This is a genomic window from Erwinia sp. Eh17-17 (assembly GCF_039675725.1).
Classification (GTDB): Bacteria; Pseudomonadota; Gammaproteobacteria; order Enterobacterales; family Enterobacteriaceae; genus Erwinia.
This window is the reverse complement of sequence record NZ_JBDFQT010000001.1, coordinates 803,426-860,251: the sequence shown is the minus strand read 5'-3', so window position 1 is coordinate 860,251 and position 56,826 is coordinate 803,426. Positions and strand designations below refer to the sequence as shown.

52 protein-coding genes (1 of these 52 running past the window's edge) are annotated in these 56,826 nt (G+C 56.8%); 17 read left to right on the top strand and 35 right to left on the bottom strand.

The features are described 5' to 3' along the window. Window positions 1-130 precede the first annotated feature (130 nt). The gene (locus tag ABEH87_RS03810; protein ID WP_346574032.1) at window positions 131-1,336 is read left to right on the top strand and encodes an MFS transporter; all 1,206 of its coding nucleotides are present in this window, start codon (window positions 131-133) and stop codon (window positions 1,334-1,336) included. Between the two features lie 90 nt (window positions 1,337-1,426). Here ABEH87_RS03810 and ABEH87_RS03805 read toward each other — a convergent pair whose 3' ends face one another. Both ABEH87_RS03805 and ABEH87_RS03800 read right to left on the bottom strand, forming a co-directional pair. Further along, window positions 1,427-2,170 (bottom strand): hypothetical protein, encoded by a 744-nt coding sequence (locus tag ABEH87_RS03805; protein WP_346574030.1) that lies wholly within the window; start codon window positions 2,168-2,170, stop codon window positions 1,427-1,429. Window positions 2,171-2,223: 53 nt separating this feature from the next. Then, on the bottom strand, window positions 2,224-2,424 hold the full coding sequence (locus ABEH87_RS03800) for a LuxR C-terminal-related transcriptional regulator (protein ID WP_346574028.1): 201 nt from the start codon (window positions 2,422-2,424) through the stop codon (window positions 2,224-2,226). A 74-nt stretch (window positions 2,425-2,498) separates the two neighbouring features. Here ABEH87_RS03800 and ABEH87_RS03795 point away from each other — a divergent pair, with 74 nt between their 5' ends. Next, entirely contained in the window at window positions 2,499-2,816 is a 318-nt protein-coding gene (locus ABEH87_RS03795; RefSeq protein WP_346574026.1) for a hypothetical protein, read from the top strand. A 128-nt stretch (window positions 2,817-2,944) separates the two neighbouring features. Here ABEH87_RS03795 and ABEH87_RS03790 read toward each other — a convergent pair whose 3' ends face one another. Beyond that, entirely contained in the window at window positions 2,945-4,735 is a 1,791-nt protein-coding gene (locus ABEH87_RS03790; RefSeq protein WP_346574024.1) for an ATP-binding protein, read from the bottom strand. 111 nt (window positions 4,736-4,846) lie between these two features. Between ABEH87_RS03790 and ABEH87_RS03785 the strand changes: the two genes are divergently transcribed. Next, window positions 4,847-5,119 (top strand): fimbrial protein, encoded by a 273-nt coding sequence (locus ABEH87_RS03785; RefSeq protein WP_346574022.1) that lies wholly within the window; start codon window positions 4,847-4,849, stop codon window positions 5,117-5,119. Here the strand turns inward: ABEH87_RS03785 and ABEH87_RS03780 are convergent. Then, entirely contained in the window at window positions 5,113-5,532 is a 420-nt protein-coding gene (locus ABEH87_RS03780; RefSeq protein WP_346574020.1) for a GFA family protein, read from the bottom strand. The two genes, ABEH87_RS03785 and ABEH87_RS03780, sit on opposite strands and share 7 nt — an antisense overlap. 212 nt (window positions 5,533-5,744) lie before the next feature. On the opposite strand from ABEH87_RS03780, the gene ABEH87_RS03775 reads away from it, so the two are divergent. Further along, window positions 5,745-6,128 carry a GNAT family N-acetyltransferase gene (locus tag ABEH87_RS03775; RefSeq protein ID WP_346574018.1) on the top strand — a complete coding sequence of 128 codons (384 nt, stop codon included), beginning with the start codon at window positions 5,745-5,747 and terminating at the stop codon, window positions 6,126-6,128. Window positions 6,129-6,132: 4 nt separating this feature from the next. On the opposite strand, the gene ABEH87_RS03770 is transcribed toward ABEH87_RS03775, so the two are convergent. The 3 genes from ABEH87_RS03770 to ABEH87_RS03760 are packed head-to-tail and all read right to left on the bottom strand — an operon-like array spanning window position 6,133 to window position 9,219. After that, complete coding sequence (locus ABEH87_RS03770) at window positions 6,133-6,948, bottom strand: carbohydrate ABC transporter permease (RefSeq protein WP_346574016.1); 816 nt, start codon at window positions 6,946-6,948, stop codon at window positions 6,133-6,135. A gap of 2 nt (window positions 6,949-6,950) precedes the next feature. After that, window positions 6,951-7,820 carry a sugar ABC transporter permease gene (locus ABEH87_RS03765; RefSeq protein WP_346574014.1) on the bottom strand — a complete coding sequence of 290 codons (870 nt, stop codon included), beginning with the start codon at window positions 7,818-7,820 and terminating at the stop codon, window positions 6,951-6,953. Between the two features lie 58 nt (window positions 7,821-7,878). Beyond that, a complete protein-coding gene (locus ABEH87_RS03760; protein WP_346574012.1) occupies window positions 7,879-9,219 on the bottom strand; it encodes an extracellular solute-binding protein in 1,341 nt (446 codons plus the stop codon). A gap of 528 nt (window positions 9,220-9,747) precedes the next feature. On the opposite strand from ABEH87_RS03760, the gene ABEH87_RS03755 reads away from it, so the two are divergent. Further along, entirely contained in the window at window positions 9,748-10,347 is a 600-nt protein-coding gene (locus ABEH87_RS03755; RefSeq protein ID WP_346574010.1) for a GNAT family N-acetyltransferase, read from the top strand. 12 nt (window positions 10,348-10,359) lie between these two features. After that, window positions 10,360-11,448, top strand: a complete 1,089-nt coding sequence (locus ABEH87_RS03750) for an ABC transporter ATP-binding protein (protein ID WP_346574008.1) — start codon at window positions 10,360-10,362, stop codon at window positions 11,446-11,448. A gap of 80 nt (window positions 11,449-11,528) precedes the next feature. On the opposite strand, the gene ABEH87_RS03745 is transcribed toward ABEH87_RS03750, so the two are convergent. After that, window positions 11,529-12,626: an ROK family transcriptional regulator gene (locus tag ABEH87_RS03745; protein ID WP_346574007.1), complete on the bottom strand. Its 1,098-nt coding sequence runs from the start codon at window positions 12,624-12,626 to the stop codon at window positions 11,529-11,531. Next, the gene (locus ABEH87_RS03740) at window positions 12,623-13,513 is read right to left on the bottom strand and encodes a BadF/BadG/BcrA/BcrD ATPase family protein (RefSeq protein ID WP_346574005.1); all 891 of its coding nucleotides are present in this window, start codon (window positions 13,511-13,513) and stop codon (window positions 12,623-12,625) included. The genes ABEH87_RS03745 and ABEH87_RS03740 overlap by 4 nt, the downstream gene beginning before the upstream one ends. A gap of 289 nt (window positions 13,514-13,802) precedes the next feature. Between ABEH87_RS03740 and ABEH87_RS03735 the strand changes: the two genes are divergently transcribed. Both ABEH87_RS03735 and ABEH87_RS03730 read left to right on the top strand, forming a co-directional pair. Beyond that, entirely contained in the window at window positions 13,803-14,948 is a 1,146-nt protein-coding gene (locus tag ABEH87_RS03735) for a Gfo/Idh/MocA family oxidoreductase (RefSeq protein ID WP_346574004.1), read from the top strand. Between the two features lie 218 nt (window positions 14,949-15,166). Further along, complete coding sequence (locus tag ABEH87_RS03730; RefSeq protein ID WP_346574002.1) at window positions 15,167-16,381, top strand: diguanylate phosphodiesterase; 1,215 nt, start codon at window positions 15,167-15,169, stop codon at window positions 16,379-16,381. A gap of 54 nt (window positions 16,382-16,435) precedes the next feature. Here the strand turns inward: ABEH87_RS03730 and ABEH87_RS03725 are convergent, their stop codons facing one another. Continuing rightward, the gene (locus ABEH87_RS03725; protein WP_346574000.1) at window positions 16,436-18,268 is read right to left on the bottom strand and encodes a methyl-accepting chemotaxis protein; all 1,833 of its coding nucleotides are present in this window, start codon (window positions 18,266-18,268) and stop codon (window positions 16,436-16,438) included. Window positions 18,269-18,497: 229 nt separating this feature from the next. Here ABEH87_RS03725 and ABEH87_RS03720 point away from each other — a divergent pair, with 229 nt between their 5' ends. Beyond that, entirely contained in the window at window positions 18,498-18,917 is a 420-nt protein-coding gene (locus tag ABEH87_RS03720; RefSeq protein WP_346573998.1) for a GNAT family N-acetyltransferase, read from the top strand. 22 nt (window positions 18,918-18,939) lie between these two features. Here the strand turns inward: ABEH87_RS03720 and ABEH87_RS03715 are convergent, their stop codons facing one another. The 7 genes from ABEH87_RS03715 to ABEH87_RS03685 form a co-directional block, all read right to left on the bottom strand. Continuing rightward, entirely contained in the window at window positions 18,940-19,848 is a 909-nt protein-coding gene (locus ABEH87_RS03715; RefSeq protein WP_346574574.1) for a LysR family transcriptional regulator, read from the bottom strand. Between the two features lies 1 nt (window position 19,849). Then, a complete protein-coding gene (locus ABEH87_RS03710; protein ID WP_346573997.1) occupies window positions 19,850-20,614 on the bottom strand; it encodes a YdcF family protein in 765 nt (254 codons plus the stop codon). 136 nt (window positions 20,615-20,750) lie between these two features. Continuing rightward, window positions 20,751-21,767, bottom strand: coding sequence for an alcohol dehydrogenase AdhP (gene adhP / locus ABEH87_RS03705; protein WP_346574572.1), 1,017 nt, complete (start codon window positions 21,765-21,767; stop codon window positions 20,751-20,753). A gap of 45 nt (window positions 21,768-21,812) precedes the next feature. Further along, window positions 21,813-22,226 carry an SgcJ/EcaC family oxidoreductase gene (locus ABEH87_RS03700; RefSeq protein WP_346573995.1) on the bottom strand — a complete coding sequence of 138 codons (414 nt, stop codon included), beginning with the start codon at window positions 22,224-22,226 and terminating at the stop codon, window positions 21,813-21,815. A gap of 79 nt (window positions 22,227-22,305) precedes the next feature. Next, complete coding sequence (locus ABEH87_RS03695) at window positions 22,306-23,103, bottom strand: hypothetical protein (RefSeq protein ID WP_346573993.1); 798 nt, start codon at window positions 23,101-23,103, stop codon at window positions 22,306-22,308. Next, entirely contained in the window at window positions 23,100-23,552 is a 453-nt protein-coding gene (locus ABEH87_RS03690; protein ID WP_346573992.1) for a sigma-70 family RNA polymerase sigma factor, read from the bottom strand. The genes ABEH87_RS03695 and ABEH87_RS03690 overlap by 4 nt, the downstream gene beginning before the upstream one ends. A gap of 90 nt (window positions 23,553-23,642) precedes the next feature. Continuing rightward, window positions 23,643-24,173, bottom strand: coding sequence for a tetratricopeptide repeat protein (locus tag ABEH87_RS03685; protein ID WP_346573990.1), 531 nt, complete (start codon window positions 24,171-24,173; stop codon window positions 23,643-23,645). Between the two features lie 374 nt (window positions 24,174-24,547). On the opposite strand from ABEH87_RS03685, the gene ABEH87_RS03680 reads away from it, so the two are divergent. Continuing rightward, window positions 24,548-26,263 carry an ATP-binding cassette domain-containing protein gene (locus tag ABEH87_RS03680; protein WP_346573988.1) on the top strand — a complete coding sequence of 572 codons (1,716 nt, stop codon included), beginning with the start codon at window positions 24,548-24,550 and terminating at the stop codon, window positions 26,261-26,263. 124 nt (window positions 26,264-26,387) lie between these two features. Here ABEH87_RS03680 and ABEH87_RS03675 read toward each other — a convergent pair whose 3' ends face one another. The 3 genes from ABEH87_RS03675 to vgrG are packed head-to-tail and all read right to left on the bottom strand — an operon-like array spanning window position 26,388 to window position 31,300. Then, a complete protein-coding gene (locus tag ABEH87_RS03675; protein ID WP_346573986.1) occupies window positions 26,388-27,053 on the bottom strand; it encodes a DUF2931 family protein in 666 nt (221 codons plus the stop codon). 24 nt (window positions 27,054-27,077) lie between these two features. Then, window positions 27,078-28,754, bottom strand: coding sequence for a DUF2235 domain-containing protein (locus ABEH87_RS03670; protein ID WP_346573984.1), 1,677 nt, complete (start codon window positions 28,752-28,754; stop codon window positions 27,078-27,080). Next, window positions 28,751-31,300 carry a type VI secretion system tip protein VgrG gene (gene vgrG / locus ABEH87_RS03665; RefSeq protein WP_346573982.1) on the bottom strand — a complete coding sequence of 850 codons (2,550 nt, stop codon included), beginning with the start codon at window positions 31,298-31,300 and terminating at the stop codon, window positions 28,751-28,753. Before vgrG ends, ABEH87_RS03670 begins: the two co-directional genes overlap by 4 nt. 550 nt (window positions 31,301-31,850) lie before the next feature. Here vgrG and ABEH87_RS03660 point away from each other — a divergent pair. Continuing rightward, window positions 31,851-33,032 (top strand): cellulase family glycosylhydrolase, encoded by a 1,182-nt coding sequence (locus ABEH87_RS03660; RefSeq protein ID WP_346573981.1) that lies wholly within the window; start codon window positions 31,851-31,853, stop codon window positions 33,030-33,032. Window positions 33,033-33,411: 379 nt separating this feature from the next. Beyond that, window positions 33,412-35,064, top strand: a complete 1,653-nt coding sequence (gene mqo, locus ABEH87_RS03655; RefSeq protein WP_346573979.1) for a malate dehydrogenase (quinone) — start codon at window positions 33,412-33,414, stop codon at window positions 35,062-35,064. A gap of 70 nt (window positions 35,065-35,134) precedes the next feature. Here the strand turns inward: mqo and ABEH87_RS03650 are convergent, their stop codons facing one another. Further along, window positions 35,135-35,896 (bottom strand): hypothetical protein, encoded by a 762-nt coding sequence (locus tag ABEH87_RS03650; RefSeq protein WP_346573977.1) that lies wholly within the window; start codon window positions 35,894-35,896, stop codon window positions 35,135-35,137. A gap of 128 nt (window positions 35,897-36,024) precedes the next feature. Between ABEH87_RS03650 and ABEH87_RS03645 the strand changes: the two genes are divergently transcribed. The 4 genes from ABEH87_RS03645 to ABEH87_RS03630 all read left to right on the top strand — a co-directional run bounded on the left by ABEH87_RS03645 (window position 36,025) and on the right by ABEH87_RS03630 (window position 43,639). Then, window positions 36,025-36,648, top strand: coding sequence for a Vat family streptogramin A O-acetyltransferase (locus ABEH87_RS03645; RefSeq protein WP_346573975.1), 624 nt, complete (start codon window positions 36,025-36,027; stop codon window positions 36,646-36,648). Between the two features lie 177 nt (window positions 36,649-36,825). Next, entirely contained in the window at window positions 36,826-38,268 is a 1,443-nt protein-coding gene (locus tag ABEH87_RS03640) for an SrfA family protein (RefSeq protein ID WP_346573973.1), read from the top strand. Then, complete coding sequence (locus ABEH87_RS03635; RefSeq protein ID WP_346573971.1) at window positions 38,268-41,252, top strand: virulence factor SrfB; 2,985 nt, start codon at window positions 38,268-38,270, stop codon at window positions 41,250-41,252. The genes ABEH87_RS03640 and ABEH87_RS03635 overlap by 1 nt, the downstream gene beginning before the upstream one ends. After that, on the top strand, window positions 41,249-43,639 hold the full coding sequence (locus ABEH87_RS03630) for a virulence factor SrfC family protein (protein WP_346573969.1): 2,391 nt from the start codon (window positions 41,249-41,251) through the stop codon (window positions 43,637-43,639). Before ABEH87_RS03635 ends, ABEH87_RS03630 begins: the two co-directional genes overlap by 4 nt. Here the strand turns inward: ABEH87_RS03630 and ABEH87_RS03625 are convergent. The 4 genes from ABEH87_RS03625 to ABEH87_RS03610 form a co-directional block, all read right to left on the bottom strand. Next, a complete protein-coding gene (locus ABEH87_RS03625; protein ID WP_346573967.1) occupies window positions 43,636-43,920 on the bottom strand; it encodes a barstar family protein in 285 nt (94 codons plus the stop codon). The genes ABEH87_RS03630 and ABEH87_RS03625 overlap by 4 nt on opposite strands. A gap of 1 nt (window position 43,921) precedes the next feature. Continuing rightward, entirely contained in the window at window positions 43,922-44,392 is a 471-nt protein-coding gene (locus ABEH87_RS03620; protein WP_346573965.1) for a ribonuclease domain-containing protein, read from the bottom strand. Between the two features lie 149 nt (window positions 44,393-44,541). Next, complete coding sequence (locus tag ABEH87_RS03615; RefSeq protein WP_346573963.1) at window positions 44,542-45,459, bottom strand: sugar ABC transporter substrate-binding protein; 918 nt, start codon at window positions 45,457-45,459, stop codon at window positions 44,542-44,544. A 329-nt stretch (window positions 45,460-45,788) separates the two neighbouring features. After that, window positions 45,789-46,730 (bottom strand): omptin family outer membrane protease, encoded by a 942-nt coding sequence (locus tag ABEH87_RS03610; RefSeq protein ID WP_346573961.1) that lies wholly within the window; start codon window positions 46,728-46,730, stop codon window positions 45,789-45,791. A gap of 312 nt (window positions 46,731-47,042) precedes the next feature. On the opposite strand from ABEH87_RS03610, the gene ABEH87_RS03605 reads away from it, so the two are divergent. Beyond that, window positions 47,043-47,933 carry a hypothetical protein gene (locus ABEH87_RS03605; protein WP_346573959.1) on the top strand — a complete coding sequence of 297 codons (891 nt, stop codon included), beginning with the start codon at window positions 47,043-47,045 and terminating at the stop codon, window positions 47,931-47,933. Window positions 47,934-48,111: 178 nt separating this feature from the next. Here ABEH87_RS03605 and ABEH87_RS03600 read toward each other — a convergent pair whose 3' ends face one another. The 10 genes from ABEH87_RS03600 to ABEH87_RS03555 all read right to left on the bottom strand — a co-directional run. Continuing rightward, the gene (locus ABEH87_RS03600) at window positions 48,112-49,068 is read right to left on the bottom strand and encodes an AEC family transporter (RefSeq protein ID WP_346573957.1); all 957 of its coding nucleotides are present in this window, start codon (window positions 49,066-49,068) and stop codon (window positions 48,112-48,114) included. Between the two features lie 47 nt (window positions 49,069-49,115). Then, complete coding sequence (locus ABEH87_RS03595) at window positions 49,116-50,135, bottom strand: AI-2E family transporter (protein WP_346573956.1); 1,020 nt, start codon at window positions 50,133-50,135, stop codon at window positions 49,116-49,118. A gap of 76 nt (window positions 50,136-50,211) precedes the next feature. Continuing rightward, entirely contained in the window at window positions 50,212-50,844 is a 633-nt protein-coding gene (locus ABEH87_RS03590) for a methionine ABC transporter permease (RefSeq protein WP_346574570.1), read from the bottom strand. Between the two features lie 23 nt (window positions 50,845-50,867). Beyond that, window positions 50,868-51,659 carry a methionine ABC transporter ATP-binding protein gene (locus ABEH87_RS03585; RefSeq protein WP_346573954.1) on the bottom strand — a complete coding sequence of 264 codons (792 nt, stop codon included), beginning with the start codon at window positions 51,657-51,659 and terminating at the stop codon, window positions 50,868-50,870. A gap of 1 nt (window position 51,660) precedes the next feature. Continuing rightward, complete coding sequence (locus ABEH87_RS03580; protein WP_346573952.1) at window positions 51,661-52,467, bottom strand: MetQ/NlpA family ABC transporter substrate-binding protein; 807 nt, start codon at window positions 52,465-52,467, stop codon at window positions 51,661-51,663. Window positions 52,468-52,480: 13 nt separating this feature from the next. Next, window positions 52,481-53,515, bottom strand: coding sequence for an isopenicillin N synthase family oxygenase (locus ABEH87_RS03575; protein ID WP_346573951.1), 1,035 nt, complete (start codon window positions 53,513-53,515; stop codon window positions 52,481-52,483). A 381-nt stretch (window positions 53,516-53,896) separates the two neighbouring features. Then, the gene (locus ABEH87_RS03570; protein WP_346574569.1) at window positions 53,897-54,241 is read right to left on the bottom strand and encodes a helix-turn-helix domain-containing protein; all 345 of its coding nucleotides are present in this window, start codon (window positions 54,239-54,241) and stop codon (window positions 53,897-53,899) included. A 204-nt stretch (window positions 54,242-54,445) separates the two neighbouring features. Beyond that, entirely contained in the window at window positions 54,446-54,901 is a 456-nt protein-coding gene (locus ABEH87_RS03565; protein ID WP_346573949.1) for an Rrf2 family transcriptional regulator, read from the bottom strand. 207 nt (window positions 54,902-55,108) lie between these two features. Continuing rightward, a complete protein-coding gene (locus ABEH87_RS03560; protein ID WP_346573948.1) occupies window positions 55,109-55,984 on the bottom strand; it encodes an NAD(P)-dependent oxidoreductase in 876 nt (291 codons plus the stop codon). A 61-nt stretch (window positions 55,985-56,045) separates the two neighbouring features. Continuing rightward, window positions 56,046-56,826, bottom strand: partial view of a helix-turn-helix transcriptional regulator gene (locus ABEH87_RS03555; RefSeq protein ID WP_346573946.1) — the 3' portion only. The gene runs 74 nt beyond the window's last position; the window shows 781 of its 855 coding nt (coding positions 75-855); its start codon lies off the right edge, out of view — the gene reads right to left on this strand; it ends in the stop codon at window positions 56,046-56,048.

The following is a 56,826-nucleotide window of genomic DNA, read 5'->3' as shown; positions in this document are numbered from 1 at the left end:
AGATATTTCTGTAGCGTTTTCTCTGTCTTACACTCAGATGTTGTGTACCTTAACGATACAAAAAATCCTCAATAAAAGAGTAAAGTAAGGGCTCTGGTTGTTAATAATTTGATGGATGAATGTGATCTAAATGAAAGGAATGCCGCCCATTATTCTTGCCCTGCTTGCTGGCTCACTGGTGCTGACTATCGGCCGTGGCGTCACCCTGCCGTTTCTGACAATTTACCTGACCGGGCACTATCACCTGCTGCCTGAAAGTGTCGGCATTATCATGGGGGCGAGTGTCGCTATTGGTATTTTCAGCAGCCTTTACGGCGGCTATCTGGTTGACCGCTTCAGCCACCGCACGTTAATTGGTGTCTCTATCAGTCTGTTCGCGCTCAGTTTTTTCCTGCTGCCGCTGTTGCCGGAAGTCAGCAGCGTGGTGATTGTCATTGCCCTGCTCAACGCGTCCTATGCCCTGCTGAGTATCACCATTAAGGCCTGCATTGCCGCCTGGCTGCCGGTGGAAAAGCGCGTTAAAGCCTTTTCAATGAACTACACGCTGATCAACGTAGGCTGGGCCGTCGGTTCATCCCTGGGCGTCTGGCTGGCGGGCTTTGACCCGAAGCTGCCGTTTATTATTTCCGGTAGTCTGGCGCTGGTCACGGTCATCGCGCTGATGGTGGGATTACGCCATATCCCCAACAGCCCGCCGCGTCACGATGTCGAACTTAAACCGCTGGCAAAACCTGACCTGCGTCAGACGTTAGGCATCCTGCTACGCGATCGCTGCCTGGTCTATTTCACCCTTGGCAGTACCTTCGGCTCGATTGTGTTCGGGCAGTTCACCGGCTATCTGTCGCAGTATCTGATTATCATCGCTGATGCTGCTTACGCTTATAAAGTGATCGGCGCCATCATGATCACCAACGCGACGATTGTTATCGCCTTTCAGTACGTGATGAGCAGCCGAATGAAGCAGGATAATCTGCTGAGGTGGCTGTTTTTCGGAACGCTGTTCTTCATTATCGGCCTGGCCGGATTTATGCTCGCGGGCCCTTCGGTGCTGCTGTGGATGATAGCGATGGTGATTTTCAGTTTTGGCGAGCTGATTGTGATCCCGGTCGAATATATGTTTATCGACTTCATCGCACCGGAAAATATGAAAGGCAGCTACTACGGTATGCAGAATCTGAGCAATATCGGGGGGGCGATTAACCCGGTACTGTGTGGATTCCTGCTCAGCTATACCCCACCGCCGGTGATGTTTATTGCCCTGATCGGCTTTTCTGTTGCCGGCCTGGTGTTCTTCCGCATGGGGCACCGGATGGCGATGAAAAGAATGATGGTCTGAGCAACCTTCGGGTAGACGGAATCAGAGGCGGGATCTGCGTCCTGCCTCATGTCTGACAGTTATCGGGTTCTATCCAGAGCTCATGCTTCATTATTGCCCTTCAGACTGAAAAGGATAAGCTACCTGTTCACGGGTCTCTACCGTCGCGGAGGACCGCTCGGTAAACGACGGCCAGTCGGATGATTTGGTGATGAACTTCCACGTGTAATACGCTTTGCCTTCATCGATAAATTTCAGGCTCAGGGTACTCCAGCTCTCATCGTGGCAGTGTGATTTTTTGGCGTAGTCCTCTTCAGAAAAACAGGCCCTGATCATTTCACTCGAGAAGAAAGAAATATTCTTAAATGCGGTGCGATAAGAACCATCATCGTTCAGCATCAGGAAATCAGCGTACTCTGCTGAACGTCCGCCGCCGGAATATCCCGTAGACCATTTTGTTACCAGGGCCACCGCCTGCCGGGTCTTATTTAAGGGATATAACGCAGGGTAAATATAAACATCTTCTTTAGTGAGCTCATCGTCAGGGCTGCTGCCATTATCATGGTATTCACTGAAATCCCACTGCCCCTGTTTGATATAGGCACCCTGCACCGAGCGTATTTTTATCAGCTCAAGCGATGGCCCCGTCAGATAGAAAACGTCCTCTGCCCCTTTCTCTTTCCATATCTTTGTTTTATCAGTGCATTCCACTCCGTTCGCCCGGCAGATGCTGGCATACTGTTCGCTGTTATTTTTCAACGAAATAAAAGGTACGGGCTTAATGACGCTGTCATTCGCCTGCGCCATAACAGTAAAAGAGGTCACTGCTAATAATAAAATCACAACCTTATTCATTCTATATTCCGTTATTTTTGCAGAAAAAACGCTTTTATCCGTTGCTGGTCGGGTCAGGAAAGATTGTTACGCTTGGCGAAATCAATCAGGTCAAGCGTTTTGCTTAACCCCAGCTTGGTCATGATGCGACGTTTATAGGTGCTTACCGACTTATTGCTGACGTGCAGCTTCTCTGCAATCTCGACCAGCATCTCCCCTCTGGCCAGATAGCCCAGCACTTCCAGTTCGCGGTTTGATAACGTGCCAACCGCCATCTCCTCAGAGACCTGCGGGGCGGGGCGGGGCTGTGCTCTGCTGATGCCCGCCTCGGGAAAAACTCATACCCGCTGTGAATCGCTTTGAAAGCGTCCACCAGCTGGTCAAGATCGTTATTTTTGCTGATGTAGCCGTTGGCTCCCGCACTGCGGGCCCGGTCAATAAAGTGCTGTTCGCTGTGAACGGAAAGGACCAGTATCCCGCCGGGGAAATTCTCCGCACGCAGACGCTTGATGACATCAAGCCCGTTGGGCGGCGGAATATCAATATCAATCACCACCAGGTCGGGATGGCACTGCTTCAGTTCTTTCAGTGCATCCCGCCCGTTATTGCAGGTACCGATCACCTCATGCCCGTTGGACGTGGCCATGACTTTTACCGCCAGCTGTGAGACAGGATGATCGTCAACAATAAAAATCTTTGCCATATAAGGAGAACCTGAATGCAGAGAGTAATGAGTTAACTGCCTGTATATCAGATACAAGCACCAAAGAAAATGTAATCACAACGCCTGGTTTATCACTTCTGTCTGCGCAGCGTCTGCTCCAGCCCGACCTCCAGGATATCAATCTCTGCGATACAGGCCTCTGCCAGGGTTGCTATCCGCTCGGGGTCACCGGCGGCGGCGGCCTGCTCAAGCTGCTGGCACACCTCTGCCAGCGGCAGACAATGAATCAGCCGCGCACCGCCGAGCAGACTGTGCGCGGTCTGCTTAACCTGCGGGTAGTCATGCCGTGCCAGTGCGGCCAGTAAGGCCTGCCGATCCTGCTGGTTCTGACTCAGCATCAGCGCGATAAGTTGATTAAAGGTCTCTGGCTGCGACTGCGCCAGCTTATCCAGCGTCAGAACAATATCCGGGTCAATCGCGGCGTCAGGCCTGTCGCTCAGCGGCATCTGATTAATGCTCGCCAGCAGCGCCGCCAGCCCGACCGGTTTGAACAGACACGCGGTCATACCCGCCTGTTTCGCCCTGGCCAGCACTTCCTGCTCGGCCATCGCGGTTAAACCCAGCATCGGTTGCGGATCGCGGCCAAGTGCCCTTTCCTTCTCCCGCAGCAGGGTTACCAGCTCAAAGCCATTCATCACCGGCATATTACAGTCGGTGATCACCAGGTCAAACGGAGGCTGAGCCTGTAGCCATGCTTGCAGCGCCTGTTCACCATTTTCTACCGCAATGCAGTGGTGACCGGCAAAGGCCAGCTGCTGACTGAGCAGCAGACGGTTAGGCGCATGGTCGTCGACAATCAGAACAGAGCGCGCCGGGCCAGTGACGGGCGTAAATGGCAGAGCCGCCTGTTGCTCCCTGTGCCAGTAAGGCGCGGAAAAACGGAAGATAAAGCTGGTGCCCTCTCCCGGCGTGCTTTCCACGTCCAGCGTACCGCCCAGCAGCCCGGAGAGCTGACGGCAGATACTCAACCCCAGCCCGGTGCCCCTTTGCGTCGCCCGGCTGCTTTCCACCTGAACAAACGGTTCGAAAATTGCCTGCTGCTGCTGTGCCGTTAAACCCACGCCAGTATCACAGACTTCCAGCACATAGTCGCCGCGATCGCCGGGCTGCTTAGCCGCCTGGTAAATCGCGACTTCCACCTCACCCTGTGAGGTAAATTTAATGGCGTTACTCAGCAGGTTAGAGAGGATCTGTTTCAGCATCACCGGGTCGAAGAGAATGGTATCGTCGGTCACTTCCAGCGTTGTCACCAGCTGAATGCCTTTCTCATCGGCACTGTAGCGAAACAACGTGCTGATACTGTTAAGGATCTCCGACAGCGAAACCGGCAGGCTGCGCACGTTGACGGTGCCTGACTCAATTTTCGCCATATCGAGGATATCCCCCAGCAGCATCAGCAGGGAGCGCGCGGATTCGCAGGCGACGGCAATATTATTTTTACGCTGTTCCGGGGTGGATCTACCCTGGTTTTCCAGCTCCAGCAGGCCAATCAGGGCATTCATCGGCGTACGTATTTCATGGCTCATCTGCGAGAGAAAAACGCTCTTCGATTCGCTGATCTTATCCACGCGCGATTTTGCTTCCTGCAGGCTGTGGCGCAGCGCCCGCTGTACGGCCAGGTTGTTTTTCAGCAGTCGGTTACGCCAGAAAAAGAAGCCCAGCATCAGGGCAATGACAATCAGTGAGGCCACCGAGGCAACAATCAGAGTCTGATAGCGTCCCCAGGCATTCAGACGCTCAAGGGTAAAGCGCAGCTGCCAGCCGCTGAGCTGGGCGTCCATGGTCTGCGGGGAAATGTCCAGCAGCCCGCTGTCAATAATCGACAGCAGCACGCGGTTCTGCTCGCTGGTGGCCATTGCCATTTTAAGCGGCGGGATCGGTAAAATATTGGCGATTTTAAAGCGGTCAGCCAGGTAGCTTTTCAGGAAAAAGCTGGCGGCATTCTGAACTGTGATGCCGCCACCAACGTTAAAATGACCATCAGCCCCGGCAGTGCCGGCGCAGAGAATGCCGCCAACGGCGTACTGAAACTGGATAACCCGGGGCCGGACAGCGCCAGCGGCGTGGGCGTACAGCTGCTGTATAATAGTGCTCCGGTACCTCTCGGCACCCGCATGACGATTGCCACCACCAGCGCAGACGGGGCTTATGACATTCCCCTCAAGGCGCGCTATATCCAGACGGCCGCGCAGATAGTGCCGGGTAAGGCAGATGCCAACGCCACCTTTACCATGACCTATCAGTGATCGTCCGGCGGCGTGGGGGTATAGGAGAGCGTCCCCGCCACGCCGCCTGCCCCGCCATCTTTTGGATGGTTAATACCGTCCGTCACCTTAAGCTCGGCGAAATCGAACGGCGACACGCCCTCAAGACAGGCGGCATTGACGGCGTACTGCTGCGGATTTGAACGGCTCTGGTGGAAAGTATAGATGCCGCATACGGCGCAGAAGTAGTGCGCCACCGCCCGGCTGTTAAACCGGTACTCCGTCAGCGCTGACTTGCCTTTACTCACATCAAGATCTGAAGCAAAGACCACCACGGCACCGCGCATACGGCAAAAAGAGCAGTTGCAGCGGCGGGCGCTGTTCAGTCCGTCGATCAGCTTAACGTTAAAATTTACCGCACCGCAGTGACAGCGGGCAGGCATAATTTCCGGCATAGCCATCTCCTCATTGATAAGCGAACATCAACAGCCATATTTTCTTAGCGTATTGTGGCAGAATATCACCACCTTCGCAGCGATCATTGCGCTGAGTACAGCTACCCGGCGGCTGTCAGAAAAGAAAAATGCCGTTAACCGGAAGCGGAAAAAATTTTATGTCTGTCCAGATAAGAAGCGCTATGCCCGCTGATGTCAGCGGATTATTTACGGTGCGAACCTCAGTACGGGAAAATATTCTCACGCGCGAGGAAATGATGGATCTGGGGATCACCGAAGCGTCGGTCTCTGCGATGATTCAGGCGTCCTGCTGCGCCTGGGTTGCCTCGGACGAGGGGCAGATCGTTGGGTTTTCGATGATTATTCCGCAGGAGGCCTGCCTGTTTGCCGCGTTTGTCCTTCCGGAATGGGAAGGCATGGGGATTGGCAAACAGCTGGTCGGTATGGCGGAAGAAGCGCTGTTCAGCCAGCATCAAACCCTGTGGCTGGAGACGGGTAAACACACCCGTGCCGCGGCTTTTTACCGTCATCTGGGGTGGCGGAATGAAACGAATGTTGGCAACGGTGATATCCGCCTGGAGAAGCACCGTGCCTGATGGCTTACTTCACCGCACCCTCCGTTACGCCGCTGATAAATTTACGCTGGAAGAGTAAGAACACCGCCATCAGCGGCAGGATGACGATCATCGCGCCCGCCATCAGCACCGGAATATCAATGGTATTGCGGTTCTGGAACAGCATCATGCCAATCGGCAGCGTGCGCAGCTCGTCTTTGTTGACCAGAATCAGCGGCATTAAAAACTCATTCCACGTCCAGATAAACAGCAGCAGCGCCAGGGTGGAGAGCGTCTGCCCGATGGCGGGCACCAGCAGCCCCCACAGGATTTTCACCCGCGAGGCGCCGTCCATGACTGCCGCTTCCACAAGCTCTTTCGGTACCTGCTGGAAGGCGCTGGCAATCATCAGCGTGGTAAACGGCAGCGACAGCGCAATCTGCGGGATAATCAGCGCCAGATAGGTATTGGTCAGCCCCATCCAGCGCAGCTCGTGATAAAGCGGAATGATAAACGCCTCACCCGGCAGCACCATACCGAGCGCAAACATGGCTGCAATCACCTTTTTCCCTGGGATCTTCAGCCAGGCGAAACCAAACCCTGCCAGAATGCCGAGAAAAATACTGCACGCCACAACCGGGATCACCACCAGCACGGAGTTAAGGAAGTAGACGTTAAAATGCCCCTGCTGCCAGGCGGTGATGTAATTTTTAACGTTGAGCGATCCGGGCAGCGTAAACACCCCCTGAAACAGCTCCATCTGCGTTTTAAATGAGGTCAGCAGCGCCAGCAGAAACGGCAGAACGGTGATCAGCGCCACCACCCAGATCAGCGCACGGGAACCCAGCGGCGTATTTTGCATGATTAACGCTCCTTTAACGCCAGATGAATCAGCCAGTTAATCAGTAATACCAGCAGCATACTGAAGACCGCAACCGATGAGGCATAGCCGAAATAGTGCAGGTCAAAGCCCTGCTTATACATAAAGATATTGGTCACCATGGTGGAGGTGCCCGGACCGCCCTGGGTCATTACATAGACCAGGTCGAAGGTTTTCAGGCTGGCAATCACCGTCAACAGCAGCGCGATGCGCACTTCGGGACGTAACCCCGGCAGGGTGATGCGCATAAACTTTTGCCGCCCTGACGAACCGTCGAGATCGGCCGCTTCCAGCAGCGAGGGGTCCATACGCTGTAAGCCCGCCATAAACAGCACCAGACAGAAGCCAAAGAAATACCAGGTGGCCACCATGCCGACGGCCGGCAGTGCCCAGGTAAAATCCCCCAGCCAGGACAGCGCCAGCTGCGGCAGGCCAATCGCACGCAGCAGTTGGTCGATGGGACCAAAAGCCGGGTTATACAGCCAGCGCCACACCACCCCCAGCACCGCCATCGGCATAATGTAGGGCAGGAAAAAGAGAATACGCAGCAGGCTGCGCTCGGTGTTGCTGCGCAGGTCATTGAGGAAGCTGCACAGCATCAGGCCAATGGCGATCGGCAGCAGCGTGTAGAACAGCATCAGCAGCGCGTTATTGCCCAGCGCAATCCAGAAGACCGGATCGCTGAACATGCGCAGATAGTTACTGATACCAACGAAAACCGGCGACGACGTGCCGTCCCATTCGGTAAAACTGATACCGAGCGACGCCAGCAGCGGCAGCAGCAGAAACACGCCGTACACCAGCACCGCAGGAAGAAGGTAGAGAAAATTACGCCAGGGACTCAGATTCAACATAAACAGACTCACAGGCCAGAACGTTGGTATGCCCGGCAGGATTGCCGGGCGGTGCGGCTTAATGCTTCATGCTTTTCAGGTAGCGCTGATAGTTGTCATCGAAGTTGGCCACCATTTTATCGACGGTCTGACGCCCGCCCAGCAGCAGCTGGACATTCTGGTTCAGCTCGGCGTTCATGGTCGGCGTGGCCCAGTCAACGTAATGGCCCAGTCCGTCGTGCGCATTCAGCGTTAACCACACCTGCCAGGCCTCTTTCAGCAGCAGATTATCGGCGGGAACCTGGGCGTTCTTATTCGAACTGGCAGGCAGGAACCCGGCTTTTAACCAGCGGTCGGCCATGTCGTCTGACACCATGTAGTCGATGAATTTCGCTGACGCCTCCTGCTGGGTTTTATCCTTCGCCGTGCTGGTGACGGAGAACGCTAAATCCGTGCCGCCAACCATCAGCGGGTGCTGCACCCCAGCGCCCGCCGGCATCGCGGCAAAGTGAATGTCTTTGTTATCTTTAAACTGACCGAGATACCAGGTGCCGCTGATCAGGAAGGCCGACTGGCCGTTCTGGAACAGCGTGGCGGCGTCATCGTTGCCGATGCCCTGGAAGCCGGGGAAGAACCAGCCCTTGTCGTTCCAGCTTTTCACCATCTCCCCGGCTTTGCTGAGCCTGTCATCCCGGAAGGTGCCGCCGACGTCGTAGATCAGGTCATCGAGTTTTTTACGATCTTTGCTGTCGATCTGCGTCTGCCACAGGGCGCTGAGCATCTGCTGGCCCATATTGCCATCCAGCAGGCCGAGCATCATCGGGGCCACGCCCTGCTCTTTCAGTTTCGCCATGGCGCTTTCCAGCTCAGGCAGGGTCTTCGGTACGGCGATCCCGGCTTTATCCAGCAGGGCTTTGTTGTAATACAGCCCGACCATCTCACCCAGGCTGGCGACGCCGTACAGGCTGCCGCTGCCGAAGTCTCCGGTGTCTGACCAGCGGTTACGCTTCAGGATGGAGTCCGGAAAGCGCTGCGTCCAGCCGTAGCGGCTGGCGTAGCCGTCCAGCGGCAGCAACAGTTTGTCTTTCACCAGCGAGCCCATATCGCCCCCGCCCTGATTGACCTGGGCAATCTGCGGCCCGTCGCCTGCGGTTAAGGCCAGTTTGAGCGGAATGCGGGTATCTTCGAAAGAGTGGACGGAGCGATTAATCACAATCCCCGGATTTTTCGCCGAGAACGCTTTAATGCCCTCATCAACGGCGGCGGTCTGCTGCGGATAGTTGTAGATATCCCATTCATTGAGAGTGACGGCAGCGGCGCTGTGCGCCATGCACCCTGCCAGCGCGGCCCCGGCAATCAGACGGGTAAGCAGACGACAGCAGGGGCGGAACTGGGACGAACGAACGGATGAACTAGACATAATGCTCGGTTTCTCCATCTCGGAATGGGCATCCTTTCATCTCGACATCTGCCAACCCTGCAGACTGAAGCTGCGATCGTTAACGCACCCCTTCATACTTACTTTAACAGGAAAATAAAGTCAAACACGCTCTGCGCTGAATTTCCGTACTGTGAAGGCGGGCAGTAAAACAGCCCCTGTGGCATCGTTTCAGCATGGAGTCGCGTCAAAATGGGCAAAGGGACGTGATGCCTCCGCTTTTTCCCTGTGTGACAGACGGTTGCACTGTCAGAGAGGCCGAAAACTAAATTACTGTTTTATCATATGAAAATCATATATTACGGGCCTAACCCCGCTCCTTTCCCTGCCCGTCAGGCCCACGAACGGCAGCGTACAGGCGTGCATGCTATTGTCGTGCACCCCGGCGGGCAACGAAATCTGGCGCTGACCGCCCGGCTTTGTGATGTCACGCAATTATTTCACCTTGAAAACTAAGTTGGCATTCATTAACGTTGAAACAGCTCATCTGCTGACCAACGAGAACTGACGATGAATAACGATCCTGTGATCCGGGCTGCCACGCCCGCCGACGTTCCGGCGCTCTACCGCATCTGTCTGCAAACTGCCCATGCCGGGCAGGATGCCAGCGCGCTCTATTCCGACCCGGAGTACCCCGGCCAGCGATTTGCCGTGCCGTATGCCCGCTTTGCACCTGATTTTGCCTTTGTGCTGGACGTGGGGGGTGAGGTGAAGGGTTACGTGGTGGCCGCGCCCGATACGCGCGCCTTTGAAGCGCAGCTCACGGCCTCCTGGTGGCCAGCCCTGCAGGAGCAGTACCGCCACCGCGAGCCTGTGGCTCCGCTGGACGCCAATCTGCTTCACAGTATCCGCCATCCCGATGCGGCGGCAGCAGAACTGGTTGGTCAGTGGCCTGCGCATCTGCATATCAACCTGCTGCCAGAGCAGCAGAAAGGCGGCTGGGGACGCAAAATGATTGAGCATCAGCTGGCCGCTCTGCGGGCGGCAGGCGTTTCCGGTGTTCATCTGGGTGTCAGCCTGCAAAATGAGCAGGTCTGTGCTTTTTATCAGCGCCTGGGCTTCCGGCATCTGCTGCGCAGTCATGCCATCTATATGGGCCAGTTACTTTGAGTGAGGCAGTTCATGACGCGTTTACGCCTGCAGAACGTTGAAAAATCTTACGACGCTATCAGTGTGATCAAAGGCATTGACCTGACGATCGACAGCGGCGAGTTTGTGGTGTTTGTCGGCCCTTCCGGCTGCGGTAAGTCAACGCTGCTGCGGATGATTGCCGGGCTGGAGGAGATCACCCACGGCCAGCTGCTGATTGATGACGAGGAGATGACTCACCGCCCCGCTACCGAGCGCGGTATCGCGATGGTATTTCAGTCCTATGCGCTCTATCCGAATATGACGGTGCGCGGTAATCTGGCCTATCCGCTGGAGGTCGCCAGGCGGCCAAAGGCGGAGATTGCCAGCGCGATTGCCGAAACCGCCAGCAAACTGCATCTGACCGAGCTGCTGGATCGCCTGCCGCGCGCCCTGTCGGGCGGGCAGCGCCAGCGCGTGGCAATTGGTCGCGCCATTATCCGCAAGCCGCGTATTTTCTTATTTGATGAGCCGCTCTCTAATCTCGATGCCGAGCTGCGCCTGCAGATGCGCATTGAGATCGCCCGCCTGCATGCGTCACTGGGTAACACCATGATCTATGTCACCCACGATCAGCTGGAGGCGATGACGCTGGCCGACCGTATTGTGGTGCTGCGTCAGGGGCGCATCGAGCAGACGGGAACGCCGCTGGCGCTGTATCACGACCCTGACAATCTCTTTGTCGCCGGTTTTATCGGCTCACCGCGCATGAATTTTATTGACGCTGAGATCGCCGCCATCGCAGAGGGAGAAATTCAGCTGCGTCTGTCCGCGCCGGGCATTGAGTCTCTGACGATGAGCATCGGTGCTCCCTGCCGTGAGGGGCAGAAAGTGCGCGTTGGCATCCGCCCTGAACACGTCCAGCCGGCGACCGGAGCTGGTCCGGGGCACTTCAGCGCAGAGTTAACCTACTGTGAACAGCTGGGGCACACCAACTATCTTTACCTCAATATCGGCAGTGAGCAGATGCTGGTCGTGGAGGAGCGGCAGGTGGAGCAGCGCGAACTGGGAAGCCAGGTGACGTTAGCTATCCCCCCGCAGCACTGCTTGCTGTTTGATGAGAACGGGCAGCGGCTGCGCTAAAGCCTGCCACAAAATCAGGCTGACCGAAAAAAAAGGTCAGCCACAAAAAAATCAGGCTGACCGGAAAAAAAGGTCAGCCACTACTCGGTGGCCAGCAGATCCAGCAGCTTGTTGATGGCGAATCCGGCGGCGCCCAGCGCCCACATGCGGCTGGATTCGGTGAGAAACTGCAGCGGCGTGGTCTGCGGCGTCAGCTTCAGCCGGTAGGCCTGGAAGTTCAGGGTGATATGGTCCAGCAGAATGCGTGAGGCCATCTGCGGCTCCATTGCCAGATACACCACGTCGGGATCGTAGGCGATCGACAGGTTGGCCAGCGACATCCCCAGGTGCCGCCCCGCCTCCTCCAGTGCGTCCAGCGCCTGCTGGCTGGGATTGCTGTCCAGTGACTTCAGCGTCAGGGATTTCGGCTCCACGCCGGGCGACAGCCGCTGCAGGATAGCTTTAGAAGAGGCGACCTCTTCCAGCAGCCGCAGCGAACCGTCGCCCAGCAGCGCATGGCCAATCTCCCCCGCCTTGCCGTGCCGGCCGCGATAGAGCTGACGATCCAGCAGGATCCCGGCCCCGATGCCTTTGCCGTAGGTGGCAATCACCGCAGACTGCACGTTACCAAGCTGACCAAACACCATGGCGGCCAGCGCCATGGCGTTGGCGTCATTCTCAATAAACACCGGCAGTGAGAAACGTTCTTCCAGCATCTGCGCAATCGGCACGTTATCCCAGTCCAGCACGTTCGAACGCAGACACAGCCCCTGCTCAGCGTCCACCAGCCCGGAGAGCGCCAGGCCGATGGCACCGACCCGTTTCCCTTCCACGCCGCGCAAAAACTTCGCCAGCGCATCGCTGAGCTGGCGTGGCGTCATGGCACCGGAGGGGATTTGCTGTTCGCCGAGCAGGTTACCGTTGAGATCGGTCATCACGATGAGGTTGCGCTCGGCGTTAAGCTGAATGCCGACCACGCTGGCGCGTTCGGCATTCAGGCCGAGCAGCGTTTTCGGCCGCCCCATTGAGACACGCTTCAGTCCCAGCTCCTGAATAATTTCCTGATCCAGCAGCCGGTTAGTGGCCTGGGAAACGGTGGACATACTCAGCCCGGTCCGCACCTTGAGGTCGGACTGGCTGATCGGGGCATTTTCAACAATCAGGCGCAGAATGCGCGCGGTCACGTTTGGCGCTGTCATAGTTCCCTTGTGTCAGAGCGTAAAGCGTTATGGTGGGCCAGGTGCAGCGCCCCGGCCAGGGCGTCCTGCTGCGGGGTCACCAGCAGCGCCCGGATGTCATCATCCAGCCAGCGTTCCACCGGTTCAGCCAGCCCCCCCATCAGGGCGATGCCGCCGCTGCTGCTGCGCAAAAGGCGTCGTACCATCAGGGCAATATCCCCGGCGGTCTGACGCACCAGCGCCACGGCATGAGGGTCCTGCTCTGCCGCAGCCGCAAACACCTCAGGCACCACGCTGGCCCAGTCGCCGGGCGTGGCGGTACGCGTCCACAGCAGCATGGTTTCGGCACTGTGGTCAAAGCGTGCCATCACCGCCTGGGTGAAGTCCGTTCTGGCGACGATATCCTCGTGAGCCAGCAGCGCCTGGCGCAGCACCCGGCGACCCAGTTCAGCCCCGGACCCCTGGTCCGACAGGGCAAAACCCCAGCCGCCCAGCAGGGTAAAGCATTTCCCGTCCCAGGCCGCGCCCTGACTGCCGGTACCGACAATAAACACCGCGCCGGGCTGCCCGGCGTGCGCACCGACGCAGGCGATCTCCACATCGGTGATCGCCTGTAAACTGGCGCAGGCAGGCTGCCAGCGCGCGAGCTGAGCCTGCACGGAAGCCACATTTGCCCCGGCCAGGCCCGCGACCAGCGCGGTTTTTGCCAGCGCCTCCGGCGGCAGGTCCGCTTGCGCGATCGTCTGAGCAATCAGCCGATCGACGCTGGTCATCGCGCAAGCATAGTCTGACCAGACATTGGCCGGGCCGCCGGTCACTTCGGCCAGAACGGTGCCGGTTTTATCTGTCAGCCGCGCACGGCTACGCGTGCCTCCGCCGTCAATCCCGAGGAGATAATCAGAGTGCACGCATTTCCTCCCAACTTAACCCAGGTGAATCGTGGTGTTATTTGTGTCCGAACGATAGGTGAAAAAAACTTAAATCGCAATAACAAATAAATATGACGAAATTCGGACTTATTAAATCTGTTCAAAATCATAATCATAATTTATTCACACTGCGAAAAAACAGGTGGGGTTGTTGACATTACTTTTTCTGTCGTAATAAGTTGGTGGTCAGATAATCTCCAGCTGACCCGCCCTTTACCGGTTGGCTAACTGTTCGCTCACGCTCATGCATTCCGTCAGGGGTTTTAACATGAAAGTAGGCATTATCGGTCTGGGTTTTCGCCTGTCCCATGTGGTTCACGAATTCAGCAAAGCCGATGCAACGTTTGAACTGGCTGGTTACTACGATCCCGCCCCGGCGGGCCTGGCGAATTTGCAGCGCTTTGGCATTCCTGCCGGAACGGCATACGACTCCACGGACGCCCTGCTGCAGCACGGCGATCTCGATCTGATTCTGGTGGGGTCACCCAACTTTTTACATCTGGAGCATATTCGTCAGGCGCTGGCGGCGGGTTACCGGGTGTTTACGGAAAAGCCGGTGGTGATCAACGAAGCGCAGACCATGGAGATGGCAAAGCTGGTACGCGAGTACGGGAAGGATCGCATTCTGGTCGGGCTGGTACTGCGCTATTCGCCGCTGTATCACGACCTGCTGGCGGCACGCGATGCCCATCAGCTGGGTGAAATTACCTCGATTGAGGCAACCGAGCACATCAAACCCTATCACGGTGCGTTCTTCCAGCGCGACTGGCGCCGTCTCGAGAAGTATGCCGGCCCCTACATTCTGGAAAAATGCTGCCATGATATCGATCTGTATCAGGGGCTGATGGGCGAACGCCCGGTGCGGGTGGCCAGCTTTGGCGGCCGCAAGTCGTTTACGCCTGCCCATGCCCCTCAGGGCGACGTCACGGCGAGTTCTGAGGTGTATCACGTAAAACCGAGCGGCTGGGCCAGTACTGACGCCGTGTTCGACAGCGATGCCGATATCATCGACTACCAGACGGCGATTATCGAATATGCCAGCGGTGCCACGCTCTCTTTTCATGCCAACCTTAACGTCCCCGACGAGTTTCGTCGCTTCTGCGTCATCGGCACGGACGGCATGGCCGAAGGGGATTTTGTGCGCAACTACTTTCGCGTACACAATGCCCGTACCGGGGAAAAAGAGGTTGATACCGCCTACAGCGGCAATGCTTACGATGGCCACTATGGTGCCGATGCGCTGATGGCCGAAGAGATTGTTAAGCATATTACCCACGGCACACCGCTGAAGGTGTCGGTGGTGGATGCGCTGGAAGCGGGACTGACGGCGATTAAAATAGATGAAGCGCGCAAAACGCGGCAGGTCGTCGATTTAACCGAGACCTGGAAAATATTCGATGCCCACCAGGGGTAATCCGGAGGTGAGTTTCCACCTCCCCTGACCCGGTATTTCCCCCTGGCCGGGCAGGCTGCAATAGCGTTAATGACTGGTATGTGACCTCAGCCGGCCCCAGGGCCGGTTTTTTACCACCTGATTGCTTATTATCAGTGTCTGCTTGCGACCGGTTATCACTCTGCGATAAATTCAACTTTCAGAAAAAGCCTATTCCAGGTCAATCAGGTCAGGAACGTATGTTAACGACGCTTATTTACCGAAGTCGCCTGTGCAGAAGCGTCAGCGTACATTTTCTGGCGCAGCTGGCGGGAAAAGCCCAGCGTTTTAATGAGAAAGTGAGCGTCACCGGCATTTTGCTGTTCGACGGGGACTATTTTTTACAGATCCTTGAAGGCTCCTCTGACGCCATTGATACCGTTTTTAACCGGGTACGCCGCGATCCGCGTCATACGCAGATTGTCCAGCTGATGCGTGATTACGCTCCCGAACGCCGCTTCGGCAGGCTGGGTATGGAAGTCATTGATATGCGCAATGGCTCGCCCGCCGTCATCCTGGAAAAAGTCCTCAACCGGGGGACCGCGAAATACCCGCTCACTTACGGTGACCGGGTATTCAAATTTATTAAAACCTTTGTCACCGGGCCGCGTAAAAATCATCTCTCCCTCCCCGATGACAGCCACGACTGGCGGTTTGACTGTGAGCCACAGTCGATGCAGGTGCACCAGCCCGGAGCCTCTGCAGAAAGCTGCCGGTTTGCGCTGCAGCCGGTAGTGAACCCCGGAACTCACACCATCGGCTATCTGGAAGCGTTAATCCGCAGTCCATCAGGCGGGTCACCCGCTGACTACTTTGCGTCCATCCCGGCCGAAAAACTCTATGAGGCCGATCTGCATGCGAAAAATGCCGCCTTCGCTCTGGCCAGCCAGCTGGATATCGGCAACGCGCAGATTGCCGTGAATCTGCGCCCGATGTCGCTGGTGGAGGTGCCCTCTGCGGTAGATATTCTGCTGGAACAGATCCGCCGCAACGGGCTGGTGCCTGAACAGGTGGTGGTGGAGGTGACCGAAGATGAATTTATCTCGCGTTTTGATGAGTTTGAGAAGGCCATCCATCAGCTGCGCTATGCCGGCATCAGTCTGGCCATTGATGATTTTGGCGCGGGGTTTGCCGGTTTATCCCTGCTGGCCAGGCTCCAGCCCGACAAGCTGAAAATTGACCGCAGCCTGATTGAAGCGATTCAGACGGATGGTCCGAAACAGGCGATTGTGAAAGCCATCATCAACTGCTGTGCATCGCTGGAGATTACCGTGGTGGCCGAAGGCGTGGAGACTGCCGCTGAATGGCGCTGGCTGGAAGCGGCAGGGATTCAGCATTTCCAGGGGTATCTGTTTGCCAGACCGCTGCTTAACGGCATCCCGGCCGTGGCCTGGCCTCACCGTGTCTTAGCGTGAACAGCCCGGCGCTGCTGAATGCACCCGCGCCGGGCTCTGAGGTGACAACGTAACTCAGGCGTGAGTGGTAAAGCGCGAAACGGAATGTAGCAGGGTCTCCGCCTGATCGCGCAGCGCATTGGCGGCGGATGAGGACTGCTCCACCAGCGCGGCATTTTGCTGGGTCACATTGTCCATTTCTGTGATGGCCACGCCCACCTGCGAAATACCGCTGTTCTGCTCTTCAGAAGCCTGGGCGATCTCGTTGAGAATCCCGGTAACGCTCTCAGCTGAAGTGACAATGTCACGCATTGTTCCCCCCGCCTGCTCGACCAGTACCGCGCCGGAGTCTATCTGCTTCACCGAATCTTCAATCAGCGCACCGATCTCTTTTGCCGCTTCCGCACTGCGCTGCGCCAGATTCCTGACCTCCGTGGCCACCACGGCAAAGCCGCGCCCCTGTTCTCCGGCGCGGGCGGCTTCAACGGCCGCGTTCAGCGCCAGAATATTGGTCTGGAACGCGATGCTGTTGATCACGGTGGTGATGTCATTGATTTTTACCGAGCTGGCCGTGATAGCGCGCATGGTTTCCGTCACCTGAGTCACAATGCTACCGCCTTTATTGGCGATGGAAGCGGTGGTATGCGCCAGGCTGGTGGAGTGATGGATGTTCTGCACGTTATTTTTAACGGTGGCGGTCAGCTGCTCCATGCTGGCGGCCGTTTGTTCCAGCGCGGCAGCCTGCTCTTCCGTCCTGGCCGACAGGTCCTGATTACCGGCAGCGATTTCAGCCGAGGCCAGGTTAACCTGTGAGACACCGTTGCGGATGTCGCTGATGATACGGCGCAGGTCATCATTCATGCCACCGATAGCATTGGTCAGTTTGCCCATCTCATCGCGGCGCGCTGTTTCCAGATGCATACTGAGATCGCCGGAGGCAATACGCTGGGTGAACATCAGGATGGCAGACAGAGGTTTAGTGATCTGCCGCGTCATCACCACCGTGATGATGATGCCCATCAGGACCGCCGTCAGCAGGATCACCGCCATCCATAAAATAGCCTGCCGGATATCGGCCTGCGTGGAGTCAATTTCCTGTTCAAACAGCTGCCCGCTGATTGAGGTGAGCTTCAGCCCGGCTTCCGCCAGCGCACGGGTGGCATCCTGCTCCGCCAGGAACGAGGCACGATAGCTGGCGACGGTTTCTTTTTTCTTCGCCAGACCGGCCATGACCGATTGCAGGCGTTCCCGGTCTTCAGGCTTCAGCTGGGGAGACACGGCCTGTATAAGCTGAAGCGATTCAGCCATGAAGCCTGATAAAGCATTCTGCGCCGCTTCGCTATTCTGCAACTCCAGCAACATCAGACGGGTTGATACACCGTCAAGATGTTTGATCACCTCGGAAAGAGCAGATTCCGCTGCGGTAAACGCTGGCTGGCCGGCATACGCTGCGGTTATTTTCACCATCGCCTCTTTTTCATCTCTGATGGAAAGCCCCTCTGCTATCTGGCCGCGCTTCCGGGTTTCAAGCACCGTTTCTGCACGTTTGTCGCGATACACCGCAATATACCCGGTCAGACTGTTAATCAGTGAGCGCTTCTCCTCGCTCCAGTGGCGCTGTTTCAGTTCGTTAATCTGCGCTTCAACCTGCTGCAGGTGCCGATCGTTGGCGCTGATAAATTGTTCATCATGTGTTTTGATATACTGCAGGCGCGCATCCTTCGCTAAGGCGAACTGGTCGGTGAGTATTTTCAGCATCCGCACTTTACCGGCGCGATCGCCAATATCATCCAGGCTTTTAATGCCGCACAGGGCGACGGCAATACTCAGGATCAGAACCAGTCCAAAACCCGACATCAACTTTTTTCCAACGGCCATATTTTCAAAGTAAACAAACAACTTTTTCATTAGATAACTTCCTTCTTTGAACGACGCTTGTTTTAGTAAATCGCTCAGTTATCGGCAGGTAGCGAGGGGGAAATAGTTTATTTACTTACTTTACTGTCACCTTATGGTAACAATTTGTGAGTGGCATTTGAGATTAAAAATATTATGATATTCAACCTGTTCAGAACGTTAACTCTCTACTATGGTTAACGGCCACTGCTCTTTTTTTATTGTCAACTCAGGGTGAATCATGGACGTAACGGTTGTTGAAAAACTTTCAGATAGCGATAAAAATGACCTGCTCGCCGGTCTGAGAAGTTATAACCGCCAGTTTTTTAATAAAGACAACTGGGGGGACGTGGGCGTATTCAGCCGCAACGAGGAAGGTATTTTGCAGGGGGGGCTGATTGCCATGAAAGCCGGAGGCTGGCTCAATATTGAGTATTTATGGGTCAGTGAAGAAGCCAGGGGCAGCGGGCTGGGTTCATTGCTGATGCATACGGCCGAACAGGAAGGCATCAAAAAAGGAGCGCAACAGGCCCTGGTGGATACCTTCAGCTTTCAGGCGCTGCCCTTTTATCAAAAACAGGGCTACAGCCTGCAGATGACCCTGGAGGATTTTCCCAATCCCGGCATGCAGCGCTACTATTTAACCAAGCGACTGGCGTAGCCCTGAGCCTGCCCGGTGTCCGTCATCCCGGTACGCGCTGACGGCACACGGTCAGCAGCAGCTGGCGCAGCCAGCTGTGAGCCGGGTCAGCTTCTGAGCGCGGGTGCCACATCTGCGAGACGGTAATCACCGGGGTTTTTACCGGCAGTTCAAACATGTACAGCAGCCCGTCGGGCTGACTGAGCATGAAGGAGGCCGGGACCAGTGCCACCAGATCCGAGGCGCGGGCGACTGCCAGCGCGGCGGGAAACCCAGGCACCACGGCCTGCACCTGCCGTTGCAGTCCACACTGCGCCAGCGCCTCATCCACCGGTCCGCCCGTGCGTCCGCTGCGTGACGCCACCACATGCCCGCAGCCGGCATACTGGCTGATGCTGACCGCAGGCATCAGCGAGAGCGGATGCCCGTGACGCACCACGCCGACAAACCGATCGCGGAACAGCGCCTGAAGCCGGATTTCCGGCCCCATCTCCCCCGCCACCCCGATTTCCAGATCCACCCGGCCTTCACGCAGCGGTTTCACGCTCTTTTCCGGTTTTGGGGCAAAACGCAGGCACACCCCCGGCGCAGCTGACGCTGCCGCGGCGATCAGGGACGGGCCGAAAGCGTCGACAAAACCGTCGTTGGCGCGCAGCGTGAAGGTACACTCAAGGCTGGCAGGATGCAGTTCGCTGACGGCAGGTCGCAGCACGGCGCGGGCTTCAAAAACCGCATTCTGGCTGCGTTCGCGGATCGCTTCGGCCCACGGCGTCAGCACCATTTTGCGCCCGGCGCGCACCAGCAGGGGATCGCCGGTGACGCTGCGCAGGCGGCTGAGCGTGCGGCTCATGGCGGAGGCGCTCAGGCCCAGACGCCGCGCCGCTGCCGCCACGCTGACTTCCGCCAGCAGCACATCCAGGGCGATCAGTAAGTTAAGGTCGGGTTCGGTCAATTCAGCGAGCCTCATCTGCCAGCTCAGGCTGCGCCATCAGTCGCTGCCAGGCGTGTTCCACCGCATGGGGAATATCCACGTGGCCGATAAACCCCAGCCCCTGGGGGCCGTAACCCTGCTTGTCATCACGCAGCCGCCGCACTTCGCCCAGCACCATCGCCACATAGCGATCCAGCGACCACAGCCCCTGCTGTGAACCCGCGCCGCCAATCGTCGGCTCGCCGTCCTGGATGACCAGCTGCGGCACAAACACCGGCCAGCTGATGAAATCCACCGCCAGCCCGTGTCGCTGCCACTCGTGATGAAAAGTTTCGGCCGTCCGGCGCTGCATCAGCGGGTCCTGGACCAGCAGAATGCGCTGTGCCGTCAGCCCGCGTGCCTGCAGGGTTCTGCGGCTGAAAGCCGCGTTCTCGCCACAGTTGCGCGACTGATCTTCAATCATCAGCCGGTCGGCGCTCAGAGCAAAGCGCTGCACGGCAGCGTCGGCCAGCAGTCGGGCTTCGCTTTCCGCGTGGCTCACCACCTGCGCTTCATGCAGCACGCTCCTGAGAAGCGCGGTGGAGTGCCCGACGCCGCCGCTGAGTATCACCGGCATGTCGTTCTGCACCATCAGCGCAAACGCGCCGTCAATGGTCGGCAGGATCGCATTTCCGGCGAGGATCATCAGGTCAGCGCGCAGAGCCTGACGATCGCTGTCCGCATCATTGACGGCCAGCCAGTGGGCGATAATATTCAGGTGATCAATATCTTGCAGGGTCAGGGTCATAGGCGGGGCTTTGCAGTGTGGGTATCTGTCCGATGATATCACTGTTACTTTACCTTTTGCGAACAGGCATAGCATCGCGCTATGCCTGTGGTAACGAACGGGCGGATGCCCGCCGCTGCTGGCTTAAAGCACCGGATTACAGCGCCAGATCGACGACGATACGGCCTTCAATTTTTCCGGCGTGCATGCGGGCAAAAATATCGTTGATGTTCTCCAGTGGCTCGACGGAGATACTGGCGGCGACCTTATTACGCCCGGCGAAATCGAGCGCTTCCTGCAGGTCTTTACGCGTGCCGACAATCGAACCGCGCACGGTAATGCCGTCCAGCACCATGTCGAAGATCGACAGATCGAATTTGCCCGGCGGCAGACCGTTCAGCACCATGGTGCCACCGCGCCGCAGCGTGCCCGTCGCCTGCTCGAAGGCTTTCGGTGAAACGGCGGTGACCAGCACGCCGTGTGCGCCGCCGAAGGCCTCTTTAAATACTGTTGCCGGGTCAACGTGCAGAGCGTTGGCCGTCACGCTGGCCCCCAGACGTCTGGCAAAGGCCAGCTTTTCATCGTCGATGTCAACGGCTGCCACGTTGAAGCCCATCGCCACCGCATACTGCACCGCCATGTGGCCCAGCCCGCCGATCCCGGATATCACTACCCAGTCCCCTGCTCTGGCCTCGGTCATCTTCAGTCCTTTATACACCGTGACGCCGGCACAGAGGATTGGCGCGATCTCGTTGAAACCGATGTTATCCGGCAGAATGCCCACGTAGTTCGCATCGGCCAGGCAATATTCCGCAAAGGTGCCGTTCACCGAGTAACCGGCGTTTTGCTGCGAGTGACACAGGGTTTCCCAGCTGTCCAGACAGTGTTCGCAGTGGCCACAGGCGGAATAGAGCCAGGGGACGCCCACGCGGTCACCTTCCTTTATATGTTTGACGCCTTCACCTACCGCTACCACAAAACCGACGCCTTCGTGGCCCGGAATAAACGGCGGCTGCGGTTTTACCGGCCAGTCACCTTCTGCTGCATGCAGGTCGGTATGACAGACACCGGTTGCAACAATTTTGACCAGCAGCTGGCCTGGCCCGACTTGCGGGATCGGCACCTGCTCGATGACCAACGGTTTACCAAAGGCTTTGACTACTGCGGCTTTCATCGTTTTCACTTTTCTCTCCTTAAAAAATGTTCTTTGTAAGACCGTTTAATTCGCTCCTGCACCATCCTGATGATCCAGCAGGTCCGTGCCCCAGGAGTTATCAACAGTACAGCACCAGCGGTCCTCCTCCCGGCGAAAAACATAGGTCGCCCGGCGGAGGGTGGTCACCGTTCCGCCCAGGTCGTCCGGGTAGTGCAGCACAGTTTCCATAATCACCAGCGCATCACCGCCCCCTTCAATCACCTGCATCTGGCCCTGCTCCACGCGTAGCTGCCCCTGAAAATAGTCAGAGATGGCAATGAACGCTTTGCGGATGTTGTCACGGCCTCTGACCGTCATGCCGGGCTTCACTACCAGCGCGGCATCTTCTGCGTAATGATGCATCAGACTATCGTAATCCTGCGCAGTGATGGCGCGGTCACAGGCTTCGATGATCTGACGGATGGGATGTGAACTCACAGTGATGACTCCTCAGGTGACAGGACAGGTTACACCCTGGCATATCCGCCGCTGCCTGAGCAACCACTTCCCTGCATTATCACACAGCGCGCAACCCCTGACGTAACCGTCCTGCGCTTTCGACCAGCCGCGCTGCCGGGCTGCGCCCAATCAGCACAAACTGATAGCCCCCCGCGTGCCACCAGGCCACATTCATGCCGTGACGCTGTTCTGCCTCGACCGGCGTTGAGTTTTCATGGCTTTCATCAGAGACACACAGGGCCACGGGCCCATACTGCTGATGTTGCCAGGCAATCTGCACAATATGGGTGTCATCATAGCGCAGCAGGCGGATGCTTTTCAGTTCGGCATCCTGCAACATCAGCTGCTGCTGGCTTAAATGCAGCCCCATCTGTCCGGCCGTGCGGGCCAGCGAACGTTCAATAAGCGCGGCGGAGCTGTCAACATCGACCAGCGTCTGAGGACTGTATAGCGACATGTACTGAGATTCCAGATCGCGGATCTTTTCACTTTCGCGCCGCGCGTGGTCGGGCCGCGCAACATACCCCAAACCAGAGCCGATCAGCAGAAAACTGAGTGATGCGGCAATCAGCGCCCGTCGGCTGACCTGCCCGTGCGGCGCCGCTTGCGGCGTTTTTGCCAGCAGTTCTTCCAGGTTGTCCTGCATACGCGCGGTCGGGGCGCTGTCCAGCATGGCGTCAAAGGCTTCGGCAAAGGGCTGATTGGTTTTCATCATCTCTGCCGTACGCGCCGCCAGCGCCTGGTCGCGCTTGAGCCGTTGTTCAAACGACTGATGCTCTTCCGTGGTCATTTCACCGTCGAGCCACGCGACAATGGCCTCATCGCTGTAAGGTGCGCTAAAACGTTGTGTACTCAACGATGTTTCTCCTTTGTACCCGCCGGCGCGGCATCTGCGCGGGCCAGCGTGGCCCTTGCCGCCGCCAGACGGCTCATGATCGTACCAATCGGCACCGACAGCGTGTCCGCCGCTTCCTGATAGGTAAAACCTTCCACATAGACCAGAAATAGCGCATTGCGCTGGGCTTCCGGTAGCCTTCCAACGCGCGCCATGATCTGCTGATAGTGCAGACGGTCGTCGTCGCGTTGCCGGGTATCCGGGGCGTGAAGATCGTCACTGTCGACAAATCCTTGCCCGAGACGCACACGCTGTGCCCGCAGGTCATTGATCCAGATGGAGTGCAGCAGCGTGAACAGCCAGCGGTCAATGCGTGTTCCCGGAGTAAACTGGGCGCTGCGCTCCAGCGCCCGGACGCAGGTACTCTGCACCAGTTCTTCGGCCACATCACGATTGTGCGACAGCACCATTCCGTAACGCCACAGGCGCGGGAGATGGGCTGCCAGCTGTTGTCGGACTTCAGTTGTGGTGATTTTCTCACCCTCCGCGTCGGTTAACCGTCAGGATTCAGGATGGCCGTTAATGGCGGCCTGCAGATCCCGGTACTCTTCACAATTCACGCCGCACAGCGACTTAATCGTGGCAAGCTGCGCCCGCGCCAGGTCTGGCCGCCCTTTAATCATCCAGGCTTCACCCAGGTACTCGCGCACTCTGGCATAGCGGGGGTCAAGTGCCACTGAACGCTGATAATAGCTGATTCCCTCATCCGTGCGCCCCAGTTTACGTGTGGCATAACCCCGGTAATTCCAGGCTTCGCGCGTATCCGGGTTTTTCAGGGTATCCAGCAGGTTGAGCGCCGACTGATACTCCCCTTTTTTTGCCAGATGATAGGCGTAACGGGTTTTATCATCGTCGCTGAGGCGGCTGGTTTTCTCCGGTACGCACTGTTTGCTGTTGCTGTCATAGACCTGGCCTTTCGGGCAGTCCGGCGTTTTGCTCTCGCTGCTGTTATCCCCCATTGCCAGCGTCAGCGGGGCATACAGTGCCAGCAGTATGGCCGGGAGTGTCATTGTTAATGTCAGTTTATTCATGATGTTAACCCTGTTAACAGGAAAGGAGCGGCGGCATTAAAGACGTCGCATGCGCTTTCCTGTGGTTGTGGAAGATAACGAGTTAACGCACGAGAGCCGCTTTCTATTCGAAAAAAAAATTAAATTTGCTACACTCTGAGCACTTATTAACCCCTAACCTAAAAATAAGGAGGCCCCCATGATCGATCGTGAAATGAAAAAATTTTCACAGACTCTTGGCGACTGGCTTATCTCAGGCGTTTCCGGCATCGTGCTGCGATAACTCCTGCCTGAGCGAAGCTTAACTCTGTCATTCCCTTCCCTCCGGCTTTCCGGGTTGTCGTCAGCGTTTTTTGACGACGGGCATCTCTTTGCCTGTAACTCTGGATCAAGCAATGAATACCTTACTTTCTGCACACTCTCTTCGTTTTGATACCCCGCAGGGGCCACTGTTTACCGATATCACCTTTACCCTGAGACAGGGTGACCGCATCGGGCTGACTGGTTATAACGGCTGCGGTAAAAGTACCCTCCTGCGTCTGCTTGCGGGCACGCTGGCCGCTACGCAGGGTGAAGTTACCCGCTCTGGCCGCTGCCTGCTGGCGGTGACGGAACAGCATCTGTCACCGGCGATCGCCCGCCTGTCGCTGTGTGAGGCCGTCGCAGAAAAACTGCCGGCGGAACAGCGCGTCAGCGAACGGTGGCAGGTGGAACGCCTGCTGGAACAGTTGGGCTTTGCCAGCACGGGCTGGGACCAGGCGGTCAGCACCCTGAGCGGGGGCCAGCATACCCGACTGATGCTGGCACGGGCGCTGATTATGCAGCCCGACCTGCTGCTGCTCGATGAACCGGGTAACCACCTCGACCTGCCGACCCTGCTGTGGCTGGAGGGGTTTCTGCAACAGTGGCGCGGCAGTTTTATTATGGTGTCGCACGACAGGCCGCTGCTGGATAACGTCACCAACTGCAGCTGGATATTGCGGGATGGCACCCTGCATGTCGTTCGCCTGCCCTGTAGCCAGGCGCTGGCAGAGCTGGCGCTGAGCGATGAAAGCGACCGTCTGCGCCGCCAGTCTGAGCAGAAGGAGATCGACCGTCTGGAAAAAAGCGCAAAGCGGCTGGCGGTCTGGGGCCAGGTTTATGATAACGAAAAACTGGCGCGCAAGGCGAAGCAGATGGAGAAGCAGACAGAACGGCTGCGCGACGATCAAACCATCCTCAGTGCCGGAACGCCGTGGACGCTGCGGCTTAACGGCGAGAAGCTGATCGCTGACCGGCTGCTGGAATTCAGCGGGCTGCAAGTGCGCCCTGCGCCTGAAGCCCCGGCGCTGTATGTGCTGGATAATCTGCGGGTAAAAAGCGGCGACCGGATCGCCATTCTCGGCGCCAACGGCAGCGGTAAGTCTTCGCTGCTGAAAACGCTGTGGCAGTCGTGGCTCCAGTTACCCGTGGGGGTGGTTTTCCATCCCCGGCTGACCATCGGCTACTACGATCAGCAGCTCCATCAGCTTAATGATGATGACAGCCTGACGGATGCCCTGCTGCCTTTTGCACCGTTAACCGACGATCAGCGCAAGATGGCGCTTATCGCTGCCGGGTTTACCTGGCCACGCCATCAGCAGCAGGTCGGTTCGCTAAGCGGCGGCGAGCGTTCACGGCTGCTGTTCGTCGGACTGTCGCTGGCGCGCTATGCGCTGCTGATGCTCGATGAACCCACCAACCATCTGGATATGGACGGTAAACAGCAGCTGGCGGAAACGCTGTGCCAGTTTGAGGGTGCCGTGCTACTGGTCAGCCACGATCGCGAGCTGATCGCCGCCAGCTGCAATCGTTTCTGGTGGGTCGCAGACGGGCAAATTAGTGAGTGGCACGACGTCGGGGCGCTGTATACGGCGATGTCGGCGGCGTTACCGGAGCAGCAGGACAGCGCACTGAAGGTGAAAGAAGCCCCGACCGTTTCGCATGAAGACGACCTGCTGGAAAAGCTGGTGGCGCTGGAACAGCAGCTGGCAGCGGAGCTGATGCGTAAACCGCGCCATCAGAAACCGGCGCTACAGGCGCGACTGCGCCAGGAGATTGCCGGATTAACTGCGGCGCTGGCGCTGGGCTGATCGTGACAGGGCCGACCTGATGCAGGTCGGCCCTGTCAACCCCTTGCTGCTGATTAAACCTATTGCTGGCAGCCCCAGCCACGAAATCATCCAGCGGGTATATTTTTGTACCCTGATGCCACGCCTACCAGCTGCCGTAGGGATAGGTTTTGCCTTTGATAAACTCAGGTGTGTCCCCGTAATAAACATAACCATCAGGATGTTTGGTCACGCCCCTGCACATCTTCATCTGTTCGCCTGATACCGTGGTGATTTTCGCATCCGACTGCGCCACCACCGGGTCCCCCCTGTCACCCAGCCATACGCTCACCCTGCCGCCCGGCGCCAGGCCAATAATCATGACAGAACGGTAGTACTGCTCATCCGGTCGGTAGCTGTCGGTATACAGGGTGGTCATCTGCTCCCAGGTGCCCGCGCTGAAGTTCACCTGGGTTTCATAGCTTTTTTTATCGATCACCGAGTCCCAGCAGAAGCGCAGCATCAGCGGCAGCGCCCTGCCTTTGTTGTAGTAAGCCTGCGTGGCGCCCAGATGCTCATTCCAGCGCCCGACGCTGACACTGCTCGCTTCGGTATTATCGACGTACTGGAACGTGGTCTTGTAGCCCGCGCCGTCCACCATCAGCGCCCCGGTGGCCAGGGCGGGCAGCGCTTTCGGGTAGATAAACAGAAACTTCCACTCCCTGTACGGCAGCTTTTTATAGCCCCATTCGGTGGTGTCTGGCACTGTTCCCGGCCCGGTACAGCCCGTCAACAACGCCAGCAGGCAGAGGGCGATACGACTTTTCATCATTGGTATATCCTTATCCGGGGTCGATTAATCTACCGGTGTGGTGAGCCCTGTTTTTGCACTGTCATGCAGTTTCTGCTGATCGTCCATATACCACACCGAACGGACCCAGCCCTCGGCGGGCTTATTGGGGCAGACAAACGCCTTATCTTCTTTGGGACCAAAGCGGTGAATAAAGATCTCACCGCTTTCAGGGTCAACCCATAAGTTCCGGTCTGACTCGATGTTCCAGTTGGCTGAGCAGTGGATATAGCGCCCGATAGTCAGCAGGTCATCATGCGTAAATGGTTGAGGAGTCCGTCCAAGGCGAACGGCCTTGCCCTGGGCAACGGCTTTATCAGCCAGGCAAATGAGTTCTGCGGGAAGCTTCGTATCTGGGTTTTCCGGGTCGATCGGGCTAAACAGCGCCCCTGCCTCCTGAGCGGCATCGAGCATCACGCGCAGGCTGACCTTCGCCCAGTCATTGGGGATCGCCGTGCGCTCAAGAAATACCGCCGCGCCGACCTGTTTTTCGATCATGCCGCTGCGCCGGCTTTGACTGCTCACAATGCCAACGGAACAGGTTTTGGTGGTGATTTTGCAGTGGGGCACCAGCAGCCTGAATGCTGGCAGCGTAATCAGCTGTTCTCTGGCCTGCTCCGCCCTGCGGTACACCCGGGTGTCGATTTCCCGGGTATCGTCGCTGACAGTTTCAAACTGCGGACAGGTGATAAACTGGCTCTCATTTTCCTGCAGCGGCGACCCCACCGGGTTATAACCCCCACCGATATCGGAGTGCGCCCCCGGCAGGGCCAGCTCTGGCCACATGCCCTGAATACTGTTCAGACTGAAGTTATAGCGGTATTCGTTGAGGGCGGTAATCTGGAACACTTTCTGCGCGACTGACGGGGGCAGCTCCAGCCTGACCCGCAGGCTGCTGCGTCCGTTGATATCGAAGAAGTTACCGATGCCGCCAATGGCCGCCACGGTGTCGAAGAGGCCGAGAAAACGCACCTCTCCGGAGGGTTTACCGTCGTAAAAATCCCCTTTCAGCCCTGCCGAAATGGCGCCGGCAATGGCCGGGTCCTGATCCATCACGCGGTTTGCAAAGTGGCGCGCCGCGGCGGCTCCCCGGCTGAATCCAAATACGTCAAACATCACTTTTGCAATACAGAAATCGGCATCAGGATTAAAATCCATAAACTCAGCGACTGCACTGGTCAACCCCTTTATAGCCTCATCGGTTTTGGTTATCACCCCTTCAAACACGTCGAGAAGACTGCTGCCTGTTCCCATACCGATTGAGGAGTCGGATTCCCCCGCTGCGGTACCTATTCCGGATATGTAGGTTTTAATTTGCGCGTTGGTTTGCTCTTCAGACAAAGACTGGTCTGGTTTATAAAGCTGATTTAACCAGTGAATATTTGAGTAATATCCCCGATAGCTGCCGTTGGAAAAACGGTCCTTATTGATATAGTCGAGAAAGTCCTGGCAGCTCTGCGCATCTTTTTGATTAATCCCCAGATGGGGCGCGCTGCACTGGTTAAACTTCAGCAGGCGTGACGCCGTATTTTCGCGGTTATTACCCGTGCCATCGAAGAACAGGCCAATGGTCAGGGTGATGCCGCGCAGCGGTTTTTTCTTTCCGACCACCGTTTTCCAGTTATAGTGAATGGTGGTTTTGTGCTCTGCGTCATCAACGTCGAATCCCTGATACTCTGTCATTTTTCCTCTCCCTGGCTTTCCTGCCGATCGGCGCTTCTTTTGGTTTTGCCAAACTCCACCTTCATCGCAGAGGGTCTTAATGTATTCACTTCAACTGTTTTGCCATCAGCGTCGGTGACACCCTGCAGGACTTCGCCCTTTGCCGTAGTGATCCAGTAGGGGGTTGATGGCTGTGGTATTCCGTCCTCATCGGTGAGAATGAATCCGCCGCCATAGCCTGTGGGTAAGGGCTTCGGCGTGACATTGATACTGGCCGGTCCCATCTTTTGCGCGTTAACGGATTTCAGCAGAATATTACCCGGTGCGCCCAGTTCGATATTGCCACCGCTTAACTTTATATACGCCCCACCGCAGGTCAGGACCAGTTCCTGAGCCGAAGAGATCGTCATCCTGCCTTCTGTACTCTGGATATCGATATCCTTTTGCGCGCTGAGGGATAACGCATCGCTTTGCGCCTGGATCGCCAACCGGCCCTTTGCGGCCAGCAGTTGCATGCCCTGCCCGCCTGCCAGCAGACTCACCGCCTCACCTGCTGCCACGGTAAATGACTGCCCGGTGCTGATATCCGTATTGTGGCCTGACATGATGCCGACACTTTCCCCTCCCGATGCAATACGCAGCGAGCGGGGGCTGACCATACCGATCCCCTGCGGTGCGTGCAGCAACATTCCCGGTGAGGTTAAATCGCGTAGCGAGGCGTTAAGCTGCTGCTGGCTGCCCACATCACCTTGTGTGCCCCTCGCTGTGGCTGCTGCTTTGGCCATGCTGCGCGCCAGCGCCAGAGCCTGTTCCAGCTGACGGACGGCCTCTTCCATCTCCAGCATCTGCCCGTCAACGTCAGCCTGCCGATCTGCAGTGATAAACACCCCGGCCCCCCCACGCAGCGAGAGATGCTTATCGGTCCTCAGCTCTGCTCCTTCACCGCGCAGCACGCGTTTGCTATCAACGTTATGCCCCAGATTGAGCTGCGTCTTACCGCCGTACTCGGTGCTGAGCTTGATGTGCTCCTCGCCGCGCTTGTCCTCCATACGCAGCTTGTTCAGCCCGGCGGTACGGATCACGTTGCGGGTGTTATTGTCAGCGGTCACGTGATCCGGGTGGCGCGAGTCGTGCAGTGCATGGGCGATATACGGCCGGTCCGGGTCACCCTCGTGGAAGGCGATCGCCACTTCCGTACCCTGGATCAGCGGGAAGTGCATGCCGTAGCTGTAGCCGCCGTAGGGTTTCGCCAGGCGTACCGGCATACTTTCCTGCCCCGGAGCGCGGCCATCTTCATCCGCATCGAACATCACGCGGTACAGGCCGGCGTCGTCCTGCCACGCGTAACTATCCTGCTTTTTCGCGCTGGTCACGCGCGCGGTCATAGTGCCGCTGACTTTTGGCCGCGGTAGCAGTGCCGGCCGCCAGCAGACGGTTTCGCTCCAGGGTACGGCGGTAAATGATGAACTCAGCGCCGACTTGCGGCTGGCGGTCACGTGGATGCGGGTAATCACTAACGGCTCCTGAAGCACGGCGGGCAGCGTCGCCACCGCGCCGTCGGTAACGGTCAGCTCCTGGGCCGGCCCCAGCATTGCGTCGTTACAGACCCCGGTAATCAGCACCTGCCGGGAAAGAAAACGCTCATGGTCCAGCCGGGCGTAGAAATTTGCCGTTTCTGCCGTCGGGGTGAATTTGTCGCCGCGTTCGGAATGGCGCGGGCGGTAGTGATAGACCTGGCCGTAATTGATATCTTCACCCTCACCGCGCGTCATATCAGCCGGAGCCGAACGCAGGATGCGGTGGGCGTCCCGGTGGTTATAATCTTTGCTGGTGACGCCCGCCTCTACCACGTTGTGGATAATGTTCAGCCCCCAGACTGACTCTTTTCCTGAGTCACTCATGCCTGAGGGACTGCTGAGCGGCAGCTTTTTACCAAAGGTCAGCGCACTCTGGCTGTCGGCAAAATGAATGACTTCGGTCTGCGTATCCGGCTGGAGCGAAAACCAGTAAAAGATGCCCACTTCACTGAGAATACGCCGGATAAACTGCAGGTCACTTTCCTGATACTGGTTGATCTGCCCGCGCTTCGGATAATCCTGCTTCAGACTGAATTCATACTCCCAGTCGTGGAAACCGTGCTCCTGCATGATTTGCTGAACCACTTCGCGCACCGAACGGTTCACAAAGAAGCGGTGCGTACGATATTGCTTATGCAGCAGCGCCAGGTAAGGCTCGATAACGATCAGATAAGCCGCCTGATCGGCTGAGCCGGACAGGCGGCGAAAGTCAGTGATATAGCCGTGGACGATTTTTTTGCCGCTCAGGCGGGTCAGTACCCCGGTCCCCATCGTCAGGGTGGCGGCTTTACGCAGCATAGAGGCGGCGTCGATATCTTTATCCGGACTGGTAAAGTGAATCTCGTAGTGATAATTCTCACTCAGAGCTTCCAATCCGTTGAAGTCCTCAACGTCCAGAGGCGACGTGCAGGAAGGAATATCCAGCCGATAACGGTTAAGCGTGCCAGCAATGGCAGATGCTGCGGTTTGCATGAAATGGGTCATGACCATTGTTTTTCGCTCCTTGAAAACATGTCACCTGAATAATTAATCGCTGAAGTTTACCTATGGCTGATATTGCCCGGCTCTATATTTCATTAATAATTTTTAATCATCAATTATGATAAGAGACCACCCGGCGCGACACTTCCGTTTAGCCGCCAGCACGGCAATATAGCAATTTCAGCGGAAGGCGCAAGATCCTTTCTTTATGATATATATAAGAAAATTCCATTTAATTTGTGTTAAACCACTGAATGAAATCATATTGTTCTAACGGACTTTTCTGTGAGATATGATGAGATAAGTGTGATAAATGGCCTTAACCCCCCCCATTCATCATCGAATAAAAACACATTTAATTAACTATTTCCTGTAAGAGATATGCGGTGAGTGATAACTGTCTGGACAGGTGAAATTTGCCTGTCGGGGCAGCGTCCAGTGATGAAGTTTTTTGCCGTCGCGCGTTAAATGCGTGAAGTGATACGGATTTATGATTAAAAAATGGTCCTGATTTGAGCCAGATAAGGTACAACTCCGGCAACCAAACAAAAGGGAATTAATGATGAAAATGCGAATGATATTGCTGGCCGCGCTGCTGCCGGTGACCGTGCAGGCGGCGGATTTAATCACCTTCTGGGATACCCCCCGCCACGGCGGTAACAGCTTTAACCGTCTGCCGCCGGATCAGGCCTACTTTGACAGCCTGCGGGGTTATGGTGCCAGCTGGGTGCGGATTTCATGGGATAAATGGCAACCTGAAGGCCGGGATTTTCTGATTGGCGATGCGGATAATTACCAGCAGCTTTCGCAGGTCGATCTCGCCACGCTGAAGCAGGTCCTGACGCGGGCAGACAAAGCCGGGTTGAAAGTGGTGATCGCCCCTCTGTCACTGCCGTGGATGCGCTGGTCGCAAAATAACGGCGGGCAGTTTGACGACCGGCTGTGGCAGGATAAAAAACGCTGGGCGTCGGCGGCTCGCTTCTGGCGCGATCTGGCGCTGGCACTGAAAGATCAGCCGGGTATCGCCGCCTATAATCTGGTCAATGAACCGGCACCGGAAAAGACCAGCGGCCTCAGCGAACAGGCGTCGGTGCAACAGCTGCGTGACTGGTATCAGCAACAGCACGGCAGCGCGCGTGACCTGCCTGCTTTTTATCAGCAGGTGATTAGCGCCATCCGCAGCGTTGACAGCAAAACGCCGCTGATGGTTGACGGCGGCTGGTATGCGTCCGCGCGCGGTTTTTCCGGCTGGTCTGCCCCGCTCAGCGATAGTCGGGTGTTATACAGCTTCCATATGTATGAACCCTATGATTTTACCAGCGCGCCCAACGCCCGCCGCGTCACCCCTTTTGTCTATCCGGGTGAGGTGACCTTTGGCGGTAAGCGGGTAGCGTGGGATGCCAGCACCGTGACACAGTGGATGGACGCGCCGTATCAGTGGGCTGAGCAACATCAGCTTCCGGCAAACCGTATTGTTGCCGGTGAATTTGGCTGTGTCCGCACGCTGCAAGGGTGTACCCGTTGGCTGGAAGATGTGTTACTGGCGCTGGATCGCCGCCGGGCGCACTGGGCATTTTACAGCTTTCGTGAAGACGCCTGGGATGGTATGGACTATGAGCTTGGCCACCAGAAAGTGCCGTGGAAATACTGGCAGGCGGTGGAAAAAAACCTGCCTGACACGGTCCCACGCAAGGCTACGCCAGAATTTGCGCCGATCCTGAAAAGATTACAAGCCCGCTGAATTAAGCGCCGGAAATGACACTTATTGATAAAACTCTCCGCCGGACTTATTTTTATTCAATCCGGCCTCGATCCACTAATTATCATGACGGTTAAAAAAGTATCATGATTTATTAATTATTTTCAGACTTATGTAATTAGAGTAAGCGCAAGCTTGTTATATTCCTGCCGATAACATGGCTCACTGTGAGTATATTTATTATTTTATCAAACATTTGATTTTTATAGAATTTATGGATTAATTTGAATTAGTTGAATGTTAAATTTAACCCTAAAAAGAGTGCTACATTTAAAATATCCAAATATTCCTTAACTTTCTAATCAATTTCGTTAAAATATCACCCTCAATTTTTTAAACTTATATAGATATTCATACTGCTATGTCTTACTCAAAAAAAACGATTCCCCTGCTTTCTTTGTCAGCGCTGCTGGTTTGCACCAGTACCTGGGCTGAAACACCGGTAACGCAGAAAACCGACGTACTATTGATCGGTGGCGGTATCATGAGCGCTTCCTTAGGGACCTGGTTACAGGAACTGCAGCCGGGCTGGAAACAGCTGATGGTCGAGAAGCTGGACGGCGTGGCGCTTGAATCGTCTAACGGCTGGAATAACGCCGGTACGGGTCACTCTGCCAATATGGAGTTGAACTATACTCCGGAGCGCCCGGACGGCTCTATTGATGTCAGCAAAGCGCTGGATATCAATGAACAGTTTATGATTTCCCGCCAGTTCTGGACCGCTCAGGTGAAGCGCGGCATCCTGAATAATCCGCGTTCATTTATTAATTCCACGCCGCATATGAGCCTGGTCTGGGGTGACACTAACGTCAACTACCTGACTAAGCGTTATGAAGCGCTGCAGCAGACCACCCTGTTCCAGGGCATGAAGTTCTCCACTGACCAGAACCAGATTAAACAGTGGGCACCTCTGACCATGGAAGGCCGCGATCCGCAGCAGAAAGTCGCTGCCACCTGGACGCCGGTCGGGACGGACGTGAACTACGGTGAAATTACCCGTCAGCTGATTGGCAGCCTGAAGAAAGACAAAAACTTTACGCTGGAAACGTCAGCAGAAGCCACGGACTTCAAACGTAATGCCGATAACACCTGGCATGTGACCATCACCGATGTTAAAAGCGGCGAAGAGCACAGCGTTGATGCGAAATACGTGTTTATCGGTGCCGGCGGCGGCGCGCTTAAACTGCTGCAGAAAACCGGTATCCCGGAAGCAGATAACTACGCTGGCTTCCCGGTAGGGGGTTCATTCCTGGTCACTGAAAACCCGGAGATCACCAAACAGCATACCGAAAAAGTGTACGGTCAGGCTTCCGTTGGCGCGCCACCGATGTCCGTTCCGCACCTGGATGCCCGCTTCCTTGACGGCAAGCGCGTGGTACTGTTTGGACCGTTCGCCACCTTCTCGACCAAGTTCCTGAAAAATGGCTCGCTGTTCGATCTGTTAAGCACCACCACCACCAGCAACTTTATGCCAATGACCCACGTGGGCATGGATAATTTCGATCTGGTGAAATACCTGATTGGCCAGGTGATGCTGGATGACGACGACCGCTTTGAAGCGCTGAAAGAGTACTACCCGGCTGCGCGGAAAGAAGACTGGAAACTGATCCAGGCCGGTCAGCGCGTGCAGATTATTAAGAAAGATGAAGATAAAGGCGGCGTGCTGAAGCTGGGTACTGAAATTGTGACCGATCAGCAGAAAACCCTGGCGGCCTTGCTGGGTGCCTCTCCTGGTGCATCAACGGCGGCACCGATTGCCCTGAACGTGATGAAAAAGCTGTTCCCGGAGCAGTTCAATTCACCAGAGTGGCAGAGCAAGATCCGTACCATCGTGCCGAGCTATGGCCAGCAGTTAAATGGCAACAGCGCGCTGACTCAGCAGGTGTGGGATGATACCGCAGCCACCCTGCAGCTGGTTAAGCCACCGGTTATCGATATGGACCACAAGCAGACGGAAGCGCCTGCTCAGACGGAAAAACGCGCAGAGAGCCCACAGCACGATATGGCGCTGTAAGTTTATCTGACGTAAAAAGGGCGATCCTCTGGATCGCCCTTTTTTATGGTCTGAGCACAGCGAAAAGCGGTCAGCCCGGCGTGCTGGTACTGTCTTTCGCTTCGGTGAAGGCGGGCCGGGTTCGGGTCACAGAGTAAGACACGTTCTTCACTTTACCCGGCGTGGTGGTGATCTCTACCGGCGGAATCGTTACGCGCCCCAGGCCGAACAGCGTCTGCACATAGCCGCCCACTTTATGCGTCCCCGGCTCAACAAACACCGCACGTTTTTCACCGCGCTTCAGGATGCCCGCTTCAGTACCGTCAATGGTCAGCGTGATCGAAGAACCATCGTCTGCACGGGTGACGATATGAGAAACGTCAATCTGCGTCGGACCGCTGCTGAACGGCGCGACGGCTTTGGTGCTTTCAGCGGCGGAAATCTTCTCTTCTTTGACTGGCGCTTCAGGCGACGCAGCGCTGGCAGCAGCAGGTGTGCTGGTCGCAGCGGTTGCCGCTGGCGCTTCAGGTGCCGCATCGGCCGTTGCCGGCGCTGCGCTGGTTTGCGTCTCTGCGTGCGCCGGCTCTGCCACCGGAGCCGGGGCGGATTCGGTCACGGCTCCGGGCGCGGTGATCGGCTGCGTCTGTACCGGCTGTTCAGCCTGAGCAGGCTGTTCGGTCTGTGCGGACTGTTCTGGCTGTACGGGTTGCGCAGGCGGAGCAGCAGCAGCGGGCGTATCAGCAGCCTGCGTCGCTGTTGAAACAGGGGCGGTACCCGATGCAGATTTAAAGGCAGCGCAACCTGTCAGCGTGGTGGCGGCAACGACAGCTGCCAGAGTAAAACGATACAACATTATGGCGAATTCTCCTCTGCCGGATTTGGCGCTGCTATCATAACGTCACTGTTCGCGTGAATACAGCTTAGGGGGTTCGGTATCCTCTGAATTACACTCTCTTTACTTTACCCGTCCAGGAGGCATTAATGCACGGACCCGATCCCGACGAAAAACACCCCCTGCCGGACTTCCCGCAGGTGTGCTTTATCAAAAACAGCGTCACTAACCCAAACATCATCATTGGTGACTATACCTACTATGATGACCCGGAGGATTCAGAAGGGTTCGAGCGCAATGTGCTCTATCACTACCCGTTTATTGGCGACAAGCTGATTATCGGCAAGTTCTGCGCGCTGGCGCGCGGGGTGAAATTTATCATGAACGGCGCCAACCATAAGACCTCTGGCCTTTCGACCTATCCCTTCTTTATTTTTGGCCACGGCTGGGAAAGCGCGGCACCGCAGCCCGGCGATCTGCCTTACAAAGGTGATACCTGCGTCGGAAATGATGTCTGGTTTGGCTATGAGAGCCTGATTATGCCGGGCGTAAAGATCGGCAACGGTGCCATTATCTCTTCGCGATCGGTGGTGGTGTCTGATGTTCCGCCCTACAGCATTGTCGGCGGCAATCCGGCGAAGGTGATCCGCACCCGCTTCAGTGACGAGGTGATTGCCGGGCTGGAGGCTATTGCCTGGTGGGACTGGCCAGTGGAGAAAATCACCCGGAATCTGGACGCGATTACCTCCGGTGATATTGCCCGTTTAAGGTGATGACCGGCGGCGGCCGGCTTGTCTGCCGCTGGGTAGCTGTGACGGATTTGCCAGGCTATGGCCTGAGTACTGTGGCGTTTCATCGCTTATTTGCGCATTTGATTTAAGTCACCTGGTACTAAAGTATCCTGATTACTCACGCTTTTTCTTCCGAACTCTGACTATAAGGTCTTTTGCGTGGCAAAAATCTTCTTACGCAGCGGTAATCTTGACGCTGTTCTCGCTCTTGGCGAGAACGGGCAGCCGGTTTATCTGTCGGCATTGCAACTGCGCGAAACCCTGCGCCTGAGAAAACAGTCACAAATTGCTGACTGCCTGGCGATCCCTCAGCCAAACGATGCCGGCAATCGCCTGGACTGGTATTCCCCGGTTGACGGTAAAGTGACTTCCTGGGCTGCCGCCAGCAACAGCGCCCGCACCACCGCACTCAATCAGCTGCTGGCCTGCCAGACCGCCATTGCGGAGATAGGCGAACGTGCCCAGCAGTCCGAGAAACCCAGCCAGAAACTGTTCGGTGCCCTGCTGAATAAAGCTCTGCAGTTTCCCGACCAGAACTATGTTTACCTGGTCGGCGGCAAGCCGGTTATCACCTTCTGGGGCTTTGTCAGCCTGGATAAAAAATCGCGTCAGGATGCCTTCGACTGCCTGCGTATGGAAGAAGAGGTTCTTCCCCCGCCCGGCCTGTCGCGCCTCGCGCCTGCCGCGCTGGTGACGCCACCGTCAATTGCGGCATCCGTTTCCCCGGTAATAGCCCCGCTGATTACGCCCGATCCGGTTCCACCTGCCCCTCCTGAACCGCCTGCGGTGGTCGTCCCGCCAATGCCTGCCCTGGAGATTATCGACGAACCGGAAGAAGAGGTAATGACCGAATCTCAGCCTGCCGCTCCTGCGGCGGTGGCAAAGCCTCAGGCAAAAGCCTGGCTGCGCTACAGCTGGATTATTCCTGCCGTGGCGCTGCTGGTGACCTTTGGCGTGCAGATGAAAAAGGGCAGCGACAAACCCGCGGAAGCGGCCCCGGAAGCCCCGGTCGCCGCTCAGGCAGCGCCGGCCGATCAGTCACCGGCTCCTCAACCTGCGCTAGCCGCTGTTGCTGAAAAGCCGCCTGTGGCTGCGGTAAAAACCACTACGCTACCGCTGGCGGCGGCGGTGATTGCGCCGGTTGCGGCACCCGCAGCGGTCTCAGAACCCGCGCCAGTTACCGCCCCTGAATCTGCCACCGATGCTCGACCGGTAGCCAAAGATGACCTGGTATTACCGGGTGATGCGGTAAAAATTGGCTCAACCAAATTCCTCAACGGCAACTGGCGCGTGCTGGTGCAGAAAAACCTGCCGACCGGCACCCCGCCGATGCTGAAATACCAGATGAAAAACGGCAAAGGCACGGCGCGCATCACCCAGGGTGACGGCGTGAGCTGCAAGGTAGACGTGTTCGCCGGGCTGATGTCTTCCGGTAACCTGGTGATTAACAGCCGCACTAAGGCGCGTTGCAGCGACGGTTCGCGCTATCAGATGCCTGAGCTGGTGTGTAAACAGGGTCTGACCGGACCTGCCGAGTGCAGCGGCAGCTACAATGCCGACACCGTGCTGCCGATGACCATGAAGCGTGAGAGTAAATCATAATGCTGGCGACAATTGCTGATTTCAAACCGAACATGACGCTGGTACAGAACAGCGGCATCCAGTTCCTCGACTTTGCCCTGACCGCCGATCTGAATGCCGACTGGCCGGGTAAATTCGTCCGCCAGACGGCGAACGGCCCGCTGCTGCGCCTCAACTACAATGCCCAGACCGGAAAGTATCTGCTGCCTCAGGCGGCGGGTACGCCTCCTGAAGTGGTGAAGCCGGAGTCAAGCTTCCCGCTGGCACAGTCGCTGAAGCTGCTGAACGGCCAGTGGCTGCCGCTGCCCTTTTTCCGCTTTAATCCGCCGCGTACCTTTATTGGCGGCCCTGATAACTGGGCGCGCGTACGCGTGGTAGCGCTGGATAAAACGGATGCTAACGGCAACACCCACCGCGTGGTGCTGGCATTTGATACCAGAGTCTGGGCGGATGGCGCCGATGAGTCGCTGGCGCTGAACGAAAATGATGTGAAAAACGGCGTGAACTTTGCGCTGGCACACCGCAGCGATGAGCTGGGTGAGTTCCTCGACCACACCTGGGTTGACGGCTGGCTGCGTGAAAGCTTCAGCCAGGCGGCCGCCGCGCTGGAACAGCGCCCGCAGGTCAATATCAAAGCTTCGCTGCGCGAATTTGAATACCAGGCGCACTATCTGAATATTCTGCATCTGCTGGGGCAGCAGCTGTCGGTGCCGGAGCTGAAAATCAGCGCGGCGACACTGCAGGAACCGGCGATTGCCGTGGATCTCATCCTCGACGTGGGGAACTCACACACCTGCGGCATTATGGTTGAAGACCATGTGGACGACCACCAGGGGCTGAAGCACACTTACGAATTACAGATGCGCAACCTCAGTGAACCCCATCAGCTGTATAACGAGCTGTTTGAAAGCCGCGTGGAGTTCGCCCAGGCCAGCTTCGGCAAGCAGAATTTCTCGCTGGAAAGCGGACGCGATGATGCCTTTATCTGGCCGTCCATCACCCGTGTCGGGCGTGAAGCCGGGCAACTGGCCTTACAGCGCCTTGGTACGGAGGGGGCCACCGGCCTCTCCAGCCCGCGCCGCTACCTGTGGGATGAAGAGAGCTATACGCCGGGCTGGCGCTTCAGCCGCACGCCGGGCAACGTGCAGCAGGAGCCGCTGGCCACCGCACTGCCGCTGACCTATCTGATCAATGACGAAGGCCAGCCGCTGTACAGTATTCCGCTGGAAGAGCGTCTGCCGGTGTTCGCCCCGCACTACAGCCGTAGTTCAGTGATGAGCCTGATGCTCTCCGAACTGCTGGCGCAGGCGCTGCTACAGATGAACAGCCCGCTGCAGCGCCAGAAAATGCTGCACAGCAGCGCCCCACGCCAGCTGCGTAATATTATCCTGACCCTGCCCTCCGCGATGCCGAAGCCTGAGCGTGAGATCTTCCGCCGCCGTATGCAGGAAGCCATCGCGCTGGTGTGGAAAGCGATGGGCTGGCATCCGATGGACGACGACTTCACCAGCGTGCAGGACAAGGCGAAAAGCAGCGTGCCGGTGCCGGACGTGCAGATGGAGTGGGATGAAGCCACCTGCGGGCAGATGGTTTATCTGTATAACGAAACCCAGGTCAACTTCGGCGGCCGCGCCGAGGCCTTCTTTGCCAGCATGGCGCGCCCCGATCGCGCCCGCGCGGCGGACGAACCGGCAGGAAAAACCCTGCGTATCGCCTCGATTGATATTGGCGGCGGCACCACCGACCTGGCGATCACTCAGTACCGCCTCGACGACGGCGTGGGCAATAACGTGAAAATTATGCCGCGCCTGCTGTTCCGCGAAGGCTTCAAACTGGCGGGAGACGATATCCTGCTGGATGTCATCCAGCTTTACGTGCTGCCGGCGTTACAGGCCGCGTTCAAGCAGGCCGGCATGGTCAACCCGGAAGCGGTAATGACCCGTCTGTTTGGCCACGAAGGCCGTCTTGACGGGCACTCTACGCTGCGTCAGCAGGTGACGCTACAGCTGTTCATCCCGCTGGGACAGGCGATCCTCGAAGCCTATGAGACGTTCGATCCGCTCGACCTGACGGCAGAAATTGACGCCCGCTTCGGTGAGCTGCTGGCGCAGGCCCCGACGGAGAAACTGCTCGACTATATTAACCGTGAGATTCAGCGCGAGCTGCCGGGCGAAGCCAAGGGCTTTGATATCCTGGCGGTACCGCTGATTGTGCGTCTCAGCAAGCTGCACGCCGAGTTCCTGTCGCCGCGCATGAATATTACCCACAGCCTGCGTTCCATGTCGGAAGTGGTCGCGGTCTACGATTGTGACGTGCTGCTGCTGACCGGACGCCCCTCGCGCTTCCCCGGCGTGCAGGCGCTGTTCCGCCATCTGCAACCGCTGCCGGTGAGCCGTATTCTGTCGCTGGATGGCTATCACACCAACGACTGGTATCCGTTTAACAAGCAGGGGAAAATCGAGAATCCGAAATCGACGGCGGCCGTCGGCGCGATGCTCTGCCTGCTGTCGCTCGACCTGCGCCTGGCGAATTTCTGGTTTAAAGCCGGTGATTTCCAGCCCTATTCGACCATCCGCTATCTGGGTATGCTGGACGGCACCGGTGCGCTGACGGCGGATAACGTCTGGTACAGCGATATCGACCTTGATCAGCAGAGCTTTAATCTGGACGTGCGCAGCCGTTTCCAGGTGCGCGGCGCGATTACCCTCGGCTTCCGCCAGCTGGATAACGACCGCTGGCCAGCGTCCCCGCTGTATACGCTGACCATTGTTGACTCGCAGCTGGCGCGCAGCGTCGCCGGGGATAAAGTCTTACGTATCAAACTGGCGGTCAGCCGTCCGTTTGGCGAATTTGGCCCGGAACGTTTTGATATTGCCGATGCCACTCTTGATGACGGCAGCCAGGTGCCGCTGGAACACCTGCGCCTGCGCCTGAATACGCTGGCCAGCAGCGCCTCAGGTATGGCGCATTACTGGATTGACAGCGGGAGCGTCTATAAAAAATGAAATCTCTCAATAAAATCCTCAGCGCACAGGCGAATAAAAAGCGTGATGCCCTGACTCAGGGCATTGAGCAGGCGCTGGAGTGGCTGGATCTTAACCGCCAGCAGGCCCCGCGCCTGAATATGGAAGCCGACCGCTTAGCCATTAAGCTGCTGCGCCAGCACAACCACGCCAGCGTGCTGGCACGCCACACCTCACAAAACTGTGCCATCGGCCTGTTTGGGCTGGCGCAGGCGGGTAAGTCTTACCTGATTGGCGCACTGGCAGCGAGTGAAAAAGGCCGTCTGGAATGCGCACTGGGCAACAGCGTACTGGACTACAGTAGCCAGCTGAACCCTCAGCAGCACACCGCTAATCTGGTGATGCGCTTCAGCGGTCAGCAGCAGAGCAGTGACAGCAGCTGGCCGGTTCAGCTGGCCCTGCTCAACGAGTCCGAGCTGGTTGCCGTGCTGGCGCTGCAATACGCGCAGCGCGGTAGTGACGTTGTCACGCCTCTGGATGAATCCCAACTGGGTGAACGGGTACAGAATGTGGCCATGTACCGCCAGCCGGAACCGGTTGAAGGCGTTAATCGTCATCAGATGGTGGCGCTGTGGGACACGCTGAAGATCGGCCTGGCACGCAACAGCGCGCTGGAAAGTCATTTCTGGCCGCAGGCGGTGGAGTTGGCGCCGCTGCTGGGCGTGGACGATCGCGCCCGCCTGTTCTCGCTGCTGTGGGGTGAAGATCGCCAGCTGACCGCGCTGTATCGCCAGCTGGCCCACGTGCTGCATCACCTCTCGTGCGTCCCTCAGGTGCTGGCCCCGCTGAGCGTGCTGGATGAACCCTCTTACAGCCTGCTGAACAGCTCCGGCGTCAGCCAGTTTAACGCTACCGCCGACCTGACGTTACAGGTGATCCCGCGCCATAACGGCCGCAGCCTGGCCCCGGTCAACGTGGCGCTGGCAGAGCTGACGTTGCTGAGCCGAGAAGTGCTGCTGCCGCTGTACAGCGCGCCGCGCGAAGAACTGTTTACCGAGGTTGATCTGCTCGACTTCCCTGGTTTTATTGAGCTGACGGTGCTGCCGGACGATGAACAGCACGAGCTGGCGCTGGAGTTCCTGCAGGCGCGCCGCCCTTATTTGTTGCAGCGTGCCGCCGTGCAGCAGGACGTGACGCATCTGCTGGTGTGCAGCGCATCAGCCCACCGGAATGAAACCCGCCATATTGGCCGCCTGCTCGACTTCTGGGTGAAGCAGACGCAGGGCGAAACCACCGCCCTGCGCAGCGGACGCAAACCGGGTTTGATCTGGGCAATGACCCCCTTCGACCAGCGCATTACCCACGGCCATAATCATGATGCCGCCGTGCAGCGTTTTGTCGGCAACCCCGGCGATGCCTGGGGTGCGATGCTGGCAATGGATGAGAAAGGCGTGCAGCGTATGGCCGGTTATCTGGTCAACGAGGTGCGCCCCGACAGCAAGCTGACGCGCATCGCCACACAGCGGGCGGAGATCCAGCGCGAGCTGAGTGACAACCTGCTCGGCCGCTGGTATCAGGCGGCTGAAGGTGAGGATCCGGCGGAGCGCCTGCGCATTGCCGAAACCCTGCTGAAAGCTCTGCAAACCCGTACCGGGGTGCACGGTGAACTGCTGGAGCGTCTGGTGCCGGTGCGCGATACCCTGCGTCACCTGTTCCTGCAGCGTCAGCTGCGTACCGAACGCACCGCCGCCGATGAGTACAGCATCAGCGAGGACGATCCTTTTGGTATCGGAATGACCATTGACCTGTTAAGCGACGAGCCGCTGACCGCCGTACAGTCGAGCTATCACAGCGCCCCGGCGGTGGACCAGGAGGCGGAATTTGCGCAGAGCGTTTACCGCCACTGGGTGAACCAGCTGCGTCTGCTGCCGGATAACGGCCCGCTGCTGGAGCTGCTCGGCGTCAGTAAGCCTACGCTGGAGATGCTGACAGAAGAGCTGATCACCGCCAGCGTGCGCCAGGAGCTGGAGAACTCTCTGGTGCGGGTGCTGGCCGACAGCGATGCACAGGGCCTGCCGGCAGAACAGATTGCTGACCGCCAGGTGTCGCGTGCGCTGAGCGTACTGGGTGATTTCGTGGCCTGGCTGGGCTTCCAGCAGCTAGCGGAAGCCCAGCGTCCGGAAAGCCGTATCAACCGTGGGCAGAAAATCTTTGCCAAACCGGAAGCGCAGACCGTTAATCTTGGTCCGGGGCAGCGTCTGACGCGGCTGGCGCTGAAACCAAATAATCATGCGGCATTTTATATCTACGACTGGCTGGTCGGGCTCAATGAGATGATTGTGCAGAATGCGGGCTATGCCGCTTCGCGGGAAATCAGCCCGGAACAGCGCGAGAAGCTGGCGCAGATTTTAAAACTGATCCGTCGTTAATCCCCGGCGGGCATGGCGTTGACGCGAACGCTGAATGCCCCGCCGGTCTCCTCTTCCGCTTCCTGCATCACCCTAAGGATCCGCTCCAGCTCAGCCTGGTGCGGATGATGGTGCAGGTGGCGTAAGGTAATCCGCAGCGGTAGCGGAATGCCCGCTGTCAGCATGTCCCACAGCGCATCCAGATTGTCACCGAAGTAGCACAGGTCAAACCGGCGGGCGAACTGGCGGTAAAACTCACCGGCATCGCGGATATGCTGTAAATCAAACGTCACCATCTGCATCTCAGTTTACCTGGTCGAAGTGGCGATAATGGTCGCGGGTCACGTAGATCAGACCGTCGCTGGAATAGAGCATACGATCCGTCCCGCGCCGCCCGCACTGGTAGTTGACGTCTGCTTCAAACCAGCGTCGTCCGTTTTTCTCCGGCAGGCCCCCTTCGCGGTTGCTGAAGCGATCGCCGCCTATCGCACGTCCCGGCAGCACCTGACACAGATTGCCTTTTGACGGGTCCCAGCCCTGGCTGCGCGCTTCGCCTTTGCGGATGTAGTAACCCGGAAGCTGCTGGTGCTGACGCAGATAGTCCGCCACGCGCTGCTGCTGCGTCAGCTGGCTGATATCGTCACCGCTGCTCTGACGGGTGGAAACCGACGGTGAGTGACGGGCGGCAGGTTTATCCTGCGCCCCCTGCTCGCGCAGTCCGGCATAGCTGGCAACCACCGCCAGGATGGCGGCAATAATTAATTTTTTATTCATGGGCGCAGTTTAGCAAACAGAAGATGCGTGGCGTAGGGGAAAGATCAGGGATTAATTGGTGATAATAACCTGATAACCGGCGCAACGCAGGGGTGAACTTCCCGCGCTACAGCCTGTGCTGGCGCTGCAGGAGCGGGACTCAGCGAGGGCTATTTATCCTGATACTTATTCATGTTTTGCGGGGTCACCAGCTCGAACGGTATCCAGTGCCAGGAACTGACCTTCTCCCCTTTGATCATCCGCTGAGCAACATCAACCGAGGCTTTACCCTGCCCGACCGCATCCTGAAACACCGTGACCTGCATCCTGCCTGAAGCCATCGCGTTCAGTCCGTCCGGGGTAGCATCGATGCCGCCGACCAGCACTTTACTCTGTTTATTACCAGACTGTTGAAGCGCCATAATCGCGCCAATCGCCATCTCATCGTTATTGGCCGCGACAATATCAATCTTTTCACCGTTGCTGATCCAGCTCAGCATCAGGTCCATACCTTCGCTGCGGGAGTAGTTGGCGGTCTGCTTCTGTACCACTTTCATTTTTGGGTATTTCGCCACCACCATCTCGACGTCTTTGGTACGCTGTAGTGCCCCGGCATCGCTCAGGTTACCAATCATCACGCCAACGTTGCCCTGATAGTTGGCAAGGCGTGCCAGCTCTTCCATCTGTAAGGTTCCGGACTGTTTTTCATCCGAGCCGACAAACACCACGCCCGCAGGCAGCGTTTTATCACCCGGCGTACGGTTGACATACACCAGTGGGACTTTAGCCTGACTGACCAGTTTAGTCATAGCAGGCGTGCCTGCCGAATTCACCGGGTCAACGATAATGGCATCCACCCCGGCGCTGAGAAAAGCCTGCACCTGATCGGTCTGACGGCCCACGTCACCGCGCGCATCTTCGAACTGCACGGTAATGCCGCGTGCTTTGGCTTCTTTATCGATAGCCTGGCGAATGATGGTCAGGAAATTCTGGTCAAAATAGGCCATCGACACGCCGATAGTTTCTGCCAGCGAAGAGGTGGAACAGCTCAGCGCCGCAACCAGCAGCAGTTTTTTCATATGTTTCATTATTCTTCTCCAGAGGCGGCATGATGTCCGTGCGGGTAAAATGAAATACGCCACACTGTTATGAAGAGTAATGAAATAAATGATTTATCAGCAATCTATATTTAACGAAATCGCAACATTCATCACGCTTGTACGCGACAGAGAGGGAAAGAGAATTTTTTTTTGCGCTTTGACTGGCGCTTTCGCAACCTAGGACTATTCTTATCGCGGGATCGTTGCTGGTTCCATTAATGGTACAGATTTACCACCCGGCGTATGCCGGGTTTTTTATTTTTGATGGCCGGTGGCCACGCAGATGGAATAGCCAGCAGGCGCTCCCGGCCCTGGATTCAGAAAGCGTACTTCAGACCGACCGTCGTGATGAAGTTATAGTTTTCTAAGCCGGCTGACTTGTCTACGGTTAGCTCGCTGCCATCGCTGTCGTCAAGGTGAAGGAGCCCTCTTTTATTGGTGGTACGGTTCCAGGCTCCCTCTACATACACTTTTGTATCAGGAGTCAGATAGTAACCAACGTTTCCGGCCAGAGAGAAGAAATTCTGCCTCCTGAAACGGTCATTAAAGATTTTCTCTGCCAGGTAGTGCTGGTCGCTATCAGACGAACGCACCCAGCCACTGTATTTAAACGCCCCCTCAAGCTCAAACTGCTGATAGCGGTAATGCCCTGTCAGGCCAATGTATGGCACTTTAAAGCGTTGTTTATAGCCGATGACCGTGGTGTCAGAAGGGAAAGATCCGATGTCAGGTAATCCGGTTTCTATGTCGCTGTAGTGGTAGCTGCCGCCGGTCGATTTGAAGCTGTAGCGGCTCTCCTGGTAACCCGCCATCACGCCAATGCGATAGTCCGCCTTATTAAGCAGCCAGCCTGTCAGATGAATATCAAATTCATTGGCGAAATTTAAACGGCTGTTCGGGTGCTTGCTGCGGTCAGTCCAGCCCTGCTGGTCGTCGTCGAGCCAGTCAGTATCCTGCATTTTACCGCCGCGACTGGCCAGCGTTGTCCATCCTGAAGCCCCGATCGCTATCCAGGGCATGAGATCCCAGTCTAAAGCGCCCTTAATGATTGCCGCGTGGCTGTATTGCCAGTCGAGCTGACTGATCTTCTTTCCGCCGGTATCTGTGTCGTACACACGCTCTTTGCTTTTGCCGCTCAGCGTACCGAAGCCTATTTCACCGCTAATATTTTCAGGGGTAAAAATGCGTTTTTCGGGATCGGCGATGGCCGTAAAACAGACAGGGGCAGAGAGTGTCAGAACCAGTAATTTAGTCAACATAATGATAATATCCTTATTAACGGGGCAGGTAAGAGGTTTTTTATCTTCAAGCCACTGGTCAGTCAATCAGCAAATCTTGAGAGTTTAGACTGAGTTTAGATATCGTCAGATACAGCGAGGTGTCTTAGCGGGATTGATAACCAAACCAGGGAATAATCAATATTTAATCAAGGCCGTTGATTATTAACCGGTGTTTTTACAGTTTATATTGCATTATTGAGAAAGTTCTCACCCTGCCCTTAAACAAATCTTGATAATAGTCAGTTACCCTGTTTTTCATAATATGACTATTGGTGAGCACGCTAACAATCTATGAGGCGATTAAAAAGACTTTTTTTTGGCTGGGAAAATTCGAACGCCGAAACGTACAGGAACATCTTTGAGCAGTATGGCGGCAGCATCAACGTACATCCTGATGTGGTTGATTTTGTGGCGAAAAGAAGCGGTGAAAAAGTCAGTTACTTTCACTGCGAAAAGGAAGGCGTTATTGTCGGAGCTTACCCGGTTATTGGTGAGAAAAGTCTGGGGGCTGATATCTGGAGACGCTATCCTTTTTCATATGATGAGATTTTTTTTCCGCTTGAACCCTCCACCAGAGTGTGGTTTCCGGAAAAAAGTAACCGACTTTCACACCGGCTAAAAGATAATATCATCAATGCTAATTACACGCTGGCGAGAAAAAATAAAGTGTGCATAGTGAAAGAAACAGGTTCACCCAAGAGCGATAAAAACAGGAGGAATGAATTTAATCGGTTTCTTAAATCAGACGGAATCTGTGTCGATCAGTCCTCTATTTCCGCAGAGGAACTGGCTGCTCTTTATCTCTATTTATTTAATGCACGTTTCAAAGGTCAGGTGCGCTGTTATGAAAAAAATGACCTGCTTGATGTGATAAAAACGCTGCGACATCTTTTTTTTGGCAAGGTCCTTTTTATCGGGGATGCCCCTTGTGCTATCGATCTTGCTCTGTTTTCAGAAAGTTCAGAAAAAATATACTTTGATATTCCTAACGGTGGCGTGCAGCCCTGTTATTCAGACCTGAGTCCGGGAAGTTTAGTGATGTGGAAGAACATACAGGCCGCAAAAAAGATGTGTGAGGAAAAAAGGAAGAAAATGATTTTTTCCATCGGTGCGCTGGATGAGAACTGGACCTACAAACTACGCTGGGCAAACGCGTTGAGGACAGGGAAAACGCTGTTTTAACTGCCTGATCCGGGATTGGCGCTTCAGGAAACAGCGTAATGAAGGAAATGACCCAAGTAATGCTGACTGGCACTCATTGGTTTAACCGGATTGTCTACCAAGTGGGTCATGGAAGGTCGTGGCAGTGTAAAACTGCCGGGTTTTACAGAAGAGCTTTTAAACCCACATTTTCCCTCACTCACCCATATGCCCAATCCATCATCAGCATCATAACCGGTGTCGTCGCGGCTGAGAATATTGTTGTCAGCAACATACTGGTCGCCGCGGGCCCGGTCAGCGCGTTAAACTGCTGCGACATCAGATAGACGTTGATGCCAACGGCCATGGAGGCCAGCAGCACCACCACTTTACTCTCCAGTGGCGGCAGACCTATCAGCCACGCCAGCCCCCACACCACCAGCGGCTGTACGATCAGTTTAATGCCGCTCAGAGCGTAGCTGACAGCAAGTCCCTCTTTGATGCGGTATCCCGCCAGGCTCATACCCAGCGCTACCAGCGCCAGTGGAACCGCAATCTGTCCGAGCATGGTGACCGGCTGGTCGATAAATACCGGCAGCGGCAGCCCGCTCAGACTGAACAGGGTGCCGGAAAGAATGCCAATAATCAGCGGATTTTTCAGCACGTTAATCGCCGTATGACCAAACCCTTTCAGGTTGAGCGCGCCGTGTTTAAACCACTCGACCGAGACGGTCGCCAGCGTCCACAGGATCAGACCATTAAATACCAGCACCAGCGCCACCGACGGAATCGCCTCGTCGCCAAGCATCACTCTGGCGATCGGCAGGCCGAGCAATACGTTATTGGAGAAGATCCCGCCGAGGGCAAACACCGACCCGGACACGCCGTCGAGTTTAAACACCCGTGCAGCCACCACCCGGCCAAAAATAAACACCAGCAGGCAGCCGCCAAAAAATGCGATCAGCAGGCGGGCATCCACCGGGGGTCCCTTGCTGAAGTCACACATCAGGCGGAACAGCATCGCAGGAAGCGCCACGCGGAACACCAGTCGGTTAATGGCGCTGGTCACACTCTCCGGCCACTGTCGCCAGCGCACCAGCAGCCAGCCGAGGGCGATCAGCACAAACAGCGGCATCGAAATAAAGATTTGATGGAACAGCGTGGAAAACAGCGACATGGACAGTCTCCTTCAGTCCGGGCAGCCGCCCGGACGGGAGTGCAGGATTAAATCAGTCTGGCAGCGCGCAGTTCCGCTTTCAGATAGGCGTAATACACCGGGGCGGCTACCACCCCCGCAAGGCCAAAGGCTGACTCAAACACCAGCATCGCCAGCAGGATTTCCCAGGTTTTCGCGCTGATGCGGCTGCCAAAAATGCGGGCATTGATGAAGTACTCCAGCTTGTGGATCAGCACCAGGTAAATCAGCGCAATCAGGGCGGCCTCCAGTGAAATAGAGAGGCCGATCAGCACAATTACCGTATTCGAGATCAGATTGCCGATAATGGGCAGCAGCCCGGCGATGAAGGTCAGCACCACCACCGTTTTGGCAAACGGGAAGTGCAGACCAAACAGCGGCAGCACGGCGAACAGAAAACCGCAGGTCAGCACGGTATTGACCAGCGATACTTTTATCTGAGCAAACACCACGTTGTGAAACGCGGCGGCCAGCGTGGTCAGGCGGTCAAGTATCGCCTCTCTCAGCGGGGCTTCCGGACGACTGGCGCTGCTGTTACGCAGCGAGATAATCGCGCCGAGCAGCATCCCAATCAGCATAGTGGCAAAGGTATGCGCGGCACTGCGGCCAAAGGTCTGCACCACGACAAGGTGTTCACGCAGCCAGGTCACCACCTGATTTTGCAGTTCGTCGATATCGGAGGGCAGATAGCGGGTAATCACCGGCGACAGGGTGTGCTGGGCATCTTCCAGCAGCTTGCTGGCGGTGGCGTGGAAGGCGGCGGGGTTCTGAAAGTCATGCAGCAGGAAACCGATCAGCTTGGTGATGCCGGTTACCAGCGAGAGGATAATCACCACGCTGAGAAACATGATGCTGATCCAGCGGGCAATCTGCCCTTTCACCAGCCGTTCAACCAGCGGTGTCAGGGCCAGAATGGTTTCATAAACAATGAAGCCGGCGAGAAAACAGGGCAACAAACGTAGCGGGAAAATGGCGAACAGCGCAATAAAAATCAGCCCGAAGCTGGCAGCCTGACATAGCTGTTCCCGGTTGACGTTCCGTATTTCCATGACAAATCCTGTCTGAAAGGAAAAAAGTGAAGCGAATTCAGACAGTATACCCAAAATTATTCAAGTTATTGTCATATTAACGGCGATGCGCCAGACGGCGAACCAGACGGTCGCCGGCCATCTGCACCCCCTGCACCATCAGCACCAGCATCGCCACGGTGCCAATCATCACCGGTTGATTGAAACGCTGATAGCCGTAGCGGATCGCCAGGTCACCCAGCCCGCCGCCGCCGATCACGCCCGCCATTGATGAGAAGCCGATCAGCATCACCAGCGTCAGCGTCATCCCTGCCAGCAGCGCAGGAAGCGCTTCCGGCAGCAGGACTTTACTGATCACATGCCAGCCAGTGCCGCCCATCGAGACAATGGCTTCGATGCGACCTCTGGCTACCTCGTCCAGCGCATTTTCCACGATACGGGCAAAGAACGGGATAGCGCCAATCGTGATGGGCACCACTGCCGCACTGCTGCCCAGCGTGGTTCCGACAATCATACGCGTCAGTGGGATCAGGGCGATCAGCAGTACGACAAACGGCAGCGAACGGCCGGTGTTGATGACCGCCCCCAGCAGCGCATTGATACGCGGAAGCGGAAGAATGCCGTCGGACCGACCCACCTTCAGCAAGACGCCGAGCGGCAGGCCGATCAGCAGCGTAAACAGGCCGGCCAGCGCCACCATATATAAGGTTTCCAGCGTCGCCGCCGACATCAGCGCCCAGTATTCATTCAGATCTACGCTACCGCGCACAGCTCACCTCCGGTAATGCCGTTACGTTGCAGAAAGCGCTGTTCAGCCAGAGGATCGTGCAGCAGCGCCTGGCGCAGGACCGAACCGGGCTGACGCAGCAGGCTGTTCAGCGCCCCGCTCTCAATAATCCGCCCGTTTTCCAGCAGTGCCGCGTGGTCACAAATCGCTTTCACCACCTCCATCTGGTGGGTGATCATCACGATGGTCAGGCCAAACTGCTGGTTGATCTGCTGCAGCAACGCCAGCACCGATGCCGTGGTCTCCACGTCGAGCGCGCTGGTAGCTTCATCACACAGCAGCCAGGCCGGCTCTGCCGCCAGCGCGCGCGCAATGCCTACCCGCTGCTGCTGCCCGCCGGAAAGCTGCGAGGGAAAAGCGGCGGCTTTATCACTCAGCCCCACCAGTTCCAGCAGTTCTGCGACGCGCTCACGTCGCTGTGCGGCTCTGACACCGGCGATTTCCAGCGGAACCGCCACGTTGTCTGCCACGTTACGGGAGTGCAACAGGTTGAAATGCTGAAAGATCATACCGCTGCGCTGGCGCTGCTGGCGCAGGGCCGCCGGGCTCAGGCGCGTGATATCCTCACCGTCAACGATCACCCGACCGGCATCAGGGCGTTCAAGCAGATTGAGACAGCGGATCAGGGTACTTTTCCCCGCGCCGCTGCGGCCGAGAATGCCGAATATCGCCCCATCGGGGATAGTAAGCGAGACATTATCCAGCGCCGGGAATGATGCATCACGATAGCAGCGGGTGACATTCTCAATTTCAATCATATCAATGCCCTGCCACCGGAATAACTGAACCTTTGTAGTTCTGCTGAATGAACTCCGCCACCTGCTTTGACTCCAGATCCTTCGCCAGCTGTTTAATGCGCGGGTCGTTCGCCAGCTGCGGCGTGGTAACCAGAATATTGGCGTACGGGTTATTTTTTGCCGTTTCCAGCCCCAGCGCATCTTTCGCCGGGGTCAGCCCCGCTTCCAGCGCGTAGTTGCCGTTGATGACCGCCAGGTCAACATCATCCAGCGCGCGCGGGATCTGGGGCGATTCCACCTCAAGGATCTTCAGGTGCTTAGGATTGGTGGCGATATCTTTTGGCGTGGCCTGATCTCTGGCCGGATCGCTGAAGCCCGGTTTGAGCGTAATCAGCCCCTGGCTTTGCAGCAGATAGAGTGCGCGACTCAGGTTAGTGACATTATTAGGGACCGCAACGGTGCCTTTATCCGGCACGTCTTTCAGACTTTTCACTTTGCGTGAGTAGATCCCTAACGGTTCGATATGCACCGTCGCCGCCACGCTGAAGGTCTGCCCCAGCGCTTTTTCCTGATCGCGCAGATAAGGAACGTGCTGAAAGTAATTGGCATCGACATCGCCGTGCGCCAGCAGTTCGTTGGCGTTAATGCCGCTGGTCAGCTCAATAATTTTAATATCGAGCGACGGATCGATTTTCTTCACGTAGTTAAGAATTTCAGCGTGCGGCACGGCATCAGCCGCCACGCGCAGCGTATCGGCCGCCTGAGCGGAAAAAGCCAGAGTCAGCGATAAGGCGATCCCTGCCAGGGAAAATGAAGCCTGTGGTGTCATTGCAGTTCCTTAATTAAACGGTGAGCTGAGGTTGTGGTTGTTGTTGTAGTTCCTGATACCAGCGTGCAGCGACGTCCGGATGAGATCGCAACCGCCCCTTCAGATAGTTCCAGCCGACATCGCGCAGCAGCGGATTGAGCGGATCGCTGGCCGGGCCCTGCGCCAGACGCGCAATCTCTTCCGGCAAGGTAAACACCGGGACGACCGCGTCCAGCTGCGCGCCGAGGAAGAAGGCGATCGACAGGCGTTCCTGTCCGTTTGGCGGTGATACCACCCGGTGCACGGTGGCACGCAGGTAACCATTGCTCGCCAGCTCCAGCAGTTCACCAATATTGACCACAAAAGCGCCTTCCAGCGGCAGTGCATCCACCCAATGGTCCGGTTCCACCTCTACCTGCAAACCGCGCTGCTGGTCCTGCAGCAGGAAAGTGAGGAAGCCTGAATCTTTATGAGCTCCGACGCCCTGACTGCTGCCTGCTTCTGTCTGACCCGGATAGCGGATCAGTTTGATATGCTCGTTTGGTTTTTCACCGTACAGCGGGTCAAATGCATCCGGGGCCAGCTCCAGCGCCTGGGCAAACGCGCGCAGCAGACGCTGGGACATAGCGGTCATCTCGCGCTGCCAGTGCAGCAGCGTGGGTTTCAGCTCAGGCAGCGCTTCCGGCCAGAGGTTCGGCCCCTGCAGGCGTTTCCAGCCGGCATCGCCCCGCTGCAGCGGCAGCGCCGGGCGTTCGGCACCGATATCAAACTGTTCACGCCAGTCTGGCTGACTGCGCGTCACTTCCAGCCCTGCACGGTTATAGCCGCGAAAGTGTGGGGAGTGGATCATCGATACCCGCTGCTTGTCGTCATCCGGCAGTGCAAAAAACTGGCGTGACAGCTGCTGCACGCTGGCGGATAACCCGGTGTCAACGCCGTGGTTGATTAGATAGAAAAATCCGATGTCACGCGCCGAGCGGCTGAGCTTTTGCAGAAATGCCTGCTGCTGTGCCGCATCGCCGTCCAACTGGGAGAAATCGAGGATCGGTAGTGAAGTAATCTGGGTCATAGTGGCTCCGTAACGGTATTCAGGCAGCCCTGGCGTGTTGCCGACCCGTCCGCTGTCAGGTTACGGATGGTCATCTTCAGCACTCCTCTATACTGCCGTCGGGTAGGAGGACTATTCCGTGTTTTGTACCGGCGGTAAAATATCAATTGTGGCAAAGGTTTATACAATGGCGGATAACGCCAGTCTGCAAATGTTAATGCGCGATTGTTATTTTCTTTAGAGACGGAGAGCGGTCATAGTGACGTGACGAAGCGAACCCGCAGCGGGGTCTTGCTTTCAGAGTACGGGGTAAGATTTTGAGGTGCTGGAAGAGATTTCAGGACGGGGTTCTGGCGTGGACGGACTTATCGTGCCCGTCCACGTCACAGGGGAACGCGGTCATCATGCAGCGTGGGACGAAACCTGCACCTGACGGCGCCATGCGCCCGGTGACTGACCGAACTGGCGTTTGAAGCTGCGGTTAAACGACTGCTGAGAGTCAAAACCAAAACTGATCGCCACATCCAGAATCGGCTCACCGCCCCTTGCGAGACGTTCAGCGGATTTTTTCAGGCGGCGTTCGCGAATATACTCACCCAGCGCATAGCCGGTATGCTGTTTAAACATGCGCTGCAGGTGCCATTTGGAATAACCGGCACGGGCAGATACCGTGTCTAGATCCATTTTCCCTTCAATATGGCTATCGATCCACTGTACGAGATCGTTAATAAAATCATCATGGCTCATCATACTTCCCCTGATTGGTTTGGTCGGCGGTAAAAAGCAACTTTAACGGGTGCACTTAAATACGTTAAGACAGCTGACCCTATAATGCAAGTTTTATTGTTGCATTAAATGTAATGCGTTCCGCCTTCAGGGAGGAAGATTTTATAGCAAATAAGAGTGAGGCAGAGCCCCCGGACACGGCCTGTACGGGGGAAAGGAGATGACTCAGGAAGCGCAGCGCTGGTCCGGGTTAAGGCTGTTACGGCTCATAATTTCTCGCAGCGCGTCAGCGACGGTGCGTTTGGCCAGCACGTCAAGGGAAGCCTGTTCCGCTTCTTTGGCCAGCTGTTTGAAGTACCAGCAGGCATTCGCGCTGACGACGCACAGCGCCGGAACGTCCGGCCGCCCTGCCATCAGCGGTTTATCTTCAATCACCGATGTATAAATATCACACAGCGTGATCTGGTCAGCCGGGCGGCCGAGGCGGATTGTGCCGCAGCGGCCAAGCGTCGAGACGATAATACCGTCACGCGCCAGCGGCACCATCATTTTGCGCACGAAGCTGGGGTTAGCATCCAGCCCGTCGGCAAGAATCTTGCTGGTACAACGATGACCTTCATCACCCGCCCTGGCGATACACAACACCATCTGCATGGCGGTGGGAAAACGAATATCAAGCATGATGTGATCCTTGCTTTTTTCTATTCATCAGAGAACGAATCACTGTAATAAAAAGCATTAAAAATCAGTCAACTATAAAATACATGAGTTTGATAATATAACAAACCTTGAAACATTTTTGAAGGCACGGACTAAGCACTATGGGCTATTAGCCATATCATGATGATTTGCAGGGATTTATAAACGACGCCCTGCCCGCCTGCTGGGTTAATTTTTCATCTGATCCTGCAGGTAGCGATAGACGACGGAGAGGTCTTTATCACCATAACCGGCATCAACAGCGCCCTGCCAGTGCGTAGCGATGGTCTCCAGACCCGGCATCGGTAAGTCACCTGCGGCCTCCAGCGCCAGTCGTGCATCTTTCAGCGCCCAGGTCAGCTGCATCTGGGCCGGATACTCACCCTCCGCGATCATCGCCAGCTTGCCCTTCACGTAAGGCGCGGCCAGCGGACCCCCGTCAAGTACCTGCCAGAAATCCTCCGGGGTAAAACCAAACTGTTGTGCCAGCTGGGTACTTTCCGCCACGCCCTGCATCACAGACACCAGCCAGGCGTTAGCCACCAGTTTCATTTTCGAGCCAGCACCCGCCTCGCCGAGCCATTTAGCCCCTTTAGAAATGGCCGCAAATACCGGCTCAATGGCTGCCGCACGCTGACGATCGCCGCTGGCCAGCACCAGAATCTGGGCCTGCTCGGCAGGCGCTTTGGTTCCGGACACCGGGGCGTCCAGCAGGACGACATCCGGGCGCTGTGCGTGAACGCTGTCAATCAGCTGCTGCGTAGCTTCCACACCGATGGTGCCCATCTGGCAGAGTACCGCGCCGTTTTTCATCGCGGGTAAAATCAGCCCACAGGCCGCGAGCGTGGTCGTACCGTCCGAAAGCATTACCAGCACCACATCGGCGCCGGCAACGGCCTCCTGCGGGCTGTCGCACAGCTGCAGGCCGCCAGATTGCAGGTCTTCGCCACGTGTGCGCGTGCGGTTCCAGGCGCTGACGGTGAAGCCGTTTTTCAGCAGATTAGCGGCGAATGCATGGCCCATCGCGCCCAGTCCGAGCACGGCAACAGTTGGTAATTGATTCATAATTTTCCCTGTAATAACAGTGTCATTTAAATCGCGCGAGATATACCCCGCCCCTATTTTTTCAGTCAGTAATCTGTTTTAGTGCCGCCGCGCTCTGCTCGTCGTTGGGGATATACACCAGCAGACGGTCGCCATTGCGCGGGGCTGACCACCAGTTATTCTGGCGCAGCGTGATAATGCCCACCTCTGGATGGTAGAAGCGCTTAACGTGATTGTCGATGGCGCGGATTTCATAGCGCTGCCACATCGCACGAAACTCCTCTGAGCCGGACAGCAGCCGGTCCAGCAGTTCCTGCCAGCGCGGATCGTCAAGGTGCTCAGCCATCTGCGTCCGGAACAGTGCCACCATGTGCGGCATCAGCTGCTCCTGATCGACCACCGCCTGACGCCACTGCGGGTGGGTGAACGCCAGCAGAATACAGTTACGGTCTTCCGGGGCGATACTTTCCAGCTCGACATTCATCAGGCGACACCACGCCGGGTTGTAGCCGAGAATATCGAAGCGCGGGGTCTGAATAATTGCCGGTAGGGGGTTGAGACTGTCAAGAAGGATCTGTCCGTGCGCCGACACGTTGGCACAGGCTTTCGCCGCCGCCATTACCGGGGTCGGATGCCCCGCCAGCCTGAACAGATGCTGTGTTTCCGCTTCGTTACACTGTAACGCCTGCGCAATGGATGACAGTGTTTTTGGTGACGCTTTGATCTCACGGCCCTGCTCCAGCCAGGTGTACCAGGTCACACCAACATCTGCCAGCTGCGCTACCTCTTCGCGCCGCAGCCCCGGCGTGCGCCGTGAGCGATGGTGCGGCATCCCCAGACGTGAGGGGTCAATGCTTTCACGG

What these genes read in the sequence shown, in the direction of transcription:
- ABEH87_RS03810 (WP_346574032.1), top strand. Translation starts at nt 131, where the DNA reads ATGAAAGGAATGCCGCCCATTATTCTTGCCCTGCTTGCTGGCTCACTG.
- ABEH87_RS03805 (WP_346574030.1), bottom strand. Translation starts at nt 2,170, where the DNA reads ATGAATAAGGTTGTGATTTTATTATTAGCAGTGACCTCTTTTACTGTT.
- ABEH87_RS03800 (WP_346574028.1), bottom strand. Translation starts at nt 2,424, where the DNA reads ATGGCGGTTGGCACGTTATCAAACCGCGAACTGGAAGTGCTGGGCTAT.
- ABEH87_RS03790 (WP_346574024.1), bottom strand. Translation starts at nt 4,735, where the DNA reads ATGGCAATGGCCACCAGCGAGCAGAACCGCGTGCTGCTGTCGATTATT.
- ABEH87_RS03785 (WP_346574022.1), top strand. Translation starts at nt 4,847, where the DNA reads ATGACCATCAGCCCCGGCAGTGCCGGCGCAGAGAATGCCGCCAACGGC.
- ABEH87_RS03780 (WP_346574020.1), bottom strand. Translation starts at nt 5,532, where the DNA reads ATGCCGGAAATTATGCCTGCCCGCTGTCACTGCGGTGCGGTAAATTTT.
- ABEH87_RS03770 (WP_346574016.1), bottom strand. Translation starts at nt 6,948, where the DNA reads ATGCAAAATACGCCGCTGGGTTCCCGTGCGCTGATCTGGGTGGTGGCG.
- ABEH87_RS03765 (WP_346574014.1), bottom strand. Translation starts at nt 7,820, where the DNA reads ATGTTGAATCTGAGTCCCTGGCGTAATTTTCTCTACCTTCTTCCTGCG.
- ABEH87_RS03760 (WP_346574012.1), bottom strand. Translation starts at nt 9,219, where the DNA reads ATGTCTAGTTCATCCGTTCGTTCGTCCCAGTTCCGCCCCTGCTGTCGT.
- ABEH87_RS03755 (WP_346574010.1), top strand. Translation starts at nt 9,748, where the DNA reads ATGAATAACGATCCTGTGATCCGGGCTGCCACGCCCGCCGACGTTCCG.
- ABEH87_RS03750 (WP_346574008.1), top strand. Translation starts at nt 10,360, where the DNA reads ATGACGCGTTTACGCCTGCAGAACGTTGAAAAATCTTACGACGCTATC.
- ABEH87_RS03745 (WP_346574007.1), bottom strand. Translation starts at nt 12,626, where the DNA reads ATGACAGCGCCAAACGTGACCGCGCGCATTCTGCGCCTGATTGTTGAA.
- ABEH87_RS03735 (WP_346574004.1), top strand. Translation starts at nt 13,803, where the DNA reads ATGAAAGTAGGCATTATCGGTCTGGGTTTTCGCCTGTCCCATGTGGTT.
- ABEH87_RS03730 (WP_346574002.1), top strand. Translation starts at nt 15,167, where the DNA reads ATGTTAACGACGCTTATTTACCGAAGTCGCCTGTGCAGAAGCGTCAGC.
- ABEH87_RS03725 (WP_346574000.1), bottom strand. Translation starts at nt 18,268, where the DNA reads ATGAAAAAGTTGTTTGTTTACTTTGAAAATATGGCCGTTGGAAAAAAG.
- ABEH87_RS03720 (WP_346573998.1), top strand. Translation starts at nt 18,498, where the DNA reads ATGGACGTAACGGTTGTTGAAAAACTTTCAGATAGCGATAAAAATGAC.
- ABEH87_RS03710 (WP_346573997.1), bottom strand. Translation starts at nt 20,614, where the DNA reads ATGACCCTGACCCTGCAAGATATTGATCACCTGAATATTATCGCCCAC.
- adhP (WP_346574572.1), bottom strand. Translation starts at nt 21,767, where the DNA reads ATGAAAGCCGCAGTAGTCAAAGCCTTTGGTAAACCGTTGGTCATCGAG.
- ABEH87_RS03690 (WP_346573992.1), bottom strand. Translation starts at nt 23,552, where the DNA reads ATGGTGCTGTCGCACAATCGTGATGTGGCCGAAGAACTGGTGCAGAGT.
- ABEH87_RS03685 (WP_346573990.1), bottom strand. Translation starts at nt 24,173, where the DNA reads ATGAATAAACTGACATTAACAATGACACTCCCGGCCATACTGCTGGCA.
- ABEH87_RS03680 (WP_346573988.1), top strand. Translation starts at nt 24,548, where the DNA reads ATGAATACCTTACTTTCTGCACACTCTCTTCGTTTTGATACCCCGCAG.
- ABEH87_RS03675 (WP_346573986.1), bottom strand. Translation starts at nt 27,053, where the DNA reads ATGATGAAAAGTCGTATCGCCCTCTGCCTGCTGGCGTTGTTGACGGGC.
- ABEH87_RS03670 (WP_346573984.1), bottom strand. Translation starts at nt 28,754, where the DNA reads ATGACAGAGTATCAGGGATTCGACGTTGATGACGCAGAGCACAAAACC.
- vgrG (WP_346573982.1), bottom strand. Translation starts at nt 31,300, where the DNA reads ATGGTCATGACCCATTTCATGCAAACCGCAGCATCTGCCATTGCTGGC.
- ABEH87_RS03660 (WP_346573981.1), top strand. Translation starts at nt 31,851, where the DNA reads ATGATGAAAATGCGAATGATATTGCTGGCCGCGCTGCTGCCGGTGACC.
- mqo (WP_346573979.1), top strand. Translation starts at nt 33,412, where the DNA reads ATGTCTTACTCAAAAAAAACGATTCCCCTGCTTTCTTTGTCAGCGCTG.
- ABEH87_RS03650 (WP_346573977.1), bottom strand. Translation starts at nt 35,896, where the DNA reads ATGTTGTATCGTTTTACTCTGGCAGCTGTCGTTGCCGCCACCACGCTG.
- ABEH87_RS03645 (WP_346573975.1), top strand. Translation starts at nt 36,025, where the DNA reads ATGCACGGACCCGATCCCGACGAAAAACACCCCCTGCCGGACTTCCCG.
- ABEH87_RS03635 (WP_346573971.1), top strand. Translation starts at nt 38,268, where the DNA reads ATGCTGGCGACAATTGCTGATTTCAAACCGAACATGACGCTGGTACAG.
- ABEH87_RS03630 (WP_346573969.1), top strand. Translation starts at nt 41,249, where the DNA reads ATGAAATCTCTCAATAAAATCCTCAGCGCACAGGCGAATAAAAAGCGT.
- ABEH87_RS03625 (WP_346573967.1), bottom strand. Translation starts at nt 43,920, where the DNA reads ATGCAGATGGTGACGTTTGATTTACAGCATATCCGCGATGCCGGTGAG.
- ABEH87_RS03620 (WP_346573965.1), bottom strand. Translation starts at nt 44,392, where the DNA reads ATGAATAAAAAATTAATTATTGCCGCCATCCTGGCGGTGGTTGCCAGC.
- ABEH87_RS03615 (WP_346573963.1), bottom strand. Translation starts at nt 45,459, where the DNA reads ATGAAACATATGAAAAAACTGCTGCTGGTTGCGGCGCTGAGCTGTTCC.
- ABEH87_RS03610 (WP_346573961.1), bottom strand. Translation starts at nt 46,730, where the DNA reads ATGTTGACTAAATTACTGGTTCTGACACTCTCTGCCCCTGTCTGTTTT.
- ABEH87_RS03605 (WP_346573959.1), top strand. Translation starts at nt 47,043, where the DNA reads ATGAGGCGATTAAAAAGACTTTTTTTTGGCTGGGAAAATTCGAACGCC.
- ABEH87_RS03600 (WP_346573957.1), bottom strand. Translation starts at nt 49,068, where the DNA reads ATGTCGCTGTTTTCCACGCTGTTCCATCAAATCTTTATTTCGATGCCG.
- ABEH87_RS03595 (WP_346573956.1), bottom strand. Translation starts at nt 50,135, where the DNA reads ATGGAAATACGGAACGTCAACCGGGAACAGCTATGTCAGGCTGCCAGC.
- ABEH87_RS03590 (WP_346574570.1), bottom strand. Translation starts at nt 50,844, where the DNA reads ATGTCGGCGGCGACGCTGGAAACCTTATATATGGTGGCGCTGGCCGGC.
- ABEH87_RS03585 (WP_346573954.1), bottom strand. Translation starts at nt 51,659, where the DNA reads ATGATTGAAATTGAGAATGTCACCCGCTGCTATCGTGATGCATCATTC.
- ABEH87_RS03580 (WP_346573952.1), bottom strand. Translation starts at nt 52,467, where the DNA reads ATGACACCACAGGCTTCATTTTCCCTGGCAGGGATCGCCTTATCGCTG.
- ABEH87_RS03575 (WP_346573951.1), bottom strand. Translation starts at nt 53,515, where the DNA reads ATGACCCAGATTACTTCACTACCGATCCTCGATTTCTCCCAGTTGGAC.
- ABEH87_RS03570 (WP_346574569.1), bottom strand. Translation starts at nt 54,241, where the DNA reads ATGAGCCATGATGATTTTATTAACGATCTCGTACAGTGGATCGATAGC.
- ABEH87_RS03565 (WP_346573949.1), bottom strand. Translation starts at nt 54,901, where the DNA reads ATGCTTGATATTCGTTTTCCCACCGCCATGCAGATGGTGTTGTGTATC.
- ABEH87_RS03560 (WP_346573948.1), bottom strand. Translation starts at nt 55,984, where the DNA reads ATGAATCAATTACCAACTGTTGCCGTGCTCGGACTGGGCGCGATGGGC.